This window comes from Sporosarcina gallistercoris (genome assembly GCF_014836415.1).
GTDB classification, from domain to species: Bacteria; Bacillota; Bacilli; order Bacillales_A; family Planococcaceae; genus Sporosarcina; species Sporosarcina gallistercoris.
Window position 1 is genome coordinate 171,622 of sequence record NZ_JACSQY010000003.1, and the last position, 57,671, is coordinate 229,292.

General features: G+C 44.1%; 54 protein-coding genes and 1 other annotated feature (2 of these 55 only partly in view). Of the genes, 46 read left to right on the forward strand and 8 right to left on the reverse strand.

The annotated features are described in order from the left end of the window. Positions 1-191, reverse strand: the start of a protein-coding gene (gene rpsD / locus H9659_RS06190; protein ID WP_191689062.1) for a 30S ribosomal protein S4. Its footprint begins 412 nt before the window's first position; the window shows 191 of its 603 coding nt (coding positions 1-191); its start codon is at positions 189-191; its stop codon lies off the left edge, out of view. Positions 192-556: 365 nt separating this feature from the next. Between rpsD and H9659_RS06195 the strand changes: the two genes are divergently transcribed. Both H9659_RS06195 and megL read left to right on the forward strand, forming a co-directional pair. After that, positions 557-2,413 carry a sensor domain-containing diguanylate cyclase gene (locus H9659_RS06195; RefSeq protein WP_191689063.1) on the forward strand — a complete coding sequence of 619 codons (1,857 nt, stop codon included), beginning with the start codon at positions 557-559 and terminating at the stop codon, positions 2,411-2,413. 93 nt (positions 2,414-2,506) lie between these two features. Continuing rightward, complete coding sequence (megL, locus tag H9659_RS06200) at positions 2,507-3,718, forward strand: methionine gamma-lyase (protein ID WP_191689064.1); 1,212 nt, start codon at positions 2,507-2,509, stop codon at positions 3,716-3,718. A gap of 63 nt (positions 3,719-3,781) precedes the next feature. Here the strand turns inward: megL and H9659_RS06205 are convergent, their stop codons facing one another. Beyond that, positions 3,782-4,261 carry a GAF domain-containing protein gene (locus H9659_RS06205; protein ID WP_191689065.1) on the reverse strand — a complete coding sequence of 160 codons (480 nt, stop codon included), beginning with the start codon at positions 4,259-4,261 and terminating at the stop codon, positions 3,782-3,784. 200 nt (positions 4,262-4,461) lie between these two features. Between H9659_RS06205 and ezrA the strand changes: the two genes are divergently transcribed. The 10 genes from ezrA (at position 4,462) to H9659_RS06255 (ending at position 15,060) form a co-directional block, all read left to right on the forward strand. Next, entirely contained in the window at positions 4,462-6,159 is a 1,698-nt protein-coding gene (ezrA, locus tag H9659_RS06210; RefSeq protein ID WP_191689066.1) for a septation ring formation regulator EzrA, read from the forward strand. 77 nt (positions 6,160-6,236) lie between these two features. Further along, positions 6,237-7,382: a cysteine desulfurase family protein gene (locus tag H9659_RS06215; protein ID WP_191689067.1), complete on the forward strand. Its 1,146-nt coding sequence runs from the start codon at positions 6,237-6,239 to the stop codon at positions 7,380-7,382. Continuing rightward, positions 7,369-8,571, forward strand: coding sequence for a tRNA uracil 4-sulfurtransferase ThiI (gene thiI, locus H9659_RS06220; RefSeq protein ID WP_191689068.1), 1,203 nt, complete (start codon positions 7,369-7,371; stop codon positions 8,569-8,571). The genes H9659_RS06215 and thiI overlap by 14 nt, the downstream gene beginning before the upstream one ends. Positions 8,572-8,813: 242 nt before the next feature. Then, a complete protein-coding gene (locus H9659_RS06225; protein ID WP_039043946.1) occupies positions 8,814-9,023 on the forward strand; it encodes an alpha/beta-type small acid-soluble spore protein in 210 nt (69 codons plus the stop codon). A 142-nt stretch (positions 9,024-9,165) separates the two neighbouring features. Then, positions 9,166-10,737, forward strand: coding sequence for an acyl-CoA synthetase MbcS (gene mbcS / locus H9659_RS06230; RefSeq protein WP_191689069.1), 1,572 nt, complete (start codon positions 9,166-9,168; stop codon positions 10,735-10,737). Between the two features lie 127 nt (positions 10,738-10,864). Beyond that, entirely contained in the window at positions 10,865-11,803 is a 939-nt protein-coding gene (gene rarD, locus H9659_RS06235) for an EamA family transporter RarD (protein WP_191689070.1), read from the forward strand. A 63-nt stretch (positions 11,804-11,866) separates the two neighbouring features. After that, positions 11,867-12,877: a signal peptide peptidase SppA gene (gene sppA / locus H9659_RS06240; RefSeq protein WP_191689071.1), complete on the forward strand. Its 1,011-nt coding sequence runs from the start codon at positions 11,867-11,869 to the stop codon at positions 12,875-12,877. Positions 12,878-12,894: 17 nt separating this feature from the next. Beyond that, positions 12,895-13,491: an RDD family protein gene (locus H9659_RS06245; RefSeq protein WP_225217691.1), complete on the forward strand. Its 597-nt coding sequence runs from the start codon at positions 12,895-12,897 to the stop codon at positions 13,489-13,491. Between the two features lie 32 nt (positions 13,492-13,523). Beyond that, a complete protein-coding gene (tpx, locus tag H9659_RS06250) occupies positions 13,524-14,030 on the forward strand; it encodes a thiol peroxidase (RefSeq protein WP_191689072.1) in 507 nt (168 codons plus the stop codon). A 106-nt stretch (positions 14,031-14,136) separates the two neighbouring features. Further along, positions 14,137-15,060, forward strand: a complete 924-nt coding sequence (locus H9659_RS06255) for a class I SAM-dependent methyltransferase (RefSeq protein WP_225217692.1) — start codon at positions 14,137-14,139, stop codon at positions 15,058-15,060. Positions 15,061-15,818: 758 nt separating this feature from the next. Here H9659_RS06255 and H9659_RS06260 read toward each other — a convergent pair. Further along, positions 15,819-16,268, reverse strand: a complete 450-nt coding sequence (locus tag H9659_RS06260; protein ID WP_191689073.1) for a universal stress protein — start codon at positions 16,266-16,268, stop codon at positions 15,819-15,821. Between the two features lie 220 nt (positions 16,269-16,488). Between H9659_RS06260 and ald the strand changes: the two genes are divergently transcribed. Then, positions 16,489-17,607: an alanine dehydrogenase gene (ald, locus tag H9659_RS06265; protein ID WP_191689074.1), complete on the forward strand. Its 1,119-nt coding sequence runs from the start codon at positions 16,489-16,491 to the stop codon at positions 17,605-17,607. A 55-nt stretch (positions 17,608-17,662) separates the two neighbouring features. Here ald and H9659_RS06270 read toward each other — a convergent pair whose 3' ends face one another. After that, positions 17,663-18,757, reverse strand: coding sequence for a M24 family metallopeptidase (locus tag H9659_RS06270; RefSeq protein ID WP_225217693.1), 1,095 nt, complete (start codon positions 18,755-18,757; stop codon positions 17,663-17,665). Positions 18,758-18,866: 109 nt separating this feature from the next. Between H9659_RS06270 and H9659_RS06275 the strand changes: the two genes are divergently transcribed. Both H9659_RS06275 and H9659_RS06280 read left to right on the forward strand, forming a co-directional pair. Continuing rightward, positions 18,867-19,547: a metal-dependent hydrolase gene (locus H9659_RS06275; protein WP_191689075.1), complete on the forward strand. Its 681-nt coding sequence runs from the start codon at positions 18,867-18,869 to the stop codon at positions 19,545-19,547. Positions 19,548-19,647: 100 nt separating this feature from the next. Continuing rightward, positions 19,648-20,955, forward strand: a complete 1,308-nt coding sequence (locus H9659_RS06280; RefSeq protein WP_191689076.1) for a DRTGG domain-containing protein — start codon at positions 19,648-19,650, stop codon at positions 20,953-20,955. Positions 20,956-20,976: 21 nt separating this feature from the next. Here the strand turns inward: H9659_RS06280 and H9659_RS06285 are convergent, their stop codons facing one another. After that, positions 20,977-21,297: a YtpI family protein gene (locus H9659_RS06285; RefSeq protein ID WP_191689077.1), complete on the reverse strand. Its 321-nt coding sequence runs from the start codon at positions 21,295-21,297 to the stop codon at positions 20,977-20,979. A gap of 97 nt (positions 21,298-21,394) precedes the next feature. On the opposite strand from H9659_RS06285, the gene H9659_RS06290 reads away from it, so the two are divergent. From H9659_RS06290 to H9659_RS06325, 8 genes are all read left to right on the forward strand, one after another. Further along, the gene (locus H9659_RS06290) at positions 21,395-22,336 is read left to right on the forward strand and encodes a DHH family phosphoesterase (RefSeq protein WP_191689078.1); all 942 of its coding nucleotides are present in this window, start codon (positions 21,395-21,397) and stop codon (positions 22,334-22,336) included. Positions 22,337-22,354: 18 nt separating this feature from the next. After that, positions 22,355-25,435: a DNA polymerase III subunit alpha gene (locus tag H9659_RS06295; RefSeq protein WP_191689079.1), complete on the forward strand. Its 3,081-nt coding sequence runs from the start codon at positions 22,355-22,357 to the stop codon at positions 25,433-25,435. A gap of 165 nt (positions 25,436-25,600) precedes the next feature. Then, a complete protein-coding gene (locus H9659_RS06300) occupies positions 25,601-26,263 on the forward strand; it encodes a FadR/GntR family transcriptional regulator (RefSeq protein ID WP_191689080.1) in 663 nt (220 codons plus the stop codon). Then, positions 26,257-27,120, forward strand: a complete 864-nt coding sequence (accD, locus tag H9659_RS06305) for an acetyl-CoA carboxylase, carboxyltransferase subunit beta (protein WP_191689081.1) — start codon at positions 26,257-26,259, stop codon at positions 27,118-27,120. The genes H9659_RS06300 and accD overlap by 7 nt, the downstream gene beginning before the upstream one ends. After that, positions 27,117-28,073 carry an acetyl-CoA carboxylase carboxyltransferase subunit alpha gene (locus tag H9659_RS06310; protein WP_191689082.1) on the forward strand — a complete coding sequence of 319 codons (957 nt, stop codon included), beginning with the start codon at positions 27,117-27,119 and terminating at the stop codon, positions 28,071-28,073. The genes accD and H9659_RS06310 overlap by 4 nt, the downstream gene beginning before the upstream one ends. Positions 28,074-28,108: 35 nt before the next feature. Then, entirely contained in the window at positions 28,109-29,068 is a 960-nt protein-coding gene (gene pfkA, locus H9659_RS06315; protein ID WP_191689083.1) for a 6-phosphofructokinase, read from the forward strand. Between the two features lie 33 nt (positions 29,069-29,101). After that, positions 29,102-30,862 carry a pyruvate kinase gene (gene pyk, locus H9659_RS06320; protein WP_191689084.1) on the forward strand — a complete coding sequence of 587 codons (1,761 nt, stop codon included), beginning with the start codon at positions 29,102-29,104 and terminating at the stop codon, positions 30,860-30,862. A gap of 57 nt (positions 30,863-30,919) precedes the next feature. Next, positions 30,920-31,303, forward strand: a complete 384-nt coding sequence (locus H9659_RS06325) for an FxsA family protein (RefSeq protein WP_191689085.1) — start codon at positions 30,920-30,922, stop codon at positions 31,301-31,303. Here H9659_RS06325 and H9659_RS06330 read toward each other — a convergent pair. Beyond that, complete coding sequence (locus H9659_RS06330; protein WP_191689086.1) at positions 31,293-32,270, reverse strand: AI-2E family transporter; 978 nt, start codon at positions 32,268-32,270, stop codon at positions 31,293-31,295. The two genes, H9659_RS06325 and H9659_RS06330, sit on opposite strands and share 11 nt — an antisense overlap. Before the next feature lie 188 nt (positions 32,271-32,458). Here H9659_RS06330 and citZ point away from each other — a divergent pair, with 188 nt between their 5' ends. The 21 genes from citZ to H9659_RS06435 all read left to right on the forward strand — a co-directional run bounded on the left by citZ (position 32,459) and on the right by H9659_RS06435 (position 54,014). Next, positions 32,459-33,574, forward strand: a complete 1,116-nt coding sequence (gene citZ / locus H9659_RS06335; RefSeq protein ID WP_191689087.1) for a citrate synthase — start codon at positions 32,459-32,461, stop codon at positions 33,572-33,574. Positions 33,575-33,643: 69 nt separating this feature from the next. Continuing rightward, positions 33,644-34,912, forward strand: a complete 1,269-nt coding sequence (icd, locus tag H9659_RS06340; RefSeq protein WP_191689088.1) for an NADP-dependent isocitrate dehydrogenase — start codon at positions 33,644-33,646, stop codon at positions 34,910-34,912. A 380-nt stretch (positions 34,913-35,292) separates the two neighbouring features. Further along, a complete protein-coding gene (gene mdh, locus H9659_RS06345) occupies positions 35,293-36,231 on the forward strand; it encodes a malate dehydrogenase (RefSeq protein ID WP_191689089.1) in 939 nt (312 codons plus the stop codon). 103 nt (positions 36,232-36,334) lie between these two features. Then, on the forward strand, positions 36,335-36,814 hold the full coding sequence (locus tag H9659_RS06350) for a MaoC/PaaZ C-terminal domain-containing protein (protein WP_191689090.1): 480 nt from the start codon (positions 36,335-36,337) through the stop codon (positions 36,812-36,814). A gap of 1 nt (position 36,815) precedes the next feature. Further along, positions 36,816-37,526, forward strand: coding sequence for a response regulator transcription factor (locus H9659_RS06355; protein WP_318240697.1), 711 nt, complete (start codon positions 36,816-36,818; stop codon positions 37,524-37,526). Next, on the forward strand, positions 37,523-38,956 hold the full coding sequence (gene pnpS / locus H9659_RS06360) for a two-component system histidine kinase PnpS (RefSeq protein ID WP_191689091.1): 1,434 nt from the start codon (positions 37,523-37,525) through the stop codon (positions 38,954-38,956). Before H9659_RS06355 ends, pnpS begins: the two co-directional genes overlap by 4 nt. Positions 38,957-39,045: 89 nt before the next feature. Next, positions 39,046-41,673 (forward strand): DNA polymerase I, encoded by a 2,628-nt coding sequence (gene polA, locus H9659_RS06365; RefSeq protein WP_191689092.1) that lies wholly within the window; start codon positions 39,046-39,048, stop codon positions 41,671-41,673. A 10-nt stretch (positions 41,674-41,683) separates the two neighbouring features. Then, positions 41,684-42,556, forward strand: coding sequence for a bifunctional DNA-formamidopyrimidine glycosylase/DNA-(apurinic or apyrimidinic site) lyase (gene mutM, locus H9659_RS06370; protein ID WP_191689211.1), 873 nt, complete (start codon positions 41,684-41,686; stop codon positions 42,554-42,556). A gap of 14 nt (positions 42,557-42,570) precedes the next feature. Beyond that, the gene (gene coaE, locus H9659_RS06375) at positions 42,571-43,161 is read left to right on the forward strand and encodes a dephospho-CoA kinase (RefSeq protein WP_191689093.1); all 591 of its coding nucleotides are present in this window, start codon (positions 42,571-42,573) and stop codon (positions 43,159-43,161) included. Between the two features lie 126 nt (positions 43,162-43,287). After that, positions 43,288-44,310, forward strand: coding sequence for a glyceraldehyde-3-phosphate dehydrogenase (locus H9659_RS06380; RefSeq protein ID WP_191689094.1), 1,023 nt, complete (start codon positions 43,288-43,290; stop codon positions 44,308-44,310). Between the two features lie 177 nt (positions 44,311-44,487). Further along, entirely contained in the window at positions 44,488-44,982 is a 495-nt protein-coding gene (nrdR, locus tag H9659_RS06385; RefSeq protein WP_191689095.1) for a transcriptional regulator NrdR, read from the forward strand. 15 nt (positions 44,983-44,997) lie between these two features. Further along, positions 44,998-46,380: a replication initiation and membrane attachment family protein gene (locus tag H9659_RS06390; RefSeq protein ID WP_191689096.1), complete on the forward strand. Its 1,383-nt coding sequence runs from the start codon at positions 44,998-45,000 to the stop codon at positions 46,378-46,380. Beyond that, complete coding sequence (dnaI, locus tag H9659_RS06395; protein ID WP_191689097.1) at positions 46,381-47,334, forward strand: primosomal protein DnaI; 954 nt, start codon at positions 46,381-46,383, stop codon at positions 47,332-47,334. It begins immediately after the preceding gene. A gap of 63 nt (positions 47,335-47,397) precedes the next feature. Continuing rightward, positions 47,398-47,639 (forward strand) — a binding site (T-box leader). A gap of 50 nt (positions 47,640-47,689) precedes the next feature. Further along, positions 47,690-49,621 carry a threonine--tRNA ligase gene (gene thrS, locus H9659_RS06400; protein WP_191689098.1) on the forward strand — a complete coding sequence of 644 codons (1,932 nt, stop codon included), beginning with the start codon at positions 47,690-47,692 and terminating at the stop codon, positions 49,619-49,621. Between the two features lie 517 nt (positions 49,622-50,138). Next, the gene (gene infC / locus H9659_RS06405) at positions 50,139-50,645 is read left to right on the forward strand and encodes a translation initiation factor IF-3 (protein WP_191689212.1); all 507 of its coding nucleotides are present in this window, start codon (positions 50,139-50,141) and stop codon (positions 50,643-50,645) included. Between the two features lie 30 nt (positions 50,646-50,675). After that, positions 50,676-50,876 carry a 50S ribosomal protein L35 gene (gene rpmI / locus H9659_RS06410; RefSeq protein WP_025783745.1) on the forward strand — a complete coding sequence of 67 codons (201 nt, stop codon included), beginning with the start codon at positions 50,676-50,678 and terminating at the stop codon, positions 50,874-50,876. Between the two features lie 93 nt (positions 50,877-50,969). Further along, entirely contained in the window at positions 50,970-51,329 is a 360-nt protein-coding gene (rplT, locus tag H9659_RS06415; RefSeq protein WP_191689099.1) for a 50S ribosomal protein L20, read from the forward strand. Between the two features lie 131 nt (positions 51,330-51,460). Continuing rightward, positions 51,461-51,754, forward strand: coding sequence for a DUF1294 domain-containing protein (locus H9659_RS06420; protein ID WP_191689100.1), 294 nt, complete (start codon positions 51,461-51,463; stop codon positions 51,752-51,754). A 39-nt stretch (positions 51,755-51,793) separates the two neighbouring features. After that, positions 51,794-52,276 carry a dUTP diphosphatase gene (locus tag H9659_RS06425; RefSeq protein ID WP_318240702.1) on the forward strand — a complete coding sequence of 161 codons (483 nt, stop codon included), beginning with the start codon at positions 51,794-51,796 and terminating at the stop codon, positions 52,274-52,276. Positions 52,277-52,396: 120 nt separating this feature from the next. Beyond that, positions 52,397-52,909: a helix-turn-helix domain-containing protein gene (locus tag H9659_RS06430; RefSeq protein ID WP_191689102.1), complete on the forward strand. Its 513-nt coding sequence runs from the start codon at positions 52,397-52,399 to the stop codon at positions 52,907-52,909. Between the two features lie 127 nt (positions 52,910-53,036). Beyond that, positions 53,037-54,014, forward strand: coding sequence for a zinc-binding dehydrogenase (locus H9659_RS06435; protein ID WP_318240698.1), 978 nt, complete (start codon positions 53,037-53,039; stop codon positions 54,012-54,014). Positions 54,015-54,107: 93 nt separating this feature from the next. Here the strand turns inward: H9659_RS06435 and H9659_RS06440 are convergent, their stop codons facing one another. Then, positions 54,108-55,805: a M3 family oligoendopeptidase gene (locus tag H9659_RS06440; RefSeq protein ID WP_191689104.1), complete on the reverse strand. Its 1,698-nt coding sequence runs from the start codon at positions 55,803-55,805 to the stop codon at positions 54,108-54,110. 203 nt (positions 55,806-56,008) lie between these two features. Here H9659_RS06440 and H9659_RS06445 point away from each other — a divergent pair, with 203 nt between their 5' ends. Beyond that, positions 56,009-56,317 carry a DUF6509 family protein gene (locus H9659_RS06445; protein ID WP_191689105.1) on the forward strand — a complete coding sequence of 103 codons (309 nt, stop codon included), beginning with the start codon at positions 56,009-56,011 and terminating at the stop codon, positions 56,315-56,317. 138 nt (positions 56,318-56,455) lie between these two features. Next, positions 56,456-57,439: an NAD(P)/FAD-dependent oxidoreductase gene (locus H9659_RS06450; protein ID WP_191689106.1), complete on the forward strand. Its 984-nt coding sequence runs from the start codon at positions 56,456-56,458 to the stop codon at positions 57,437-57,439. A 44-nt stretch (positions 57,440-57,483) separates the two neighbouring features. Here H9659_RS06450 and H9659_RS06455 read toward each other — a convergent pair whose 3' ends face one another. Beyond that, positions 57,484-57,671, reverse strand: the 3' end of a protein-coding gene (locus H9659_RS06455) for a DUF368 domain-containing protein (RefSeq protein ID WP_191689107.1). Its footprint extends 637 nt past the window's final position; the window shows 188 of its 825 coding nt (coding positions 638-825); its start codon lies off the right edge, out of view; the stop codon is at positions 57,484-57,486.

Here is a 57,671-nt window from a genome sequence, read left to right on the forward strand (position 1 = left end):
TTCACACCGTACATGAAGCGAAGTTTTTGTTTCTCTTGTAGTTGAAGACCGTATTCAGAAAGTTTTTTACGCTGGTTCGGGCCGTGTTGACCTGGAGCGTAAGGACGCTTTTCGATTTCTTTACCAGTGCCGCTTAGTGAGATACCAAGACGACGTGATTGTTTCCAAGATGGACCTGTATAACGAGCCATGAATGACTCCTCCTCTGTTGGTTTTATTTTGTTGTAAAATAAGACCAGATGCGTTCAATCCCTACGACATTCTGTTTTCATGTATCTTCACCTCTGCAGCCAAGGGTTACAGGATACACCTCAAATTGAGGAACAGACTGAGCAATAGAGAACACACAACTGCTGCAATTATTTTACACAACGATTATCATACCAAAATTGGACAACTTCGTCAAGTGATTTCAAGAGAGAGACTTCTGACCTTAAACAATTCAAAACTTAAAATAGATATATTGTACTAGTCATAAAGTTGCATTCCTGTGCACTATGCGATAAAATGAAGATAAGTTATTCAATGTTTTTACTGAATGATAGAGGGTGTCCATATGAAAACTAATGAGCAAATGTATGAATCGATTAAGAGTGATTTACTGGATCTAATGCTAGGTGTGATGCAGAATCTTAAAGACAGTGAATTCATACAGGTATTTGAGGATCTGTTCAAAACCCACTTCAATGTCACCGAAATCGAGTTCTTTCTATATGAAGAGAACCAATTCTATCCTGCTGTCACCTTACTGAAAGAAGATAGCAGGAGCTGTGTTGGTGTATTGGAAACATTAACGTCACCAATGCTCACCGGCACTTTTTCCGAGACCGATGATTCTTTGAACTTTGCTGATGATACGCTAATGATTCGAAATGAGAAACGGGAACCCGTTGCGATGGTTCTTGTGAAGTCGACAGATGAATGGCATGAATTTGCTTCCTCTGAATACTTCAAGAAATTCCAACTGTTGCTTGGCAGACTCATTGAAACGATCAAAGGATACCAGTCACTCTACAAACATTCTCAAAATCACGAAAGCCTGCTCGAAGCGACAAAAACATTTAGCTCAACTATGGAATTAGGCGTAATCCATTCCCAGCTCGTCTCCACGGTTTCTAAAAACCTTGAACCGATCCAAGTGGAACTAATACTTTCCCAAGAACAGGAGGATTCTTCTTATCCGTATCGATTATTCGATTATTCCAACGAACTTCCTTCAACAGTTGAAGCGTTTCTTTCCGGAGAGCTGACCCTTGGAAAAGATGCGGCAACCGATGCGGAGATTCTAAGTGCTCCTGTGAAAGGGATGCAAGGTACGTATGGGATTCTCCAGCTTTCTGCACCTTGTCATTATAAAATTTCTCCTATGCAGAAGGAATTCGTCCGTAATATTTCAGAAAGTGCTGGTCATGCAATCGAAAATACGAGCTTGTATGACCAGTCCCATCGGTTGATACGTGAATTGCAATTAGTGAATGAAGTTTCTAAAAAGCTTACAGAACGACTTACGTCCGGGGAAATGATAACGTATATTAATAATCGACTCAAAGAAACTTTTGAACCCGAAGAGGTAGCATTTGTATATGTTGGGGATCAGGCATCGACTGTACTATCGAGAGAATCGACTTCGTACTTTATGACGCAGGCTGGAAAACGTTATTTGGATTATGCAGAAAGCCGTTTAAGAAGAGAGAAATGCGCAGTCTTTATTGCGGATTTGAGAAACGAGGACATTGAGGGGTTCACTCCGTATCGTTCATTAATGATTGCTCCCATCATCATCTCGGAAAAAATAGCAGGATATGCGTTGCTGATGCATACTGAAAAGTACCATTTTACATTCGATGATTTCAAGCTAGTCAAAGCGATAATTAGTCATTCTTCACTTGCACTCTCCAATTCAGCGCTCCGTGAGAAGTTACAGGATCTTGCAAACAAAGATCAGATGACGGGCTTATATGCACGAGGGTACCTGGATCGGCACATGTCTTCAGCTTTTAAGAAAGGGATTGGAGGCGCGTTCCTTCTATTGGACGTCGATGATTTCAAACAGGTGAACGATCAATTTGGCCATACCGTTGGAGATTGTGTACTCAAACAAACCGCTGAACTCCTTAAATCGAGCATTACCGAAAAGGATATCGCCGGCCGCTGGGGTGGTGAAGAATTCGCGATTTACTTGCCAGGTGCCACTCTGAGAGAAGGCAAGCAGCTTGCAAAACAATTATTGCTGGAAATGCCGCGAATCACACAACCCTCCGTAACCGTTTCAATCGGAGTCAGTGTATGGGAGCCTTCAACTAAAGAGGAAACGTATCAGCAACTATTTCAAAATACGGATGAAGCACTTTACTCAGCAAAATCGGGTGGTAAAAATCGTATTATTGTCAGTGAATCGGTACTTGCAGAATGATGCGCAAGTATCGATTTTCTTTGAGTTTCACAAGAAGTAAGCATACAATGAATGTAAGCGTTTACTTCATAAGTGGAAGGTGGAGGATTTACGGTGAATGAAAAAATTCATAAAGATACCGCAACGGTTCACACAGGCTATGACAGTAATTCACATCACGGGAGTTTAGCAGTCCCTCTATACCAAACATCGACTTTTGCTTTCGATACTGCAGAACAAGGTGCCAGGCGATTTGCTGGAGAAGAGGAAGGTGGAATCTATTCGAGATTGGGGAACCCGACAGTTCAAGTGTTGGAAGAACGGATGACAACGCTTGAAAATGGTGCGGCATCCCTCGCTTTCGGTTCCGGTATGGCGGCTGTCAGTGCAATCCTGACACATTTAACGAAAACCGGAGATCACATCATTTGTTCACGCGGGATTTACGGATGTACGTTCGGCCTCCTTGGGATAATGGAGGAGAAATATAGCATTACCCATACTCTTACTTCGATGGGCACGGAAGAAGAAATTGAAGCAGCTGTGACACCTGAAACAGTCTGTATCTATATCGAGTCACCCATCAATCCGACTATGGAGCTCGCGGACCTTAGAGCGGTTGCAGAGGTAGCAAGACGACATCAGTTGAAGATTGTTGTTGATAATACGTTTGCATCCCCTTATTTGCAAAACCCAATCGACTTCGGTGCGGATTTTGTATTGCATAGCGCAACTAAATATATTAATGGACATGGAGATGTCATCGCAGGTTTACTCATTGGTAAGGACAAGGAGGAAATGGACCGGATCCGGGGAAGCGTACAAAAAGATTATGGTGGCATCATGTCTCCTTTCGACGCGTGGTTACTGATACGCGGACTGAAAACACTTTCTGTCAGAATGCAGCGCCACACCGAAAATGCGACTCGATTTACGGATTACTTAAAGACTCAAGACATGGTGGAAGCGGTCTTTTACCCGTTCGATGAGAACAATCCTCAAGTTGAAATTGCCAAGAAGCAAATGACAGCCGGGGGAGGACTCGTCTCGTTTACGATAAAAGGAGGGCAACCTGCAGCGCAAGCATTCATGAATCATCTGTATCTGATTAAAATTGCCGTCAGCTTAGGCGACGCGGAAACACTGATTCAGCATCCAGCAACAATGACACATTCGGGAGTGCCGGCAGAGGATCGCGAAAAAATGGGTATTAGTGATGGTCTCCTTCGACTGTCAGCGGGATTAGAACACGTGGATGACCTCATTAAGGATTTGAACCAGGCCTTTCTGAAAGTGGCTAAGGAGCAACATACTTTATCAAACTAAATAGGGAAAACAAAAAGCAGTGAAGTGATTAGACTTCGCTGCTTTTGTTTGGAGGAATCAGACTTAGAGGTGACGCAAAAGAACTTCAGCAAATTGCTCAAGCCCCACACGATCCTCTTCAGAAAAGCGACCGATTTCGGGACTATCTATGTCCAACACTCCGATCAACTCATCATTTTTCACAAGTGGAATCACAATTTCAGACTGGGAAGCGGAGTCACATGCGATATGTCCTTCAAATGCGTTCACATCTTCTACAACGAGTGTCTCTCTGCGTTTTGCGGAAGTTCCGCAAACGCCCCGTCCGAGCGGAATACGAATGCAAGCTGGAAGACCTTGGAAAGGCCCGAGAACAAGTTCGCCTTCTTCCATAAGGTAAAACCCTGTCCAATTCGTGCGGTCCAGGAAATTACTTAGCAAAGCTGATGCATTACTTAAATTTGCAATGCGATTTTTCTCACCGTCTAACAAAAGCTGTAGCTGATCCGCAAGTTGGCGGTAACTTTCTGCTGAATCCTTGGAATATTCGATCCCCATAAACATTATAGCGCCCTCATTTCCGTGTTGTAAGTTCCTGAAAAAAGTAGGATATCTAATAGAATCATACAATTTTCGAGGTGTTTCACACAAGTAAACAAGTTTTCGACGAAGATTCGCCCTTTTTCAACACGAAAATTCTTTAAACGTGTTACTATATAAGGTATTATCAATTGTAGAGTCGTTGCGGAATAGGGGGATGGACAATGGTGAACTACTTCATCATTCCAATCATCATAGTGATTGTGCTGGCTGTTGCAATGTTTTTGTTGAGACGAAAGCATATCCAGGAAATTAGCAAGCTGGAGCATAAAAAGCTTCAAATCCAGCATGAACCGATATTTGAGGAAATGACAAAAGTCAAACAGCTGAATATGACAGGTCAAACAGAAGAGAAATTCGAACGATGGCGCAACGAGTGGACGGAAGTCGTGGATGTACTTGTGCCGAAAATCGATTCTTTGTTATTTGATACTGAAGAAATGGTCGACCGATTCCGCTTTAAGAAAGCAACTGGAATTGAAAAAGACATCGAACAACAACTGTCAGTGTGTGAGGAACGTAAAAATTCGATTTTACACGAATTGAACGAACTGATCGGCAGTGAAGAGAAAAATCGGGTGGAAATGGAATCTTTAAAAGAAGAGTTCAGGGAAGCGCGGAAATCTGTACTAGCCCATCAGCATTCATTCGGAAGAGCTGTTCCCGCATTAGAAAAGGAACTGGAATATTTCCAACCTGCATTTGAAGAATACGATGATTTGACGGATAATGGCAATTACTTGCAAGCGAGGGAGAATGTGATTGCAGTAGCTTCCAAAGCGAACGAATTGTTTCCATTGATCCGGGAGATCCCTTCGTTACTGAGTGAGTTGCAAAGTAAAGTACCATCTACAATTCGCGAACTGCGTATTGGTGTAGAGGAAATGAAGCAAGATGGTTATTACTTAGAACATTTGAACATGAAATCATCGTTATCGGCTATTGAACGGGAATTGGAAGAACTCCTTGGTAAAGTTGAAATTCTTGATGTGGAGCCAGTTCAACAACGCTTAGTTGAAATCGATGCGACCTTGGATTCGTTCTATGATGCCCTCGAAGATGAAGTGAAAGAACGCCAGTACATGGAACAAACTTATGGAGGAGTTGCAAGTAAGTTAGTTGCGGTCAAGGCGTTTTCCAAAGAAATTGCGGAAGAAGCATTATTCGTGCAACAAAGTTACCGATTGGATGAAAAAGAAGCAGCGATTCCTAAAAGGTTCCTTGTCGACCTATCGGAGGCTACGAAGCGGTTTGAATTGCTGACTAGTCAGGGCGAGTACGGCGAATCAGCTTATTCAGGGCTTGCGCAAGAATTACGCAGTGTAGCGGAAACGTTAGAGCGCGTCGAAATGGAAACCATTGCGTTCCAAGAGCGTATTAAAAACCTGCGAACAGACGAAATAACCGTTAGAAAACGACTGGATGAACTTGCGAGGACGTTGCAAGAAGCTGAACGTAAACTCCTAAGAGCCAATATTCCGGGGATACCGGATGAAATCGAAGTCCGGTTAGAAGAAGCGGACGAACAACTCTTCATCGTCCAGAATGGATTGGAAGAAGTTCCGCTAAATATGGCACTTGTTGAAGATTACATCAGCAACGCTGAAAAAGTAGTTCACGAAGTCGCGTTGAAGATTGATGAAATGTTGGAAAATGCTTTATTGACCGAGCAAATCATTCAATATGGGAACCGATATCGCGCAGCTCATCCTGCGATGCATGCCCGATTGTTGGAAGCGGAGATGGCGTTCAGACAATTCCGTTATGCAAAAGCTCTGGAAGAAGCAGCTACAGCTGTTGAAGAAGTGGAACCTGGAGCGATGAAACGAATTGAAGAGTTATTACAAGAACACGTACAGTAAGTGTCATCTTCAGCCACCCGCACTATGAGTGCAGGTGGCTTTGTGCCGCTTAAGCTACATGGAAGGACGAGTTCGAGATGATCTATTTTGATAATAGTGCTACTACGATTCCTGAAGAGGACGTTCTGCAGACATTTACACAAGCGAATCAGACGTACTATGCGAATCCAGCTTCCCTTCACCAAGCAGGGAACAAAGCGGAACAGCTTTTGGAATCTGCGAGGAAGCAAATTGCGACACTTGCTGGAGACTCGGAAAGTACTGTGGTTTTCACTTCAGGAGGCACGGAAGCTAATAATTTGGCGATTATTGGGTATGCAAAGACCCTTAAGCATCGTGGGAATCATATTATTACAACCGAAATTGAGCATGATTCAGTCCGGAATGCCTGTCTTCATCTAAAAGCAGAAGGATTTGAAATCGATTTCCTCTCTGTCAATGAAGCAGGGGAAGTATCTCCAGATGAACTTAGACAGAAGATCAGGAAAGATACAATATTAGTCAGTATTATGCATGTGAACAATGAAATCGGAACCATCCAACCTATTGAGGCGTGTTCAAAAGTGATCCGTGAGCATTCCCGTGCACTTTTCCATTCAGATTGCGTACAGAGTATAGGGAAGCTTGCACTGCCCTATCCTGAATGGGTGGATGCCGTGACGCTGTCTGCACATAAGATTCATGGTCTGAAAGGGACCGGCTGCTTATTGACAAAGAAATTCAAAGAGCCGGAAGCGATTTCTTTTGGCGGTGGGCAAGAGCACGGGTTCAGAAGTGGGACCGCCAATGCTCCAGGCGCCGCTGCATTTGCCAAAGCGATTCGAATGGTCAGCGAAAGAAATAACTTTTCCGATTATATGCGATGGAATAATCGTTTGCGCGAAGTAGTGAATGCGGAAAACCTGGTTCGGATCTGCTCTCCTATTCAAGGAGCTCCGCATATTTTCACAATTGCTTTCAAAGGGATCACTGGAGAAGTTGCGGTGAATTATTTTCAAGAACAGGGCATCATGGTCTCCACTTCCAGCGCATGTTCTTCAAAAACTAACAAAGTAAGCCGCGTCATCCAAGCGATCGGTGTTCCGGATGATTACCGTAAAGGTGTGATCAGGATAAGTTTCGGTAAAATGAACACAGATGAAGAAATTAAAGCACTCACACAAGTGATAAAGGAATTTTTAAAGATGATCAAGAAAGGGATGAAACAGCATGATATGGAATGAACTTCTCATCAGATACGGAGAAATGTCCCTTAAAGGGCGGAATCGGAAAGTATTCATACAAAAGCTTACTACCAATATTAAGCACGTTCTTCATGATTTGCCATCCGTTAAGTTAAAGGCGGAGCGCGACCGCATGTTTCTGTATGCAACTAGTGAGGATCTGGAACTAGCGATTGAGCGGTTAACGGACGTAGCAGGCATTCAATCCTATAGTCCGATTGCAAAATGTGAGTCAACGGTCGAAGCGATACAGCAAACAGCCTTAGCGATTTTTGAAACTGAAGATACAGAAGAAAAAACGTTTAAAGTGGAAGTACGCAGAACGGACAAATCATTTCCACTCATAACAGGTGAATTGCAAAGAGAAATTGGCGGCACAATTTTAAAAGCTCATTCCAACCTGAGAGTGAACGTGAAAAAACCGGATATTCTGCTTCATATCGATATCCGGGAAGGCGGTTCATTCCTTTCATCGAAAGTATTTAAAGGCGCTGGAGGAATGCCAGTAGGTTCAAATGGGAAATCACTGCTGATGCTCTCTGGCGGAATCGACAGCCCTGTTGCTGGCTACTTGATGATGAAACGCGGCGTCACTATAGAAGCGATCCATTTCGCAAGTCCGCCATTCACAAGTGAGCAAGCACAAGAAAAAGTTGTTGAACTCGGAAGGAAGATTAGCGCATTTGGCGGAAATATCAAATTGCACGTCATTCCCTTCACGGAAATTCAACAAGCGATCGTCAAGCAAGTTCCGGATAACGTTTCCATCACATCCACTAGAAGAATCATGCTTCGAATCGCAGATCAGCTCCGTGTAGAAATCGGAGCCCTTGCTATTGTAACTGGAGAAAGCTTGGGGCAGGTTGCAAGCCAAACACTTGAAAGTTTTACCGCGATCAATGCAGTCACATCGACGCCGATCTTGCGTCCGCTCATCGCAACGGACAAATTGGAGATTATCGATATTGCTAAAAGAATTGGCACGTATGACACATCCATCCAACCGTTTGAGGATTGCTGCACTGTTTTCACGCCATCCAGTCCGAAAACTAAACCACGTCTCGAAAAAGTCGAGTACTACGAAAGTTTCATCGATTTCGAGCCGATAATTGCAGAAGCGATTCAAAATCGCAAAGTCATCGATTGTTCTATTGAAGAAAAGACAGATGAGTTCATCGACCTGTTGTAAGTAATCTAAGTCCGAAGCGTACTATAACAAGAAACAAAATCTGTTAAGAGCAGTGACAGGGGAGTCATTTTCATTGGTCACTTTCTTATATATAGTGCATCTTTGTTTGAATGCATCAATCTGAAGGGCTGAATCATGCCATCACTTTGATCATTTCAAATATGAAAAAGATACCATTTCCTTTCTGTGCATGAATTTACCGAAACGGTACATTCTATGTTCACAAGGGAGGTGACATCGACATGACAAACTCAAACAGCGGCAATTCAAACCAACTTCTTGTACCAGGTGTACAACAAGCGCTTGACCAAATGAAAAACGAAATCGCATCAGAATTTGGAGTTCAGCTTGGAGCAGACGCTTCATCGCGTGCCAACGGTTCCGTAGGCGGGGAAATTACAAAGCGATTGGTACGTCAAGCTCAACAACAAATGAATGGTTACCAAAAATAAGTAACTGATTGGACTGTCCCCGAAAGTGGGGACAGTTTTTTTAGTATGTGATGAAATTTTATATTCATGACTTACCACTAATTTTTGAATTGAATAAATTTTAGATGTATACTGACTATATTGTTTAAAAGGAGGACTACTTATGAAAAGAGAAGAATTATTAGCGCCTGAAATTTATAACATCGTATCTGAAATCGAAAAGTATGCGGATGGAACGAATAAGAAGGCGCTGATCTACGTCGATTCAGAAGGAAATCAAAAAGATTATACATATGATAAGTTGATGGAAGATGCAAATCGTGCCGCTTCAGTTTATGAAGCGAATGGGTTGAAAAAAGGTGATATCCTGTTAGTGATGGTTCCAAGGTTAATCGAAGCGTATGTAGCCTATATCGGAGCTTTGAAAGCAGGAATTGCGGTGATCCCTTCATCGGAAATGCTGCGTGCATCCGACATTGAATATCGATTAGCACATAGCGGAGCAAAAGCGATCGTTGCGTATGAAGCGTTTACGAGTCAACTGAACGAAGTGCGCGGCATCGAAGAAGTGACCTTGTTTGTAGTAGGTAAAGCAGACGAAAGAAGCATCTCTTTAACAGAAGAGATGATGCATGCAGATGCACACTATGAGGCAGCGCGTACCAAGGCGAGTGATATGGCGTTCCTATCTTATACTTCCGGAACGACAGGCAAGCCTAAAGGCGTTGTGCATACACATGGATGGGGATACGCTCACCTGAGAACGACTAGTGAGAACTGGCTGGGTATCCATGAAGGGGATATGGTGTGGGCTACAGCGGCACCAGGTTGGCAAAAGTGGATCTGGACACCTTTCCTCGCTGTTCTTGGAAGTGGCGCGACAGGACTTGTCTACAACGGGAAATTTGACGTGAAAACTTATATGGATATGATTAAGACCTATGATGTGAATGTTTTGTGCTGCACCCCGACAGAATACAGATTCATGGCGAAAGCGGAAGACCTGGCCAGCTATGACTTATCCTCATTACGCAGTGCAGTCTCTGCAGGGGAACCGCTGAACAAAGAAGTCATCGATACATTTGAAAATGTGTTTTCTCTCCAAGTGAGAGATGGCTATGGACAAACCGAAAATACATTATTAGTCGGTACGATGGTTGGAATGGATGCAAGACCTGGATCCATGGGAAAACCGACGCCCGGAAACCGTGTAGAAATTATCAATGATGAAGGTGGACTTGCACAAGTAGGTGAAGTCGGAGACATCGCAGTCCACGTTTCAACACCTGCCTTGTTCAAAGAATATTTACAAGATCCAGAACGGACTTCTATGCAGTTCCGAGGAGAATATTACATTACAGGTGATCGGGCCAAAAAAGATGAGGATGGGTATTTCTGGTTTGAGGGCCGTGGAGATGATATCATCATCAGTTCCGGATACACCATTGGGCCATTTGAAGTGGAAGATGCTCTTACGAATCATCCTGCTGTCAAGGAGTGTGCGGTTGTTGGAAGTCCGGATGAGGTTCGAGGGAGTATCGTCAAAGCTTTCGTCGTATTACGGGATCCCTCCAAAAAAGACGATAGTTCACTTGTGGAACAATTGCAAGATCATGTAAAACAAAAAACGGCTCCTTATAAGTACCCTCGAAAAATTGAATTTGTCGATGAATTGCCGAAGACCGCTTCAGGGAAAATCATGCGCGTCCAACTTCGGAAGCAAGAAACCATGTAATGGTCGGGACTGGGATTTTAATGATCTCAGTCCTTTTCTTTGCTAAAGACTTTACCTTGCTAATGTGCCCCCGTATAATTGAGAGATATTTCGTGCAGCTAAATGCTGACAAAAAGGGGGGAGTCACTTGCAAACTCAACAACAAGGAGCACTATGGGTGTTCGCTGCATATGTAATGTGGGGATTCATGCCGATTTACTGGAAAAGTCTTCACCACGTGAGCAGCGGAGAAATTTTAGTGAACCGGATCATCTGGGCGTTCCTCTTAACTGTTCTGGCACTTCTACTGGTAGGACAAGGTAAAAAGTTGGTTTCTGACTTAAAAGAACTTTGGACGACACAAAAACAATTTTGGAGCCTTTGTGCCGCTTCTTTTCTTGTGACGATCAATTGGTTTACGTATATTTGGGCAGTGAATCATGACTTTATCGTGCAAGCAAGCCTTGGCTATTACATAAATCCGTTAGTTTCTGTATTGTTGGGAATTGTCTTCTTGAAAGAGTCATTGAATCGCAATCAGAAAGCCGCTTTCGTGCTAGCTGCAGTGGGAGTTACGATTTTAACATTCCATTACGGTGTTTTCCCTTGGATTTCATTTGTCTTGGCGTTCACATTCGCTTTGTATGGTCTCATTAAAAAACATATTAAACTGAATGCGACAAGAGGGCTTGCGATTGAAACAGCGTTTACTGTTCCGATTGCACTTATAGCGTATGGCTGGATTTTTTCAACGGGAGATGCTGTTATAATGGACACTGACCCGTTGACGATAGTCTTACTTGTTTTAACAGGGATTGCAACAGCGTTACCGCTAGTGTTTTTTGCAAAAGGCGTGCCTTCGATTCCTCTATATGTTACGGGTTTTCTTCAATATATCGCTCCAACTATGATGCTTATTATCGGTGTTGCCATATACGGAGAAACATTCGGTAAGTTCGAATGGCTCAGTTTCGCGTTCATATGGATTGCGTTGTTAGTGTTCACGGTACCTGAAGTGTTGCGGTATGCAAAAAACAAACGGACGATGATGCGTCTTCAGAAACAGGAATCGTCACACCAATCTTAAATTGGTTGAAACATTCTGTTTTGTGGAACGTACACGTACTATGAACAAAAGGAGGAATTTGAAATGTCAACGAAACGATGGATTGCACTAATTTCGGCTGCAGCTTTAGTCGTTGTTTCAATCGGGGTTAATTCGCTATCGTACATATTCACTAGAGATTTTAACGCTCTTTTTGAAGATAGCTTTGCAATGGGAGGGCCGACTTACGAAGAAACCGTATTGGAACAAGGTGATTCGAACGAACGCATTGCCGTATTGAACGTGAGTGGTGTCATCCAAGACACAGGACCAGCCTCACCGTTTGCCGCACCAGGCTACAATCACCAGAACCTCTTGAGTCAGTTAGCTGACATTCGAGAAGATCAATCAGTGAAAGGGATTGTATTGCACGTAGACTCTCCAGGTGGCGGAGTTGTGGAGTCATCTGATATATACGATGAACTCATATCGATTCAAGAAAATCGGGATATTCCAATCTATGTATCAATGGGGTCAATGGCAGCGTCGGGAGGCTATTATATCGCAGCACCTGCGGACAAAATCTTTGTTCACCCGGAAACCATTACAGGTTCAATCGGTGTGATCATGGAGAGTTTGAATTATGCGGAACTTGCTGACAAAGTCGGGATTGACTTCAATACGATCAAAACGGGGCCGTACAAAGATATAATGAGTCCTAACCGCGAAATGACACAAACAGAACGGGATATGCTGCAGGAAATGATCAATGATTCTTACGAACGATTTGTGGGGATTGTAGCAGATGGCCGCGGCATGTCAGTTGCTAATGTCAAAAAAGTGGCGGATGGAAGAATTATGAACGGTCGACAAGCGATTGAGTCAGGACTTGCGGATGACTATGGGAAATTACCGGATGTCATCGATGCATTAATTACAGAACAAGGGTTCAAAAATCCAACTGTATTTGAATACAGCTCTTCAGATAGCTTGTCATCCATTTTCGGAACGAGTGTCTCTGGGTTGTTCAAGAAAAATGCGGAAACAGAGTTGATCCAAAAACTTCTGACTGACTACCAAGCACCGCGCATGATGTATTTGTATGGTGAACGTTAAAGGGAGGGGTTGACACAATGTCTGAACAAATGGAACAGCCAGGTGAGGAAGTCATTGCAAGCCAGGTTCAACATGAACGGATTGAACAAGGATCCTTCGCTTTACAACAGCAGGAGTTCATGAAGAAACCAGCTGGATTTTGGATTCGTTTCTGGGCGTATTTGATAGATATCATTATTGTGGGAGCCGTCAGCGGGTTGTTAGTGAAACCGATCTTTCGAGTGATTGACTACCCGATAAAAGATCCGATCTTTTTGCTATACAGTCCCTATAAACTCATTATGCTCGTGCTATTTCTCGCGTACTTCTTGCTCATGACCAAGTTTTTCAGCCAAACAGCAGGAAAAATGATTATGGGGATACGAGTCGTGAAAAAGTCCGGTGAACCACTCGGTTGGGGATCACTCCTTTTCCGGGAAGTCGTTGGTCGTTATATTTCAAAAACATTACTGATTCCTTATTTACTTGTCATCTTCATGCCTCGTAAGGAAGCGCTGCATGATTTGTTTGCAGACACGGAAGTCGTACACGAGCAAATTTATGAGAAACTGGTTACAGCAAAAACCGTACGCGCAGATGAGAGCCGTCAGTTGCAAGGCGATCAGACAATCTAGTAAGATAGATGGATACTGAAAGGAGAATCTTAATGACTTCAATCACATTCAAGAATAATCCTGTTACATTGGTCGGAAAACAGCTGCAAGAAGGAGACAAAGCTCCGGATTTCACAGTTTTGGCAAATGATTTACAACCTGTTACACTCGGTGATTCGAAAGGGAAAATCCGTCTAATTAGCGTTGTTCCTTCAATTGACACAGGAGTATGTTCAAAACAGACCCATAAGTTCAATGAGGAAGCTGGGAAGTTTGGAGACGATGTAGAAGTATTGACGATTTCCGTCGATCTGCCTTTCGCTCAAGCCCGATATCGTTCAGCGGAAGAAATCGGGAATATCCAAATTCTATCGGATCACCGCGAGCTCTCATTTGGAGAAGCTTATGGTGTGGCGATACAAGAACTTCGGCTGCTCGCCCGTTCGATTTTTGTTATTGATAAAGATGATAAGATTGCTTACGCGGAATACGTGAGTGAAGTAACCGATCATCCGGACTACCAAGAGGCATTGGAAGCTGTCGCGAAATTGAAAGCGTAGTTGTCAGGCAGCTGTCGTTAGCAGAAACCCATCCGGCTGTCGGATGGGTTTTTCATGGCGATTGTTGAATAGGTTAGCTGATTGAAAAGAAGGAAGTAGAGGGATTATGATGAAAACAAATACAGAACAGATATTCACTTATTTAGATGAGGCTTCTAGTGAAGAGGAGTCGCTTTACTTAGAGCAGCTTATTGTAGCCTGTCAAAATTGGGCAGAAGGAACAACTGGACCTGATATACAAGGTGAAGTCACGAAAGAGGAAATACGCCGAGGTTTGCAGCTCGCGATTTTAAAAGGGATGAGACAAAATGTTCAGCCTCATCATCAAATGACTCCGGATGCTATCGGGATGCTGATTGCACGAATCTCGAGTTTTCTGCTTCCTCAAAAAGAGATGGTTCAACTGCTCGATCCAGCAGCAGGGACCGGTAATTTACTGTTAACCGTCATGAATCACCTGGAGATGCCAGTGTCTTCGAGCGCTGTTGAAATCGATGAGTTATTAGCGAGATTGATGGTATCAGGTGCCGATCTTATGGAACAGACGATTCGTATTTACGTTCAAGATGCACTTCGCCCATTGCTTGTGGATCCGGTTGACCTGGCAGTATGTGATTTACCGGTCGGTTATTATCCCGACGATGAAAATGCATTGAATTTTGAAATGATGCCTGCGGATGGACATGCGTATGCTCATCATTTATTCATCGAACAAACGATTCATCACCTGAAGCCGGAAGGATACGGTATATTCATCGTTCCGACTTCGTTATTCGAGTCTGCACAATCCGGTGAGCTGCACACGTATTTGAAAAAACATACGGTCATCCGCGGGATTTTACAATTGCCACAAACATTGTTCAAGAACGCAGCTCAGTCTAAAAGCATACTGATTTTACAAAAACCATCCGAACAGGCGAAGCCAACCCCGGATGTATTGCTCGCTACCGTCCCGGATATGACTGACAAACAAGCGATGATTTCGTTCTTTACTAAAATGGAAGATTGGGCAAAAGAAACTGCAAAGTAAGTAAAAAGCGTCCTTCTCATGTTGAGAAGGACGCTTTTGTCTTTTTGACTCTAAAATGAAGGATAACAGGCCGTTGATCTCCGTTCCAGACGCGCGCTTTCCGGGGGCTTGCCCTCAGCCAATCGAACGACGAAGAGTTCGATTTGCCGTATTTTAGTGAACTTCGCTAAAATTAAGGCATTATTAATCGTCCTCGCTTTGCTCAGTCCAATTTTTTGGAAACACGTGCTCCTAACGCTTCGTTTTTACTCGCAAAAGTCGTTCTTCGTTACGGCTTTCGCTGATCCCCAAGAGTCGCAGTCCTGCACTTCAATTAACTGAATTTTGTATGAGACATTCACCTCTTTCAACCAATTGATAAATGAAGGAAAAATCACGATCTGCATCTAATTTACGAACCAACTGATCTTGAGGCACTACCTGTTCAATCGTAAGCATTTCCAACTATTCTTGTTCACTCACTTGATTCCTCCTCATCATGTCCATCACCTCATTCGATAGTTGGGAGATCCTGTTGATTGTAGCGGAGAGCGGCGACTCCGGAGGGATCAGCGAAGACTGAAGACCCCGCAGGAGCGTTAGCGACGAGGAGGCTGAAGTCGAGCCCCTCGGAAAGCGTCCGCTCGCAGCGGAAATCAACTTTTCATTGTTTAATCCATTGAAAAAGATAAAGACTGTAGGCAAGCCCCATACTTCCTGGAGTTTGTCTACAGTCTGAATAGTCTTTTTCAACATGAGAAGGACGCTTTTGCTAGTGATTATTCTCCTTCAGGAGTACGGACTACGAGAACGTCGCATTTTGCCGCGCGTACAATATTCTCGGATACACTACCGATCAGGAACCGCTCTACTGGGTTTAATCCAGTTGCACCACAAATGATCAGGTCCGCTTCAATCTTTTTCGGGATTTCTCTAGGAATCATAGTTTTAGGTGATCCATATTCTACAATTACATTCACGTGAGTTAACCCAGCTGATGCTGCCTGTTCTTTGTAGCCTTCTAGCAACTCTACCGCATAGGATTGAGCGCGTTCGGCGATAGAACGGTCGTATGCCTCCACCGCGGAGTACGAACGTGTGTCGATGATATTGACGAGGTTGAGGTTAGCATCGTTTCGCTTAGCAATCGCTACCGCTTTTTTAAATGCCCATTCCGACTCTTTGGATCCATCTACCGCTACAATGATCTGGTTATATACTAATGACATCGTGACCACACTCCTACATTTTAATTATCCTGCTATAAGTACTATACGCCAAATCTCTTGTTTTTTCCTGCTTACCTATCAAAAATCGGCAAATTAAAAATATTTGTTTATCGGAACAAAAAATACGGCAAAAAAGAATGCTATCTGCTACACTTATGGTGAAAAGGTTTGAACGGTACATACTGGACAGCCGGACACATTCATTGAGGAGGAACTAACTATGCGTATTGGGGTACCTAAAGAGATTAAAAACAACGAAAATCGTGTCGCAATGACACCAGCTGGCGTATTCAACTTGAAATCAGCGGGACACGAAGTGCTGATTGAAACTCAAGCAGGTGTAGGCTCTAATTTTACAGATGAAGAATATCGTGAAGCTGGAGCGGTAATCGTTGAAACTGCAGCTGAAGCGTGGGCAGCGGAAATGGTCATGAAAGTGAAAGAGCCAGTTTCTTCAGAGTATGGTTACTTCCGTGAAGGTCTCATTTTGTTCACGTATTTGCATCTTGCATCTGAAGTCGAGTTAACAAAAGCGTTACTTGACAATAAAGTGATCGGGATTGCTTATGAGACGGTTCAATTGCCTAATCGTTCGTTGCCGCTGCTCGCTCCGATGAGTGAAGTTGCAGGACGTATGGCAACTCAAATCGGAGCTCAATACTTGGAGAAGATGGAAGGCGGGAAAGGAATCCTGTTATCCGGCGTGCCAGGTGTTCAACGTGGAAACGTGACGGTTATTGGCGGAGGACAAGCTGGAACGAATGCTGCCCGCATTGCGATTGGTATGGGCGCGCGTGTCACTGTTCTGGATCTTTCGGTAGAAAGACTTCGTCAGCTGGATGAGTTATTCGGAAATGACGTGCAAACACTCGTGTCAAATCCATTCAATATTGCAACGTCTGTCAAAGATGCTGATCTAGTAATTGGATGTGTGCTTATTCCTGGTGCTCGTGCACCTAAACTTGTAAGCGAGGAAATGGTTAAATCGATGTCTCCAGGTTCTGTACTTGTAGATATTGCTATCGACCAAGGAGGAATCTTCGAAACTTCCGATCGTATTACGACACATGATGATCCGACATATGAAAAGTTCGGAGTGGTCCACTACGCAGTTGCGAATATGCCGGGCGCTGTACCACGAACGTCTACAATGGCACTTACAAATGTAACCGTTCCTTATGCATTGCAAATTGCGAACAAAGGATACAAACAGGCTTGCTTGGACAATGAAGCGTTGCTAAAAGGGGTTAACACTCTAGAAGGCTACTTAACGTATCAAGCAGTAGCGGATGCACAAGAAATCGAATACGTATCTGCTCAATCTTTGTTGAGCCGATAAGAATACTAGAAACAAAGAAGCAGAGGCTGTAAGTTGAGCCTCTGCTTCTTCTATTTCAATTAATGATTTTAAGTTCTTTCGGGAACTTCGTGAGCACTTCAATCCCATCCGCTGTAACGACAACGTCATCTTCAATGCGAACACCGGTAATAGCGGAATTATAGATACCTGGTTCAATCGTGAACACCATGCCTTCTTCCAGCTGGAAGTCATTAGCTCCATGAATTGAAGGGAATTCATGAACCGAAATTCCAAGTCCATGCCCGAGACGGTGAGTGAAGTACTCGCCATACCCAGCCTTAGTGATCACTTCGCGTGCAGCTTTGTCAAGTTCGCTTGCCCGTACCCCAGGTTTCACCAGGTCGATTGCAGCCTGATTTGCAAAGCGTACTGCTTCGTAGATACTCCGCTGTTCAGCAGACGGTTCGCCAAACGATACGGTTCTCGTAATATCTGAACAATATCCTTTATGCACAACCCCGAGGTCCATCAGAACGAAATCACCTTGTTGGATTTTCCGTTCTCCCGGAGTCCCGTGTGGAGATGCGGTTTTAGGTCCGGATAATACCGTCGTGTCAAACGACATCTTCTGGACGCCTTTTTTCTTTAAAGCAAACTCGATTGCTGTTTGAAGTTCCAGTTCAGTAACACCTTCAGCAATATTTTCACACGCCACTTCAATTGCGTAGTCCGCTAATTGTGCAGCTTCACGTAATAGTTGGAGTTCCGAAGCATCCTTATGGCTCCGCATAATATTCAACTGTTCATCCAAACGGGAGAATTGAGCTGTAGGGAAAAGTTCTTCCATACGTTCTAAACGCTCGACAGTAAGGTGGGATTTCTCGATTGCGATCGAACTCAATCCGCTTACTTTACGGTTCACTTCAGCCTGCACAAACTCCCATGCGTCATCTGTGTCTTCGTAACCGACCGTTCCGAACGTCCACCCTGCGGATTTCACATCGGGAACTTCCATTAGGGGACAGACGATGAAAGGCTCTGCATCTTTAAAGATCATCACCCCAAGAAGCCGCTCGTGTGGATCACTGCTGAAACCTGATACGTAGAACACGTTATCAGGTGTCGTTACGAATGCCGCTTCTACATTGTTGTCCTGTAAATACTGTTGAATCGTTGTAAGTTTCGTCATAATGATTCCTCCTTAGTTCACTTGTTCATCATACCAAAAAAAGAGGATTTACATAGGGTTTCACGAATTGATAGAAAGGATAGAATACTAAGTGGAGGTGTCGGAACCAATGGAAATTTCATATCATGGACACTCAATCGTAAAGATTAAGACAGGCGGCAAGGTGATTTTGATCGATCCTTATATTACAGGAAATGATTTGACGGATTTGGTAGTGGCAAACGAAAAACCGGACGTCATCTTGTTGACGCATGGACACAATGATCACGTTGGCGATACGATCGAGATAGCAAAAGCGAGCGGAGCATTAGTTGTCGCGCCTAACGAACTTGCAGTATGGCTCGGCTGGCAAGGATTAGAAACCCACGGCATGAATATCGGAGGAGCACACGAATTCGATTTTGGAACGGTGAAGTTCACGAAAGCGTTCCATAGCTCATCCTATACAACGGATGACCAGCAGCTGATTTACATGGGGATGCCTGCGGGTATTCTGCTGATGGCAGAAGGGAAAACGATTTATCACGCTGGAGATACGTCTCTATTTGGGGATATGGAGCTGATCGGCAAGCGCAACAATATCGATATCGCATTTTTGCCGATAGGTGATAATTTCACGATGGGACCTGAAGATGCTGCATATGCTGTAGAACTGCTCTCTCCAAAGCTGACAGTACCCGTGCATTACAATACATTCCCGCCGATCGTGCAAGATCCTGAAGACTTCAAAAAGCTAGTGAAAGACCATGAAGTACTTGTCATGAATGCGGGTGAAGTGATCCGGTTATGAGTCAACTGGGCTGGCAGAGATAAATCTCTTTCAGCTCGGTTATTTTTTATGGATTTATGGTAAACTGAAGACAAGGCATACATAGAAAAAGGTGAATGCATTGTCGACAAAGCATGAACAAATCTTGCGCCACATTGAAGAGCTTGCTGTAGGTGAGAAAATTTCAGTACGGCAAATTGCCAGAGCTCTCACAGTAAGTGAAGGAACAGCTTACCGAGCGATTAAAGAAGCCGAAAACAACAAGCTTGTCAATACTATTGAACGTGTCGGTACGGTACGCATTGAAAAAAAGAAAAAAGAGAATATCGAACGGCTGACGTTTGCCGAAGTGGTGAATATTGTAGATGGATCTGTGCTCGGAGGTAGCGGGGGGTTACACAAAACGCTGACTAAATTCCTGATAGGTGCCATGCAACTGGATGATATCCGCCGTTATATAGACGCGGGAAGCTTGCTTATTGTTGGGAACCGTCAGAAAGCGCATCAATTAGCAATCAGCGAAGGGGCAGCGGTTCTTGTGACGGGTGGTTTTGATACGACCGATGAAGTGAAAGAACTTGCCAATTCACTCGATTTGCCGGTCATCACGACCAGCTATGATTCGTTCACAGTTGCAACCATGCTCAATCGGGCGATATCCGACCAGATGATAGAGAAGGATATCCTTCTAGTGGAAGATATCCAGCATCCACTTTCAAATACCTCCACATTGTTCATTCAAGAGACGGTTGGGCAATTTAACGAATTGAGCCGTAAGACTTCCCACTCTGCATTTCCGGTTATCGAAAAAAATGGAAAAGTGGTAGGAATGGTCACGTCTAAAGATGTCGTTGGGAAACAAGAATCCGAACCACTCGGAAAAGTCATGACAGCTTCACCGATTACGGCAACTGGCAAGATGAGTGTCGCTTCAGCTGGCCACATCATGGTGTGGGAAGGAATCGATTTACTTCCTGTCGTTACAGAAACCGGACTGTTGGATGGTGTCATTAGCCGCCAAGACGTATTGAAAGCTTTTCAATTGGCCCAACGGCAGCCGCAACAAGGCCAGACGATTGATGATATTGTGAAAAACCAAATGCACTCCGATACGGAAAACCCTCAAAATGTAATTTTTGAAGTGGTCCCACAGATGACCAACCAACTTGGGTCATTGTCCTATGGTGCCCTTACAACATTGTTGGCTGAAACAGGAAATCGGGCTATCAAGCTCTATAAACGTGGAGAGAGTGTCCCTGAGAACTTATCGGTCTACTTTATGAGGCATGTCCAGCTTGGGAGTAAGGTAACTGTGGAACCTCAAATCCTCCACATGAGTCGCCGGGTTGTGAAAATGGATATTTCCCTATACTCAGAAGGAGAGATGATCGGGAAAGCCCTTGTCACGTATCAGTTATTGGAACGATAAAAAAACGCCGATGCATGGGCATCAGCGCTTGTTCAATTCGGTCTCTTCGTCCACGAATCGGTTGTAATACTGAACGGCTTTCCAGTTAAAGAGGGATACATAGCCTCCAAGTACGATGAAGATTCCAGAGATTATGTATGTCGTAACCCCACCAAACAGCAACAGCTGATTGATTCCGAATGAGACGAGCAAGAGCCCTAAAAACATTCCTGCTTTTGATGAAAACATCTTTTTCCGGATCGGAAATACTTGACTTGTCCGGAATTGCCGGGTTTTAAAGTAAAAGTAGAATACTGCCGAAGCAATAATCAGGAATACAAGTACAAAATTTAAAGTCTCCACAGAATAGCCCTCCAAAAGAATCCAGCACTTCTTCTATTGTAGCGGCTTTACAACTCAAATGCGACCGCAATTCTTTAAATAATGGAGGAAATGGAAAATGAAAAGACAAATCATTGACACAATTGAACAGTATTCAACCATTATTATACATAGGCACGTCCGCCCGGATCCGGACGCATTTGGTTCACAAGTAGGGTTGAAAAAACTCATTCAAGCAAATTATCCTGACAAAAATGTCTACGCTGCAGGAAGTGATGATGGACAGTTGTCATTTCTGACTGGACAGGACCGTGTATCCGATGACATGTATGACGGTGCGTTAGTCATTGTGACAGATACGGCAAACACCGAGCGGGTCGATGGCCAGTCCTATAAAAAAGGGAGCTTTTTAGCAAAGATCGACCATCATCCGAATGTGGATCCATATGGGGATGTCTTATGGGTTGATACCGATGCGAGTTCTTGTTCGGAAATGATCTTTGAATTATTTGCTGAAGGAAGAGATGCGAAAGGCTGGAAGCTTCCTGATGAATCAGCAAGACTTCTGTTTGCTGGGATTGTCGGAGATACAGGCAGGTTCATGTATCCCAGTGCGACAGGTAAGACGTTTGAAATCGCAAGTGAATTGATTAAATACAATTTTGATCGTCAGCAAATTTTTGCAGGTATGTACGAAGTCGAACGAAACCTGCTTCACTTACAAGGGTACGTCTATCAGAACTTTTCGATAGATGAAAACGGCGCTGCCTATATTAAACTCACAAAAACGATCTTGGATCAGTTCGATGTGAAGGCGGAAGAAACATCTTCACTCGTCAGTTCACTTGGAGATGTGAAAGGCATCTGTGCCTGGTTAATATTTGTTGAAGAGACGGACCAAATCCGTGTCCGATTGCGTTCCAAAGGGATCGTCATCAATGGGCTGGCTGCTGAATACGGAGGCGGTGGACATCCGCTTGCTGCAGGGGCCTCCGTGAAGTCTTGGGAAGAAGCCGATGAAGTCATCCAAAAAGTACAAACGTTATGTGCAGGTAACTAGTGAATGGAGGGATAGACAATGAAGCTTGTTTATCCGCAAATTATAACAGGTGCCGATCTTCTGAATGGCATTATAAAGCTCGACCGATTGGCTCCTCTTCTGCAAAGAAGAGGGGCTGTTTCAGCTGCGATTGTGAACTCGACCCTCTCCGGAATCCGATCGTTTTGGAAAGTGATGACAAAGTATGGAATCCACCCGGTCATCGGGCTTTCCATGAAGATCGAGTTGTCGACTGGAGAAACGCCATTATGTTACGTCTATGCTGAAAACGAAATGGGTTTTCGTCAGTTATTAAAGATGAGCAGTGCTGCCGCAACACGAGACACTGGGAATTTACCTGAAAAATGGTTGAAATCCTATACCGCAAACTGTGCCGTGATATTCCCGCTTACAGACCCCTCTTGGAACGAAATCCGAACTGAAGAAATGATCCAGCGATTGAAAAAGCACTGCGCGACTGAAAATCTGTACATAGGAATCGCACGGCCTGCTGGTGCCGTCCATCCTGAAGAATCGACGATGGAACACCTAGCCGAGATGGAAGATCTGCCTATAGTAGCGTGCAATGAAGCTAGATACATCGAGCCGAAAGACGCATTCAGTTTCGAAACAGCGCAAGCGATTCGTGAAGGCTACAAACTCAATGATCCTGCACGTCCTGCAAATCTATACACAGACGCTTACGTGCCTGAACAGCAAGAGCTGGAACAATGGTTTGCGGATAAACAACATTGGCTAGAGAAGGCGGCAGAGGTGCTTTTAGCTTGTAATGTCCGATTGCCGGAAAAACAGCTGCTCATGCCGAAGTTTCCTGTCGGTAAAAATTGTTCAGCAGCGCAACTGCTTGAAGACCATTGCCGAGCCGGGTTGCAAAAACGACTTTCCGAGATTTCCAGCGCATACGAAGAACGACTCCGATACGAATTGGATGTCATCGTGGAAATGGGCTATCAGGATTATTTCTTAATCGTGGAAGACTTCATTGCCTATGCAAAACAAAAAGATATTGAAGTTGGACCGGGACGGGGCTCCTCTGCCGGTTCACTTGTTGCATTTTCGCTTGGAATCACTGCGGTGGACCCTTTGAAATACGGGTTGATTTTTGAGCGGTTTCTGAACAAAAGCAGAGTGACGATGCCGGATATCGACGTCGATTTTGCCGATACACGGAGAATGGAAGTTGTCGAGTATGTCGCACGGAAATACGGGAAAGCACATGTAGCTCAAATCATAACGTTCGGTACATTATCAGCTAAATCCGTTGCACGGAACACGTCTCGGGTATTCGGTTTTTCAAACGAAGATATGACGTTCCTATCGAAAGCGCTGTCTGATGCTCCAGGTAAAACTCTTCATGAGAAAGTGAGTCAATCCTCACAACTTCAAACTTGGATTGAAAAAGAGGAAGTACGGACTCGATGGTTCGAAGCGTCTCTGGCGCTGGAAGGATTACCGCGAAACGCTTCGACGCACGCTGCTGGAGTCATTCTATCTCCAACACCACTCGTTGAGACCGTACCGCTCCAAAGTGGCGGTGACTCCATCTATTTAACGCAGTGGGCGATGAACGACTCGGAAGAAGCGGGACTTTTAAAAATGGACTTCCTCGGATTGCGTAATCTGACTTTGCTCGATAGGATACGTAAAATGATTTGTTTCGAAACAGGGGAGGACCTTTCACTGGATACAATTCCGCTGCATGATGAGCGAACAATGGAGTTGTTCCGAAAAGGGGACATGTCTGGGATTTTTCAATTTGAATCACCGGGCATGCGTAAAGCGCTCCGGGAGATTTCACCGGATGTATTTGAAGACATCTATGCAATCACCGCCCTATATCGGCCGGGCCCTATGGAAAATATCCCTCTTTATAGCAGAAGGAAAAAAGGGCTTGAGCCGATTCACTATATGCATCCAGCTCTGGAACCGATTTTGAAAGAGACTTATGGGATTATTGTCTATCAGGAACAGATTTTACAGATTGCCGTTCAAATAGCAGGCTTCACCCTAGGAGAAGCGGATTTGTTGCGGCGTGCGATCAGTAAAAAGAAGCGTGATGTGCTGATGCAGGAACGTATCCATTTTACAGATAGCTCCAAGCGAAACGGTTTTCCTGCCAGTATTGCAGGGGATATTTACGACCTGATTGTAAAATTCGCAGATTATGGATTTCCTAAGAGTCACGCGGTTGCCTACTCATTGATTTCCTACCAACTTGCCTACTTGAAAGCGAACAAGCCCGAATACTTCTATGCGGGATGCTTATCCGTATTGGCGGGTTCCCTGGAGAAGACAATGGAATTCATGCGTGAAGTGAAAGGAAAGGGAATCCCTGTCCTTGGCCCCTCGATCACGAAAAGTAACTGGTCAGCGACAACGGAGAAGGGCTCCATCCGACTTGGTTTAAGTGCGGTAAAAGGAATCAGTTATCCTTTTTATACAACTCTGAAACGAGCACGGCAGAAAGAAGTGAAATTGCAAACTCTCTTTGACTTGTCTGTTGCACTCGGTGCAGAAAATTTCACGGAAAAAACAATTCCGCCTCTCATAAAGTCAGGTGCATTGGACGAATTCGGACAGACGCGTGAAGTACTGCTCGCTACGATAGAAGCAGCAAGAAAACATGCGCTCTTCGTAAGGCCGTCATCTGACGATACAGACTTGCTTGCAGGAATGATGAAGGGGATGGCAAGTCCTAAATATAGTCCTGGCGGGACGATGTCCGATATGCAACGACTGGACTATGAAAAAGAGACACTTGGATTCTACTTATCCGAACATCCGATCGCTTCTTTTAAAAAGAAACTCACTCTTGAATCGAATTCAATTGCAGATGCCCTTGAAAAATCGTCTGGAGCAAAGGTGGTTCTAGCAGGGATGGTGTTGGAAGTGAAGCGGATCCGGACAAAAAAAGGAGAAGCGATGGCGTTTCTCGAATTACAAGACGAGACTGGGGAAATTTCGTGTACGTTATTCCCGAAACAATATGCCGCATACAGTACTGAACTGAATGAGCAGTCATTGGTCGTATTTCACGGTACGGTTGAAGTGAGGAACGGAAGGCCACAGCTCGTTGTTCAGGAGATCCTCGCAGTTTAACTATATTTCTTGTAAGGTTCTTTCGAGGTTCAGGAAGTAGTCAACTCGATAACAAACAGCAAAAGGATTTCCAGATATCACTTTACGGCAGGCGCGCTTTTTTGTATGCTAATAAAGGATAGTGGTCTGACCACTTTAGAAAGCGGCATAAAAAGGAGTTTGGACATGGAAAACTCTCGTCCATCATCGAAACGGTTTCTGGATATCGTTTCGGATCTGCGTACGATTATTAAAGAAGAAGGTGCCGTCATAGGGGATAAGTTACCTTCTGAACGTGTGCTTGCGGATCGGTTGCAAGTGGGTAGATCCACAATCCGAGAAGCACTCCGAAGTCTTGAACTTCTTGGTCTGATTGAAACAAGAAGGGGAGAGGGAACGTTCCTCGCGGACTATAAAAAGCATCAGTTGGTGGAGATTCTTTCCACATTCATTATGCAACATCCGCAATCATTGAAATATGTGGATGATACTCGGCGGATACATGAAAGAGCGGCCATAGAAAGTATTTCAAATGATGTTGAGCGAAGAGCATTGCCGGTATGGGGAAGTTTTTTAGCGAAACTCAAAGGGACAGAACCGATTGTCAGGGAAGAATTGCTGCAAGAGATCGTAGTGATTTCAGGAAATCGTTTGTCATTGAAAATCTGGTTTTTATTGAAACAATATAGTCGCGTACCGTTCCATGAAGTCATGAAGGAAGAAGAAAAAGAAATTGCAGCAAATTTACTCAACGAGATGATGAATGGTAATAGTCGGCTAGCGGTGATGCGGTATACGGACTGGCTTGACATTGTCAATGGTGAAAGAAGGGGCGAACACGAATGCTAAGGGATCTATTTACAAATGTGAAAAAACAGCAGGCAATCATGCCGAATGCGAAGTCTAAGAGCGATGTACCTGAAGGGATTATGACGAAATGTCCATCATGTAAGCATGTGGAACCGACAAAAGAATTGGGCAAACTGCTGAAAGTTTGTCCCAAATGTGATTTCCATTTCAAAATGACTGCACAGGAACGGATAGACTCCTTGATTGATGAAGGAACGTTTGTGTCCATGGACGACCATCTAGTAACTGAAAATCCATTGGAGTTTCCTGCATACACCGCGAAAGTGAAAAAAGATGCGGAGACAACGGGACTCAATGAAGCTGTCCTGACAGGTACAGGGAAAATTGACGGGAATGAGGTGGCGATCGCCGTCATGGACCCACATTTCCGGATGGGGTCGATGGGCTCAGTAGTAGGCGAAAAGATTACGAGAGCGGTCGAAAAAGCGACGGAGCTCGGAATCCCTATGCTTATCTTTTCTGCAAGTGGCGGTGCACGCATGCAAGAAGGCGTTCTGTCCCTTATGCAGATGGCGAAAACAAGTGTTGCTTTGAACCGCCACTCCGAAAAAGGGCTTTTATATATCTCAATTATGACCTACCCTACAACTGGCGGGGTTTCGGCAAGTTTTGCTTCTGTCGGGGACATTAACCTCGCAGAGCCGAAAGCGCTTATTGGATTTGCAGGACGCCGGGTGATTGAGCAAACTGTCCGGGAAAAGCTACCTGAAGACTTCCAAACGGCTGAATTCCTATTGGCACATGGCCAGTTGGATGCAGTCGTTCATCGTGTTGACTTGCAGGATATGCTATCCCGCATCATCCGGCTTCACACGAAGGGGGAGGCAGCACAATGAAAAAAACTATGTCATTTGAAGAACCTATTATAAAATTACGGGAAAAAATCCAGGAACTAAAAGAGTTTACTGAGACGAACGAAGTCGACTTGTCCGAAGAGATCCGGAACTTGAACGATCGTTTGGTCAAGCTCGAAAACGATATCTATGGCAACATGGAGACATGGGAGCGTGTCCAAGTGGCGCGTCATCCTGAGCGCCCGACGACGTACGATTATATTGGAGAGCTTTTCGAGGACTTTATCGAACTTCATGGCGATCGTGCATTCGGAGATGATGGTGCGATAGTCGGTGGGATTGGTTCGTTTAACGGAAAGCCGGTTACCATTATTGGACATCAACGCGGTAAAGATACGAAAGAAAATGTGAAACGAACTTTCGGAATGCCCCATCCTGAAGGCTACCGAAAAGCGTTGAGGCTTATGAAACAGGCAGAGAAATTCGGCAGACCGATCATTTGTCTGATCGATACGAAAGGGGCCTATCCAGGCCGCGCAGCAGAAGAGCGCGGACAAAGTGAAGCGATTGCGCGCAATCTTGTAGAAATGGCAAGCCTCACTGTTCCTGTGATTTCAATTGTCATTGGAGAAGGGGGGAGTGGTGGCGCACTGGCTTTAGGTGTAGCGAATCGGGTTTATATGCTTGAGCACTCTACCTATTCGGTCATTTCACCTGAAGGTGCAGCGTCCATCCTTTGGAAAGACGCAGCCTATGCAAAAGAAGCAGCAGAAGCGATGAAAATCACCGCACCTGATTTGTTAAAGATGGAAATCATTGATGATATCATTCCTGAAGTATTAGGTGGCGGACATCGTGATCCAAAACAACAAGCAAAAAACATGAAAGCTATCTTAGTAAATGCGCTTAGCGATTTAGGTAAGCTAGATGCGGATGAACTCGTTCAAGACCGTTATGATAAATTCAGGAAAATCGGTGTATTCACTGAGCAATAAGTGTGATACGGCTTTCCTGTAAGGAGGAGTTACGGATGAAGAAAATCGCCGTATTAACAAGTGGCGGAGATGCACCTGGAATGAATGCTGCGGTACGTGCTGTCGTACGGAAAGCGATTTACGAAGGACTCGAAGTTGCAGGCGTTTACAACGGATACCAAGGATTGATAGACGGGAAGATCGAACTGTTACAACTGGGATCTGTAGGGGATATTATTCAGCGTGGCGGAACTATGCTGCGTTCAGCGCGTTGTCCGGAATTCACTACAGTCGAAGGGCGCGAAAAAGCGCTTAAGCAGCTGAAGACCAATGGTATTGAAGGGGTAGTAATCATTGGAGGGGACGGCTCGTTCAGAGGTGCTCAGGAGTTATCGAAACTTGGTGTACCATGTGCATGTGTCCCAGCTACTATTGATAATGATATTAACGGAACGGACTTCACAATCGGATTCGACACTGCGCTGAATACAGTCATCGATGCAATTGACAAAATACGGGATACTGCAACTTCACATGAGCGGACTTTCATTATAGAAGTGATGGGACGCAATGCTGGGGATTTAGCTCTTTGGGCAGGTCTTGCAGGCGGAGCGGAGACCATTCTCATCCCTGAAGAAACATATGATTTACCGGATATCCTTGAACGTCTTAGAAGAGGGACAGAACGCGGCAAAAAGCATAGTATCATTATTGTCGCAGAAGGTGTGATGTCTGCTTCCTTGCTCGCTGAAAAGTTGAATACAGAAGAAGGCATCGATACACGTGTTTCCGTATTGGGACATATCCAGCGGGGAGGCTCTCCATCTGCCAGGGATCGCGTTATTGCTAGCCAATTTGGCGCGCGCGCAGTTGAAGCACTGAAGAACGGCGGCAAAACAGTTGCGATCGGCATGAAAAATCAACAAGTCATCGAATACGATTTAGCACGTGTCTTTGATGAAGATTCTGAGTTTGAGAATGAAATGTATACGTTATCTAAAGAATTATCTATTTGATGTAAATCAGTGAAAAGGAAGTGCTCTGAGCCAATGAGAAAAACTAAAATCGTTTGTACAATCGGTCCGGCAAGTGAATCACCAGAACGTCTGGAGCAACTAATCGATGCGGGTATGAACGTGGCGCGATTGAATTTCTCCCACGGAGATCATGATGAACATCTTCAACGCATTAAAGCAATCCGCAAAGTAGCTGCAGCTAAGCAAAAGACTGTCGGGATTCTACTCGATACGAAAGGACCTGAAATTCGAACTCATTCGATGGAAAACGGCCTAATCGAATTAGTAGCGGGACAAAAGATTGACGTATCCATGCAAGAAGTCGTTGGGACGAAAGAGCGTTTCTCAATTACGTATGACCAACTGATTGACGATGTGGATAAAGACGATACGATTCTTCTGGATGACGGTCTCGTCATGTTGAAAGTGCTCGGTAAAAGTGAAGCTGAAGGATTGATTCATACTGAAGTGATGAACTCCGGAGAGCTGAAGAATAAAAAAGGCGTCAACGTACCGGGTGTTTCTGTGCAGCTTCCTGGAATCACAGAGAAAGATAAGGAAGACATCTTGTTCGGGATTGCACAGGAGATCGATTTTGTTGCAGCTTCCTTCGTCCGCCGTGCGGAAGATGTGTTGGAAATACGTGAACTGCTTGAGAAAAATGCCGGTTCAAACATCCATATCATTCCTAAAATCGAAAACCAAGAAGGTGTCGATAATATTGACGCGATCATCGAAGTATCCGATGGCTTAATGGTCGCTCGGGGAGATCTTGGTGTCGAGATACCGCCAGAAGAGGTTCCTGTCATTCAGAAACAGCTCATTGAAAAGTGCAATCAGGCAGGGAAACCTGTCATCACAGCAACACAGATGCTTGACTCGATGCAGCGGAACCCACGTCCGACACGTGCTGAAGCGAGTGACGTAGCAAACGCAATATTTGATGGAACGGATGCCATTATGCTCTCAGGTGAAACTGCGGCTGGACTGTATCCAGTAGAATCTGTAGAAACAATGGTCCGGATTGCTAATAAGATCGAAGAATCATTCGATTACCGTTCCTTCATCTCGACGCGTCGCAGAGAAAAGCACGGTAACCTGACGGACGCCATTGGACAAGCTGCTGCCTATACAGCGATTAACTTGAACGTGAACGCAGTGATTGCCCCTACTGAAAGCGGAACGACAGCCCGGATGATTTCAAAGTATCGTCCTGGATGTCCAATCATTGCTGTAACATCTTCTGAGCAAGTCGCTCGTCGTCTTACACTTGTATGGGGAGCGTATCCAATCGTTGGTAGACGAGTCAGTTCAATTGACTCGATACTTGAAGAATCCGTCGAGGAAAGTGTTAAGCATAAATATGTGACACACGGCGATGTTGTAATCATCACAGCGGGAGTTCCCGTTGGCGAAGCAGGAACTACCAATCTGATGAAGATCCATGTCATCGGTGATCTTCTTGCAAAAGGGCAAGGGATTGGAAAGTCAGTGGCTTATGGTCGAGCAATTGTCGCTCGCAGTGCAGCTGAAGCGGAAGCATTCGATGCTGAAGGAGCAATCCTCGTGACGAACTCCACTGACCGTGATATGCTACCGGTACTGGAAAAATGTGCCGGTCTCATTACAGAAGAGGGCGGACTTACAAGTCATGGGGCAATCGTAGGATTGAATTTAGGGATTCCTGTCATTGTCGGTGTGAAGAATGCAACTGAAATCATTAAACATGATAAGGAAATTACGATGGACGCTGAAACTGGTGTGATCTATAAAGGACATGCTAAAGTGCTATAAACAAAAACCGCTGCCTAATTTTAGGACAGCGGTTTTTCTCAAAGAGGAGACATGAAAATGAAATGGTTAGTGCTTCTATTTTTGATTGTTCCTGCAAGTGAACTCACGTTACTACTTGTTGCTGGAAACCAGTTAGGTGTCATGCCGACGCTTATAATCATTCTAGTTACTGGAATCGGCGGCGCTTATTTGGCAAAAAGACAAGGTTTCAAAGCGATTACAGAATTCAGAGAACGAATTGCTGCTGGAGATGCACCGGGCCCACCGATTATTGATGGATTGTGTATTTTTGCAGGTGGTTTGCTGTTGCTGGTCCCAGGTTTCATCACAGACGTGATAGGTCTGTTACTGCTTTTCAGCTGGCCTCGAAAAATGATTCGACCGTTTATCATTCAGCAAATATACAAGAAGATGAAAAAAGGGACGCTGATCATTCGATGAACTTTGGATGATTTCTGATTTTCATAGCTGTAAACAAAAGGAATGGCGTTAGTAAAATTCCAGGTAATCCGAACAAGTAGAACGAGCTGGCAGTAATCAGAAACGCGTGAACGGGTTTTACCCGGAAAGTGGATGCCCACAAATAGGACTCAGCAATCTGTCGACTCACAAGTGTCAAAATATAGAGCAGTAAGAGTGCTGATCCAAAAATATACTCACCGGTATAAAAATAAAAGAGCATCATCGGCAGCAGGAATAATCCGATCCCTAAAAAAGGCAGGCTGTCTGAGAGAGCTATTAGAAATGCAGTTCCGATAGGTGATGAAAACGACAGGAAAAAGAAACCGATACACAATAGAAGAAATGTTAGACAAACTAGACGTGCCTCAATGGAAATGAAATGCCCGATGAGTTCACCGGATTTCTTGAAGAGTCGATATGCCTGACGACGCATCGAAGCTGGAAAGTAGACGAGGAACCAAAATCGGTCTTTTCCTGTTTCCCGGAGTGCAAAGAAAAAAGCGACTAGGAATATAAAGAGTGTGAAAACTTGTTGAAAGAGGACTCCCGTAAAGGTGAAGGTATGTTCAATAAGAGTATGGCCGGCTGTTAGCACATTTTCTTTTAAAAATGTAATCGCAACCCCTGACCAATCCTGATTGCCGGTATAAGGCTCCAGATGACGCTCGGCAATCGGTAGTGTATCCATTAAACCTTGTATAGCCATCGTGGAAACTCCGGCGACTACACCGAGAATCACGAACATGGCGACTAAAGTGGAAAGTGTTCTAGGTAAACGTAGGACGTGGTTGGTAAAGTTCACAACAGGTGCAGCGAAGTAAGCAAGAATAATTGCGATGCCGGCAGGTGGAACTAGAACTATAAAAATTCCTCCGATAACTCCAGGTAGGAATGGGGCGAGGTACAGTTTATAAAACGATGTCGTATTCATTTTTTTGATAGTCATTCACTCCAATTTAATAGATTTCCTGGGAATCGTATGCATTTTCATTCACAAAACCGTCAAAGTTGATTATAATGAATTTTGTAAGCGTTTTTAGGCGGAAACAATATTAGCAGATTAGCCGAAGCCCCCCGAACGGTGGAAAAAATCAACGGGCGGTTAGATGGCTGCTGACTGAAGGAGAGAGTTTCATGACATCTACTAAAGGTTTAGAAGGAATTGTAGCGACACAATCCGCGATCAGTTCAATCATCGATGATACCCTTACATACGTCGGGTACGACATTGACGATCTTGCAAACAATGCAAGTTTCGAGGAAGTCGTCTATCTTCTCTGGCACCTGCGTCTACCAAAAGAAGAAGAGCTAGCTGAATTGAAGCAGCAATTGGCAGATAACATGTCCGTACCGGAAGAAGTGCTCGCTCATTTCAAAACGTATCCAATCAAAGACGTCCACCCGATGGCAGCATTGCGCACAGCAATCTCGTTATTAGGGTTATATGACGCGAACGCTGAAGATATGTCCAAAGAGGAGAACTATCTGAAGGCGATTAAACTACAAGCGAAAATTGCAACTGTTGTTACTGCATTTGCACGTATTCGCAAGGGTCTCGAGCCGATCGCTCCAGATACATCACTTGGATATGCAGCAAACTTCCTTTACATGTTGAATGGCAAAAAGCCTGAGTCGATCGAAGAGGAAGCCTTCAACAAAGCGCTTGTCCTGCATGCCGATCATGAGTTGAACGCTTCCACGTTTACAGCACGTGTTTGTGTGGCAACCCTATCTGATATGTATTCAGGTGTTACTGCTGCAATCGGAGCGCTTAAAGGTCCATTGCACGGTGGTGCAAATGAGCAAGTCATGAATATGCTCATGGAAATTGGCGAGGAAGACAAAGTGGACGAGTACATCCACAACAAACTTGCGAACAAAGAAAAGATCATGGGCTTCGGTCACCGTGTATATCGTAAAGGTGATCCGCGCGCCAAGCACCTTCGTGAAATGTCAGAAAAACTGACTGAACTTCGCGGAGAAGGTAAATATTTCCGTATGTCCGAGCAGATTGAGAAAATCGTTACAGGAGAGAAAAAATTACCGCCAAACGTTGATTTTTACTCAGCTTCGGTTTATCATTCACTTGGGATTGATCATGATCTATTCACTCCGATTTTTGCAGTTTCCCGCATTTCGGGATGGATTGCACACATTCTAGAGCAGTATGAAAACAACCGTCTGATTCGTCCTCGTGCCGAATACATCGGACCGGATATGCAGAAATATGTGCCAATCGATCAGCGCTGATCAGCAAAAATCTTTGGGCCGGTATCTTAACGTACCGGCCCTATACTCATGAAATTGGGAGGAATTATAATGACTAACGAAGGTAAAATCACAGTATCAAACGGTGTATTGAACGTTCCCGATCACGCAACAGTTCCATTCATCATTGGTGATGGAACAGGCCCCGATATCTGGCATGCAGCTTCACGCGTCCTTGAAGGAGCAGTGGAAAAAGCCTATAACGGTAAGCGTAAGCTTGTTTGGAAAGAAGTGTTAGCAGGAGAGAAAGCATTCAACGAAACTGGAGAATGGCTTCCACAAGCGACACTCGATACGATTGAAGAATACCTGATTGCGATCAAAGGTCCTTTAACTACTCCTATTGGTGGTGGATTCCGTTCATTGAACGTAGCACTTCGCCAAGAACTCGATCTTTACACTTGTTTGCGTCCAGTACGTTACTTCGAAGGTGTTCCTTCTCCAGTAAAACGTCCTGAAGACTGTGACATGGTCATCTTCCGTGAAAACACTGAAGACATTTACGCAGGAATCGAATACAAAGAAGGTTCTGACGAAGTCAAGAAACTTATCAAGTTCCTACAAGACGAATTCAATGTAAAAAATATCCGTTTCCCTGAAACTTCCGGTCTTGGCATTAAGCCGATTTCTGAAGAAGGTACAAAACGTCTTGTTCGCGGTGCATTGAACTATGCAATCAAAGAAGGACGCAAATCATTGACACTTGTACACAAAGGAAACATCATGAAATTCACAGAAGGCGCATTCAAAAACTGGGGATATGAAGTGGCTGAAGAAGAATTCGGCGACAAAGTATTCACATGGAACGAATACGACCGCATTAAAGAGGAAAAAGGCACAGACGCTGCAAACAAAGCGCAATCTGATGCTGAAGCTGCAGGCAAAATCATCGTTAAAGATTCCATTGCTGATATCTTCCTTCAGCAGATCTTGACACGTCCGAAGGAATTCGACGTTGTTGCAACGATGAACCTGAATGGTGACTACGTTTCTGATGCACTTGCTGCACAAGTAGGCGGAATCGGAATCGCACCAGGCGCTAATATCAACTACTTGACTGGACACGCAATCTTTGAAGCAACTCACGGTACTGCACCGAAGTATGCAGGTCTTGATAAAGTTAACCCATCATCTGTTATTCTTTCTGGCGTTATGATGCTTGAGCACCTTGGCTGGAACGAAGCTGCAGACATGATTACGAAGTCAATCGAAAAGACAATCGCTTCTAAAGTGGTTACTTATGACTTCGCACGTTTGATGGACGGCGCTACCGAAGTGAAGACTTCAGAGTTCGCTGATGAGTTAATCAAAAACCTATAAGTTTACAAACCGTATTCGGCAGGTACACAATAAGTAAGAGACAAAAAGCAGAGCTTTAAATGTAGCCTCTGCTTTTTGTTTATATAAAAATAGGTTGGGAAATTAAACGATGTTGATTATTGCAAAGATATGCTCCCAACGCTTCGCTTTTGCTCGCAAAAGCCGTTCTTCGTTACGGCTCTCACTACAGACGGACGCGGGACTACAGGATATAGGTCATGCAATCATTGTGGCAGGACGCTAACAACTTAGGTGGTTTCCATGATCCTGATCCCTCAGGAGTCGCCGCCTGCCGCTTCAATCAACGGTGTATTCTGGCGGAAGTTACTTCATTGAAAATTAGTGAATCACAAATTCCATTTCTGAAAGGGAGTTTTAGTATGTCTATGGTTCGTAAAAAGGTTTCTGTTATTGGTTCCGGGTTTACGGGAGCTACGACTGCGTTTTTGCTTGCTCAGAAAGAATTGTGTGACGTGGTGCTGGTGGACATTCCCGGTATGGAGAATTCAACGAAGGGAAAGGCACTGGATATGCTGGAAGCGAGTCCCGTGCAAGGCTTTGATGCTTCGATAATTGGAACGGCTGACTATGCAGATACTAAGGATTCAGACATTGTCATCATCACTGCAGGCATTGCACGCAAGCCTGGAATGAGTCGGGATGACCTTGTTCAAACCAATCAGAAAGTCATGAAGTCAGTGACAGCTGAAATCATCAAGCATTCCCCTGACACAACGATCCTCGTATTGACGAATCCAGTCGACGCGATGACATATACGGTCTACAAAGAGTCCGGGTTGCCGAAAGAGCGGGTGATTGGTCAGTCAGGGGTGCTCGATACAGCACGTTTCCGTACTTTCATTGCCCAAGAACTGAACGTTTCAGTGAAGGATGTTTCTGGATTTGTATTAGGTGGACATGGAGACGACATGGTGCCGCTCGTCAGATATTCTGCAGCTGGGGGAGTACCGCTTGAAACGTTAATTTCTCCAGAAAGAATAGAAGAAATCGTAGCGCGAACTCGTAAAGGCGGGGCGGAGATTGTAAACCTTCTTGGCAATGGATCTGCTTATTATGCACCAGCTGCTTCTCTAGTGGAGATGGCGGAAGCGATTTTGAAAGACCAGAAGCGTATTATACCGGCAATTGCCTATTTGGAAGGCGAATTCGGAATGGATGGAATTTACTTGGGAGTCCCGACCGTTCTCGGAAAAAATGGAGTTGAAAAGATTATTGATCTTGAGTTAACAGACGAGGAGAAACAGGCATTGAGTAAATCAGCGGACTCCGTAAAAGCAGTCATGCAAGTGCTTGCCTGATCATTTTCTGAATCGAGTAGTGGCAGAAGACACTACTCGATTTATTTTTGTTTTATGATAAACTTTAAAGGAGAAGGATAGTACCTAACAAGGGGGACTTTTTTTGATGCTCGGTAAAAAGAGAAGAGTGGGAAGAGGAATTAATGATATTAAGGTTGGGGAAAAACTGAAATTGACTGAAAAGATAGAAGACAGAGATCTGCTTCTTTATCTAGGCTTGACGAATGATCCTAATCCAATCTATATTCAACATGATTTTGCTTCACAGACAGACGTTAAAAAACCGATTGTACCGACACTTATGCTGACTGGTATTATCACTTCGGCTGTTTCTAAATACTTACCAGGTCCGGGTTCTTATATTCTTGCTCAACATTTAGAGTTTCCTATCCCCGTTTACCATTATGAAACGGTAGCGATCACATTGGAAGTCCAGGAAGTCCATACCGAGGAAAATCGAATCGAAATTTTTGTAAGTGCCGTGAATGAAGCGGACGACCAAATAATTAGAGGAACTGTCAGCGTTGCGGCTCCTGAATTGAAAGAAAAACAACTTACATCACAATCATTGGATAATTTCTAATATGGATATGATAGAAGAAATCTCAACAAAAACAATATTAATAGTAGAAGACGATCCATCGATATGTACACTTCTCGACTATAACCTGAAACAAAATGGGTATCAGACGCTAGTTGCAACAAACGGTATAGATGGTTTGGAAAAAGCGACAAAGAATAAACCTGATTTGATCGTACTAGATATTATGCTTCCTGGAATGGATGGCATCGATGTCTGTCGGAATTTGAGGCAGCGTAATATAGAAACCCCCATTATCATGTTGACAGCGCGAGGAGACGAGACCGACAAAGTGTTAGGATTGGAAATTGGTGCGGACGATTACATGACCAAGCCATTCAGCCCTCGTGAACTGACGGCGCGTATTAAGGCGGTATTGCGCCGCGCCAATGGTCCCAAACAACCGAGTGACAGTATTAGTATCAATGGATTAACCGTATATCTTGAGCGATACCAAACTGAGCTGAATGGAGAACTGCTTGAATTCACACCAAAGGAATTCGAACTACTCGTATATCTCATGAAACACAAAAATCGTGTACTCTCGCGCGATCAATTGTTATCAGCTGTGTGGAATTACGATTTTAGTGGAGATACTCGTATTGTGGATGTTCACATTAGCCACCTCCGCGATAAAATCGAAGAAGATACGAAAAAGCCGCGTTCCATTAAAACTGTGCGGGGAATCGGCTATAAATTCGAGGAGTTTTCATGATAAAGGAAGGACATTCCCGGCGGATCCTACTTACAACTAGTGCTGCACTAGTTGTCTTTTCGGTTGTTTTATGGATTGTCATCAGTCAATTTTTCAATGTAGTGGATGCGAATATGAATCCATCCTTGGAAAAGAAATTCCTGCTCTATTTGACTGTAGTCATCGTTCTGTTCTTGTTGTTAAGTTTGTTTACGGTATCCAGGATGATCTATCATTTTACAAAGCCGGTTGACGAATTGACACTTGTCGCAAGAAAGCTCGCAAGCGGAGATTACAAAGCGCGTGTCAGTGTGAGTGAGTTCAAGGATCTTGGGAATTTAGCCATTTCCATTAACCAGATCGCAAGGAATGGCCAAGAAACTCAAATCGTGAGATCGATGGAAAAAGAGCGGTTAAAAACACTTATTGAGAGTATTGGCAGCAGTTTACTCATGCTTGGCAGAGGGGGTACGGTCAATCTGATGAATGGGGTTTTTGCCCAAACATTTAATGCCTCTTCTCCTGATGCAATCGGGAAATCCTATAAGGAAATCGGTTTGCCTTTAGCGGCTGAAAAATTGATTGAAGACGTCTTCCTTTCTGAGCAAGTTCATGAGCAGCAAATCCGGATTCAGCAAGACAATGGACCGTTGGACTTGAATGTTTATGGTGCACCAGTTATTGGGCGTCACGGCAATTGGTTAGGGATCATCGTGGTGTTTCATGACATTTCGAAAATCATCCGATTGGAAGAAGTGCGAAAAGATTTCGTTGCTAACGTATCCCATGAATTGAGAACGCCCGTCACGTCCATTAAAGGATTTGCTGAAACTTTATTGGATGGAGCACTTTCAGATCCGGAAATTTCAAGGGACTTCATCACGATTATAGAAAAAGAGAGTGGCCGTTTGCATTCTCTTGTATCGGATTTACTGGAATTATCAGGAATTGAACAGCACGGATTCACACTGAATTTATCTCAAGTGGATGCTGCCATTACAATCCAAGAGGCTGCACAATTAGTTTCTGGAAAGCTTGCTGAAAAACAAATGACAGTGGAGATCGAGGAGATGGGTGAATTAGTGATTGAAGCTGATAGCGGGCGTCTTATGCAAGTGCTTGTTAACTTGCTCATCAATGCAATCACCTATTCGAAACAAGGTACGACCGTACGTATATCAGGAAAGAAAGACCATGATTCCATTGTCATTTCAATTGCAGACGAAGGCATTGGTATAGAAAAAGAGAAGCTGCAAAGAGTGTTTGAACGATTTTACCGTGCTGATTTAGCGCGAAGCCGTGAATCAGGAGGTACAGGACTTGGCCTTGCAATCGTGAAGCACTTATTGGAAGCACATCACGGCAGTATCTGGGTGGAAAGTGAATTAGGTGAAGGATCTGTATTCTTCATAAAGCTGCCCATCCATCAGCACCTGACTGCATCGGAATAGAGAAGGGCCCCGTCGTTTTCATTTCATCCTGCCTGCATGGTAAGATGGAGGGAGACGACGTTTTTTTTATGAAGGAGTGGACGAGCTACGTGACGACTAAAAAAATTGTATTGCTTGACGGGAACAGCTTGGCTTACCGTGCATTTTTTGCATTGCCATTATTAACAAATGACAGTGGAATCCATACGAACGCTGTATATGGATTCACGATGATGCTGCAAAACATCCTTAAAGAAGAACAGCCGACCCACGTGCTTGTTGCTTGGGATGCTGGGAAAACTACATTCCGGCATAGTACGTTCAGTGAATACAAAGGGGGAAGACAAAAAACTCCGCCTGAGTTATCTGAACAATTTCCATACTTGCGGAAACTGCTGAAAGCATTCAATATCCCTCAATACGAATTGGAGAACTTTGAAGCAGACGATATTATCGGGACACTAAGCCGTACAGCGAGCGAGGAAGCAGTGAAGACAGTGGTGATTTCCGGCGACAAGGATTTGACTCAGCTTGCAACGGATTCAACGACTGTTTGCATTACGCGTAAAGGAATCACTGATATGGAAATCTATACACCTGCGCATATTGAAGAAAAGTATGGAATCGGACCTCTTCAGATCATCGATATGAAAGGTCTGATGGGAGATGCTTCGGATAACATTCCGGGTGTACCTGGCGTCGGGGAAAAGACCGCGTTAAAACTGTTGAAAGAATATGGGTCCGTTGAGCACGTATATGAGTCTCTTGACGCGATCAGTGGCAAAAAACTGAAAGAGAACTTAACGAATAACGAAGAACAGGCGTATATGAGTAAGCGGTTGGCAACCATTGAAGTGAATGCACCGATTACAATCAGTTTACAGGATTTGTCATACGATGGACCTGACGAAGAACAACTAACATCTCTCTATAAAGAATTGAAATTCACGACACTCCTTGAAAAAATGGGAGTGGAGGGCGTGGAATCTGAGCCAGTTGAAGTAATTGAAGTTGAAACAAAGCACAAGCTGACAGCAGCCGATCTTTCCGATCAGATGGCAGTCCACTTGGAGATGATGGACGATAACTATTTAACATCGGAACTGTTTGGACTTGCGATGACAAATGGTGAACGCGTGTTTTATGTACCGCTGGACGATTTGAAACAGGACGATGTACTGAAAAAGTGGCTTGCTGATCCCGGAACTAAAAAATTCACGACGGATGCGAAAGCCCTTTTTGCAGCTTTAGCAGCAATTGATATTCCTGTCTCAGGAATCGATTTCGACTTAACCCTCGCTGCGTATATTGTTAATCCGTCGTTGTCTTTTGATGACGTATCGGAAGCGGCTGCATCCGTAGGCTGGAACGGTATCCAGAAAGACGAAAAAGTCTATGGGAAAGGGGCTAAGAAAGCAGCTCCGGCAATTGAGGAAATCGCACAACATGCAGGCACTAAAGCTGTTGCTGTATGGAACTTGTTTGAGACCGTTTCTGAAAAACTTCGGCAAAATGAGCAATACGAGCTATACCATAATTTGGAACTCCCGCTCGCGATTATTCTTGGCAAGATGGAATCCACTGGCGTGAAGACGGATTTGGCTACGCTCCAAACAATTGGTACAGAATTGTCAAGTCGACTCGAACATCTGGAAACGACAATTTATGAGTTGGCTGGACAGCCGTTTAACATCAATTCCCCCAAACAGCTCGGAGTGATTCTTTTTGAAAAGATTGGGTTAACACCAATCAAGAAAACGAAGACTGGCTACTCCACAGCCGCTGATGTGTTAGAAAAGTTAGCACCTGAGCATGAGATCATCGAGCACATTCTTTTGTTCCGTCAGCTCGGGAAGTTGAAATCCACATATATCGATGGACTATCGAAAGAAATCCATGAAGATGGTAAGATCCATACTCGTTTCCAGCAGGCTTTGACACAAACAGGACGTCTAAGCTCCATCAATCCGAACTTGCAAAACATCCCGATCCGTCTGGAGGAAGGAAGAAAGATCCGTGCGGCATTCGTTCCTTCAGAACCGAATTGGATCATGTTCGCGGCGGATTACTCACAAATCGAGTTACGGGTGCTTGCACATATTTCACAGGACAAAAAACTGATAGATGCATTTCGTGCAGATGAAGACGTTCATACGAAAACGGCAATGGATGTGTTTGGTGTAACGAAAGAAGAAGTGACATCCAACATGCGCCGCGCAGCGAAGGCAGTTAACTTCGGCATCGTATATGGAATCAGTGATTATGGGTTATCACAAAGTTTGGATATCCCACGGAAGGAAGCTGCAGAATTCATCGACACCTATTTGGCAAGTTTCCCGGGAGTCAAACAGTATATGGATACTATTATCGTTGATGCAAAACAACGGGGATTCGTCTCTACAATGATGAACCGTCGTCGCTATCTCCCTGATATTACAAGCTCGAACTTTAACTTACGAGGATTTGCAGAACGTACTGCTATGAACACGCCGATTCAAGGGACGGCTGCGGATATTATTAAAAAAGCGATGATCGATATGGATAGACGTCTGGAAGCAGAAGGGTTACAAGCTCGTATGCTTCTGCAAGTGCATGACGAACTCATATTTGAAGCACCTGAAGAAGAATTGGAACAATTGAAGAAAATCGTACCTGAAGTGATGGAATCCGCATTGGAACTGGATGTTCCCTTAAAAGTGGATTCTGCATATGGCGCAAGTTGGTACGATACGAAGTGAGGGAAGCCAGATGCCGGAATTACCTGAAGTAGAAGGGGTTGTCCGTTCGTTAGCACCTGTTGCAAGTGGACGTACTATAAGCGATGTGATCGTTTCCGAAACGGTAATTGCATCAAAAGCTGCAGGAAAAGAAGCCATTGTAAAAGGCCATTCAGTCGATCGATTCTCTGCGGAACTTGCTGGATACACAATAGAAGCCGTTACGAGACGTAGCAAATACATTTATTTTCATCTCTTCAAAGACGATACATGCCGTCTCCTTGTCAGCCACTTAGGAATGACAGGAGCGTGGTTTGTCGTGAATGCGATCACTGAAATCCGTGAGCAAAAGTTTCGCAATCATATCCACGCCATCTTTCATCTTGAAGATGGCGGACTTCTCGTCTATTCGGACATCCGCCGTTTTGGAGAACTCCGCTTACTGACGTGTGAACAGGATCATCCGCCACTTACATTAATGGCTCCTGAACCATTCGATGCCGATGCGGAAGAGTTCTTCATCGAAAAAACGAAGCAAGATAAGTACGCAAAAAAGCCGATTAAAGAGGTCATCATGGACGGTCAAATCATATCAGGTTGCGGCAATATTTACGCAACAGAAGCGCTGTTCAGAATGCGGATCCATCCGAATCGATCAGCAGGCAGGATCAGCCGCGAAAGAAAACAACAGTTATTCCGCGAAATTGTAACTGTATTGGATGAAAGCATTCAAGCGGGTGGCAGCTCCATATCCGATTATCGGAATATTAATGGGGAAGCGGGATCCATGCAGAATCGTCTGCAAATGTATGGTCATAAAGTATGTCCTCGATGCGGAGCGGAAACTGCTACTATTCAAATTGCGAATCGGACTTCCACCTACTGCAAAAAATGTCAACACTGAAAAGGGGAACGCGTATGATCATTGGTCTAACTGGAAGTATTGCGAGCGGTAAAAGTACAGTCGCCAATCTATTGAAAGATCGAGGATATCCGATTGTCGATGCAGATGAGATTGCACGGTTAGTTGTGGAGCCTGGAAGTCCGGTGCTACACGAAATTGAAACTGTATTTGGAGCGGAAGTCATTTGTGACGATGGCTCTTTGAATCGTGCGGCGATGGGCCGGCTGGTTTTTGGTGATGACAAGAAGCGAGAGCAATTGAACGCTATTATCCATCCAGCGATCCGGAAAGAACTCATTTTACAAAAAGAATCGCATTTAGCAGCAGGAGCAAAAACCGTCATTTTGGATATTCCGTTACTTTTTGAGAACAAGCTGCATGACTATGTAGAAAAGATTCTCGTGGTCTCCGTTACCCCTGAAGTTCAAAAAGAACGTCTGATGAGTCGTAACCAATTATCTGAGAGTGAAGCGGATTCAAGAATCGCCTCTCAATTGCCTATGGACATTAAAGAACAAGGCGCTGATGCTGTGATTGATAATAACGGAGATCTAGCCGAAACCGAGCGACAATTGGATGACGTATTGCAAAAGTGGCTCGTGTAAATCTGTTCTGAAAAATCAAACATTGTTCAATGTTGCACAAACTCTTTCCTCACGGTAAAAATGTGTTATACTAATTACGATATTTAAGTAAACAGTATAACATCATACATATTGGGAGGACTTTTCATGACAACATCAGTAGCGATTAATGGTTTCGGTCGAATCGGCCGCATGGTATTCCGGCAGTTGATAGTAGAGGATGAGGTTACTGCTATTGCGATCAACGCCCTTTACCCACCCGAAACATTAGCACACTTGATAAAGTATGACACAACCCACGGTACGTTCGATGGCGATGTAGTAATTGAAGAGAATGCATTGCTAGTTAACGGCAAGCGAGTTCAACTTGTCGCTGAACGGGATCCATCCAAACTCCCTTGGAAACAGCTTGGCGTTGATATCGTCATTGAAGCAACTGGTGTGTTCAATGCGCGTGATAAAGCAGCTCTTCACCTTGAAGCAGGTGCAAAGAAAGTAATCTTGTCAGCACCGGGTAAAAACGAAGACATCACGATCGTCATGGGCGTCAATGATGAGAAATTAGATGTTGAAAAGCACGATGTCATTTCGAATGCAAGTTGTACTACCAATTGTCTTGCCCCGGTCGCTAAGATCCTTAATGACGAATTCGGCATCGAGAACGGATTGATGACGACAGTACACGCGTATACAAATGATCAAAAGAACTTGGACAATCCACATAAAGACCTTCGTCGTGCACGTTCATGCGGACAGTCGATCATTCCGACTTCAACTGGAGCAGCAAAAGCACTGTCGCTTGTGCTTCCTGAACTTGAAGGTAAAATTCACGGAATGGCCCTTCGAGTCCCGACACCGAATGTATCACTAGTGGATCTTGTTGTAGACGTGAAGAAAGATGTTACTGCAGAGCAAGTAAATGAAGTGTTCAAGAAAGCGATGGAAGGCTCTATGAAGGGGATTCTTAGCTTAACAATGGAACCGCTCGTTTCAATCGACTTCAATAATTCTTCCGATTCTGCAGTCATTGACGGCTTGTCGACAATGGTCATCGGAGATCGCAAAGTGAAAGTATTAGCTTGGTATGATAACGAATGGGGCTATTCAGCGCGAGTTGTTGACTTAACTAAAAAGGTCGCGAAAGAACTCCGTGCCAGCGTAAAAGCGTAATATTCAATTGAAAGACTGTCCTTCTTGCTGCTTGAAAGAGCGAAAGAAACGACGGTCTTTTTTTGTGGGATGAATTCTGTAGAATAACTATTGGAATGGGTTCGAGTTATCACGGGTGTTGTGAAAACGCTCTCTCTGTTATACTAGATGAACTAAAGAAAACCGGAGGAACGAATTATGAAATGTCCAGCTTGCCGATATAACGGAACGCGTGTTGTCGATTCTAGACCAGCTGAAGAGAACAGCTCGATCCGCAGACGCAGAGAATGCGAGCAATGCAACTACCGGTTTACAACTTTTGAAAAGGTAGAAGAAGCACCGCTCATCATTTTGAAAAAAGAAGGAACCCGTGAAGAGTTCATGGGTGAAAAATTGTTAAGAGGTTTAGTTCGAGCATGCGAGAAACGACCTGTCCCTTTGGAAGAGCTGCAAAATATCGTGGCATCCATCGAAAAAGAGCTGAAAAGCAGAGGCGTCTCTGAAATCGCTTCTCATGATGTCGGAGAAATGGTTATGGAGCGGCTCGCGGATGTCGATGAAGTGGCATACGTCCGATTTTCATCGGTCTACCGCGATTACCAGAATATCACGATGTTTATAGACGAACTGAAGAATTTGCAAAAAGGTCCCCTTCGTGAAAAGAACGGTTCTGAGGGACCGTCTGAAAGGTAAGGAGGGAGATTGAGCATGTTATATCAAGAACTGCAACCCGTAGATACGTATTCTCTGAAAGTAGCTTCGCCATTTTCTGATTATGATCGTCAACTTCTTACTCTTTTGTACCAACCATTGACGGGTCCTGAAGCCATGGCTCTATTTTCAACTATGCTGGCGGATGCGGATGTTCGAGAAAGTCGTGAATTCACTCATTATCATTTGATGAATATGTTAACAATGCCTCTGAAGACTGTTTTTCAAGCACGTATTTCACTTGAAGCGATCGGCTTGTTGCGCACGTTCACGAAAACGGAAGGGGATCAGCGCTCATTTATATATGAGTTATTGCCACCGTTGGATGCGAAGGCTTTTTTCCAAGATCCGTTATTGGCGACTTTCTTATTCAGTAAAATTGGCGAACAGCCGTATCGCGATTTGCGTGCACGATTCGCAACAGAGCAACCTGAGACTTCAGGTTACACAGAAATCTCCAGGACTTTCATGGATGTCTACACTCCTGTGAATAGTCATGCCTATGAATTGCAAAACGATCAGGAACTATCCAATCGAACTAGGTCGGCGGGTATTCCTTTCGAACAAAGTTTGTTCGATTTCAATTTGTTGATGAGTGGTCTTTCTGAGCAAATGGTTCCGCGTGCAGCATTATCCGGTATATCAAAGGAGCTCATTGCAAAACTAGCGTTCATGTACGCTCTTAATCCTATGGATATGCAGAAAATCATCATGATAGCGCTGGATGAGAACCTGGAAGTACCTGAAGACCGGCTTCGTAAAGCTGCAAAGGACTTCTATAAAATGAACATCTCGAAAACCCCTCCAAAACTTGAGAAAACGTATAATATAGAAGCATCACCGCAAGAATATGAGGGGCCTCCAACAAAAGATCGGGAACTCATCGCCTATTTCGAGAGCACATCACCTAGAGAGATGCTCTTGCATTTGACAGGAAAAGAGCCTATGCCGGTCGATGTCCAGCTCGCTGAGAATCTCGTCAACGGCCATGGGTTGGAAATGAGTGTGGTAAATGTATTACTGCAATATATCCTGTTACGGAACGATAGGAAAATCACAACCGGTTTTGCACAGCGCATAGCTTCCCATTGGGCGTTGAAGGAGATTGATACTGCTGAGAAAGCGATGGAGATCGCGAGACAAGAGCACGACCAATATACAAAATGGATGAGTGAAGGCGGCAAATCCAGTAAAGGGACAAGAAAGCCGACTCGGGAAGAACCGTTACCTGAATGGTTTTATAAAAAAGAGGGTAAGAAAGAAACAACGAAACCGACAGTTCCTGTATACAAAGATGACAGTGATGAGGAACGAAAAGTGGAAGAAAAACGAAAAGCGTTACTCGCCAAATTGGAATCCATGCGAAACGGGGTGAATTAAATGGAACGGATCGGAGAAGCTATGAAAAGAGTCATTAACGCGCCAACACTTGCAGCGCGTTATGACGAGTTAAGAAACGAAGTTCTCGCAAACGAAAAAATCCAACAATTCATAGAAGAACATGCAGATGAAATTGATAAACAAGTTGTTGAGAAAAGTTTGAACAAGCTCTATGAATTTACAACCGCCTCCCACCAATGTGACAAATGTCCAAACCTTGGAGGATGCATTAATGTCATGAAGGGATTTGAACCGAAGCTGACATTGAATCAGGGGGTCATCGATGTGTCATATATCCGATGTCCGAGTAAAGAACTGGATGATGAAAAGCGGGCGGTCAATAAGATGCTGAATAGCCTGTATATGCCTAAAGATGTTATGAAAGCGCAACTTATCGACGTAGATACGTATTACGATAATAGCCGTTTGGATATAGTGGAGAAAGCGAGTGAATTCATATCGCAATACGTGGAGACAGGAGTGCCGCCTGAAAAAGGGCTCTATATCCATGGCGAATTCGGTACTGGAAAGTCTTTCATATTAGGTGCGCTTGCAAACGAACTGGCTAGTCGTCAAATCCGTACTGTAATAGTTTACTTGCCTGAGTTTCTACGTGAAATCAAACAGTCCATTCAAGATAATTCCCTCAACGAAAAAATCGAGTTTGTTAAAAAGGCAGCTGTACTCATGATTGACGACATCGGTGCTGAATCGATGACAGCATGGGCCCGAGACGAAGTGTTAGGAACGATCCTGCAATATCGTATGGCAGATCAACTGCCTACATTTTTCACTTCGAACTTCACATTGTCTGAACTCGAGCATCATCTCACCTTTTCTCAGCGAGGTGAAAAAGAACCAATCAAAGCTGCACGTATCATGGAACGCATCAAAATCATGAGTGACCCCGTGCTGCTATCAGGGAAAAATCGCAGGAATCCTGGAAAAGACTGATTGTTTTCAGGTAACCTCTTGCTTTTCCCGATAATGTTCACTATAATAATCACAACACAATGATAAAATGCTTTGATAAGGACAACGATTGTTGGATCGGCCTACAGAGAGCAAGGGATTTGCTGAGAACCTTGCAGGACACGACACCAATCTACCGCCTTTGAGCAGCAATAGGGAACCATGGAGCTCGCTCTTTAGTACCTGTTGACGGCACCGGCCCGTTAGCCGCTTGAAGCTTCATCTTTCCGGTATTTCCGGAATGGAGGAAGAAGGGTGGAACCGCGAGTACAAGTCTCGTCCCTTTATGGGATGGGGCTTTTTTGTGTTCAAAAATAGATAAAAGGAGTGCATTGACATGTCAAATTCAATTCATTTAAAATTTCCGGATGGCGCGGTAAAAGAGTTTCCTGCGGGCACAACAACTGAAGATGTAGCAGCATCCATTAGTCCGGGACTTCGTAAAAGCGCACTTGCAGGTAAGCTGGGTGAGCAGCTTATCGATTTAAAGACACCGATTCACCAAGATGGAGAAATTGCAATCATTACTCAACAATCTCCGGAAGCACTTGAAATTTTACGTCATAGTACTGCGCACTTACTAGCTCAAGCCGTAAAACGCAAATTCCCGGATGCGAAGCTCGGTATTGGACCTGCAATCGATAATGGGTTCTACTATGATATCGATTCGCCGACACCCATTACTGCAGATGACCTTCCTGAACTTGAAAAGGAAATGAAACGAATTATCGGTGAAAACTTGGAAGTGATTCGCCACGATGTATCACGCGCTGAGGCGGAGCGCCGCTTTAAAGAAATCGATGATGAGTACAAGTTGGAATTGTTGCAAGCCATTCCTGAAGACGAACAAGTATCCATCTATGAACAAGGTGAGTTTTTCGACTTATGCCGCGGCGTCCACGTGCCGTACACAGGCAAACTCAAAGAATTCAAATTGCTTAGTATTGCTGGTGCCTATTGGCGCGGTAACTCTGATAACAAAATGCTTCAGCGTATTTACGGAACTGCTTTCTTCAAGAAAGATGAACTTCAAGCCCACTTGAAAATGCTTGAAGAAGCGAAAGAACGCGACCATCGTAAAATCGGTAAAGAATTGAATTTGTTCATGAATTCCCAAAAGGTAGGACAAGGACTTCCACTTTGGCTTCCTAAAGGCGCGACTATCCGTCGGGTTATCGAACGATACATCGTCGACAAAGAACAACGTCTTGGATATGATCACGTGTACACACCAGTTTTAGGCAGTGTGGAGCTGTACAAAACATCCGGTCACTGGGATCACTACCAAGATGGCATGTTCCCGGTAATGAGCATGGACAACGAAGACCTCGTACTTCGCCCAATGAACTGTCCGCACCACATGATGATCTACAAAAATGGCATTCATTCATACCGGAACCTTCCGATTCGTATTGCGGAACTTGGAACAATGCACCGCTACGAAATGTCGGGAGCACTTTCAGGTCTCCAACGGGTTCGTGGGATGACTCTGAACGATGCGCATATCTTCGTTCGCCCAGACCAAATTAAAGATGAGTTCCAACGTACAGTCCAACTCATCATAGACGTATACAAAGACTTCAACATTACAGACTACACATTCCGTCTCTCATATCGGGATCCTGCAGATACTGAAAAGTACTTCAATGACGACGCGATGTGGGAACGCGCACAACATATGTTGAAAGACGCAATGGACGACATGGGTCTCGACTACACTGAAGCAGACGGAGAAGCGGCATTCTACGGTCCGAAACTCGATGTCCAAGTGAAAACGGCAATCGGAATGGAAGAGACACTCTCCACTGTCCAATTGGACTTCTTACTGCCAGAACGATTCGACCTCACTTATATCGGAGAAGACGGAAAGCAACACCGTCCAGTCGTCATCCACAGAGGCGTCGTTTCGACAATGGAACGCTTCGTAGCCTTCCTGATCGAAGAATACAAAGGTGCATTCCCAACATGGCTCGCACCAATCCAAGTGGAAGTCATCCCGGTTTCACCTGAAGCGCACTTCGACTACGCAGACAAAGTCCGCGAACAACTTGTAGCTGCTGGATTCCGGGTAGACCTCGACAGCCGCGATGAAAAAATCGGCTACAAAATCCGCGAAGCACAAGTCCAAAAAGTACCATACATGCTCGTACTCGGAGACAAAGAAACTGAATCAGGCGAAGTAAACGTCCGCAAATACGGAGAACAAAACTCCGAATCCATGAGCTTCGAAGCTTTCCTGGAACTCTTGAATAGTGACGTAGCCCACTAATATCTACTGTTTTTAAAGAATTTCAGTTGGTAACACCACACCGTTGATTGGAGCGCAGGGCGGCGACTCCTGCGGGAAAAGCATGAGTTTGAGACCCCGCAGGTAGCGAAGCGGACGAGGAGGCTCAAGCCATGCCCGCGGAAAGCGTCCGCCCGAAGCGCAAATCAACACGATAGCTTTCTATATTCAAAAGTAAACCCTTGACACTATCTCTAATCGATGATAAAGTAGATAAGGTTAAAGAATACAGTTTGTGATACAAGAAGGAGCTGCCCGCTTCTCACCTGATCGACGCCAATCGGTAGTTGTTGAGGTTAGCACAGTAGTGAAGCCACGTGTGGGAATACGTGTGCGATTGCGGGTAGACAAATCATCATTTGTCTGCTTTTTTTATTGCCTCATTACCTGAAGGCTCAGAATGCCGAACGGTTTTGCAAGCTGTGCCGAAATGGTGCAGACTGCTCAAACAGTGTATTCGCGAGATATTATTCGGAGGTGGATTAAGATTAGCAAAGATATGTATGTGAACGAAGGAATTCGTGCCCGTGAACTAAGACTTATCGACCACAATGGAGATCAGCTCGGCATTAAGACCCGTACTGAAGCACTTGAAATTGCTGCACGCGCTAACTTGGACGTCGTCCTGGTAGCACCAACAGCTAAACCGCCTGTAGCCCGTATCATGGACTATGGAAAGTTCAAATTCGAGCAGCAGAAGAAAGAACGGGAAGTCCGAAAGAACCAAAAGATCATCCAAGTTAAAGAGGTTCGATTAAGCCCGACAATCGATGAGCACGATTTTCAAACAAAGCTTCGTAACGGAATCAAATTCCTGGAAGCTGGCGACAAAGTAAAAGCATCCATCCGTTTCCGCGGACGTGCGATTACTCACAAAGAAATTGGACAGCGCGTTCTTGACAAGTTTGCAGAAGCTTGTAAAGAAGTGGGAACAGTTGAAGTCCGCCCTAAGATGGAAGGACGCAGCATGTTCTTAATGCTTGCACCAATAGCTGAGAAGAAGTAAGCCGAACAAACGATTTAGGAGGAACAGATCATGCCAAAAATGAAAACTCACCGCGGATCCGCGAAACGTTTCAAAAAAACAGGAAGCGGTAAAGTGAAGCGCGGACGCGCAAAAACTAGCCACCTTTTCGCTAACAAGTCGACAAAAGCTAAGCGTCACTTGCGCAAAGGTTCACTCATTTCTTCAGGCGATTACAAGCGTATTCGCGAAATGATTACGTACATGAAGTAATAGCTTCACCTGGTAAGCTGATCCTTCTGGATAGCGAACCGCCCGAATTCAAATCTAATATATTCTTACAGGAATAGCAGGAGGTAATGAACTATGCCACGCGTAAAAGGTGGAACAGTGACGCGCAAGCGTCGTAATCGAGTATTGAAATTAGCAAAAGGGTATTTTGGTTCTAAACACCGTCTCTACCGAGTAGCAAACCAACAAGTCATGAAGTCATTGAACTATGCTTACCGTGACCGTCGCCAGAAGAAACGGGACTTCCGCAGACTTTGGATTACACGTATCAACGCGGCAGCTCGTGTAAATGGTATGTCTTACAGCACACTTATGCACGGTCTTAAAGTTGCTGGCATTGACGTAAACCGTAAAATGCTTGCTGATCTTGCAGTGACAGATGCAGCTGCATTTGCTCAATTTGCTGAGACAGCAAAGAAATCACTTGCTAAATAATTGATTTCCTAAACGTCACGGTTCCGAATTGATTCGGAACGTGACGTTTTTTCTTTGTAAAAAAACCTTTCGAAAATAGTTGTAAAGGTTTTACGGATATGACCGACAAGTAAGAGAGAGGAGAGATTTTTATGGCGACACTCGGAATCGACTGGATCGTGTTTATATCCATCTGGGCATTTGTTGCGATGGGATATGACAAACGGCAAGCCAAGCGGAAGAAAAGTCGTGTTTCGGAAAAAAACCTGTGGCTCCTCGCGCTAATAGGGGGCGGGATAGGGGCTTATTTCGGCATGCAAGTGTTTCGCCATAAAACGCTTCATACCTCATTCCGAGTAGGATTTCTGATGCTGGCCTTGATGGATATGGCAGTCATCCTTTACCTCATCGGCCTTCGGATTCCGGCGCTATCACAACTTTTTTGACAATGGAACATGATGCAATAGGGGGCGAACACATTGGATATGCACAAATTATTTCACATGCAGCAAAAGCTCGATTCATACATACAGTCACAACACGATGTTACAGGAAGAAATCTTTTTGAAGACAAAGTCCTCGCATTGCTTGTCGAACTTTCCGAGTTGGCTAACGAAACGAGATGTTTTAAGTTTTGGAGCTTAAAAGGCTCATCGGAACGATCTATCGTACTTGAAGAATATGTGGATTCCATTCATTTTCTTTTATCGCTCGGTATCGTAAAAAATTTCACAGATTTCAATGAGTGGCGATTTGACACTTCAACCGATTCTCTAACAACTACATTCCTTAAGACGAATCAGGCGGTCCTGGAATTCGGTCAGAACCCAGAAATGGCTTCTTATACGGGTCTTTGGAATCAGTACGGAACGCTCGCTGAAAAGCTTGGATTTTCCTTGCAAGAAATATATGATGCGTACATTGAAAAAAATGAGAAAAATTATGAAAGACAAAAGACAGGATATTGAAATAGATGTTTCGCTAAAGAAAGCCTAATATGGAATCATTTTTTATTAATAAATAAAACATTGACAAATACCTAGAAATGAAAAATAATAGGATTACTAGATGTTAGAGGAGGATTTTTTGTGAACGACTGGAGTAAAGAAGGATTCGGTATTAGGTTGAAGGAACTAAGAGAACAAAGAGGTCTTTCCATGATGGCTTTCGGTGCTGCTATCGGGACATCAGCTAGTCGTATCAAAGACTGGGAAAAAGGAAAGAACGCGCCATCAGCAGCATGGGTTGCTAAAATCTCTGAACGTTTTAATATATCAACGGATGAGCTTATTCTAGGTGACTCAAAAAAGTCTCCTGCTTTTAAACAAGCGAACACTGCAAGTGCAGAGTCACTATATGAACGTTTGCGTGAAACTATCACAGTTGATGGGTTTTCAGATGAACAGGACGAAGAAGCAGACCGTCTTTATGCAGAATTGGACGCAAGTAACAAAACTCGGTACCGTAGTGGTAAAGGGCGCCGTCTTGCTGAACGCGAATTGCTGAATTTACTAACGGGGCTGCCTAAAAAAGATGTACTTGAATTACTTGAACTCGCAAAATTGAAGTGCCGCCTTCAGAAAACATCGGAAACGAAATAATGGGATTGGAACACAATGGATTTTACGGTCTATTGTGTTTTTTATTTCAGCTTTCTGCTGAGATGGGATATGATGGAGTGAGTAACCGGAAAATTCTAATAATCCGATTGTAGAAAGGAAGATGACGGTGAAAGCAATTATTCATGGAGATGAAGGACTAAGATTAGGAGAAATGCCGACTCCTGCTGCAAAAAAGGGGGAAGTGGTAGTAGCTCTCAAGACAGCTGGACTGAATCGAAGAGACTTGTACATACCCGCTAGAAGAGAAAACAAAGGACATGATCTAATACTCGGCTCAGATGGCGCAGGGGTGGTGGAAGCCGTGGGCCAAGATGTGACGAGATGGTCCGTTGGAGACGAAGTGATGATCAATCCGTCTCTTAATTGGTTTGAAAAGAGCGACGGATCACCAGAAGGTTTTCGACTGCTAGGAATGCCTGATGACGGAACTTTTGCTGAAAAAATTGTGATTTCAGAGGAACAATTGGAGTTTCGCCCTGCCTATTTATCTTGGGAAGAATCTGCAAGTATCGGATTAGCAGGATTAACAGGTTTCCGTGCGCTTATAACGCGTGGCAAGATGAAGAAAGGGGACACTGTTTTCGTTCCAGGAGCAGGCAGTGGTGTCGTCACGCTCATTATCCAATTTGCAAAAGCAGCAGGTGCTCGTGTCATTGTCACCTCTAGAAGTGAAGAAAAGAGAGAGCAGGCACTTAAACTCGGTGCAGATCGAGCAATCAATACGCATGCTGATTGGAACGAAGAGTTGAAGGATGAAACCATCGACCTCGTCATTGAGAGTGTAGGAAAAGCTACATTCAACCGTTCTCTGCAAAGCTTAAAAAATGGCGGAAGACTTGTCGTATTCGGCGCGACAACCGAAGACGTGATCGACTTGGATTTACGTGAACTCTTTAATAGGCAGCAAGAAATTGTCGGCTCGATGATGGGGAGTCGTGACGAGTTGAGAGAAATGCTTGTATTTGCTGAAAAGCATCACATTCGACCAGTCATCGATCGCATTCTGCCGTTAGATGACGCTCTCGAAGGATTCAAGATGCTTGAAGACAGTTCGCAGTTCGGAAAAATAGTTTTTACTGTATAAAGAAACAGCTCGCTATCATCCATTGGAGATAGCGAGCTGTTTCTTTATTATGAGGAATGTTATTGAGCAAAGCAAAAATGTTCCCCAATATTCTTATAGCGCTCGATCATCCACCGAATCCAGCCATTCTTCGATAGTCCCGACAACCGATTCAACGCATCCATTTTCAAAAGGTGAGATCAGATTCGCTTCTTTGACCAATTCCGTGAATGATTTGGAACCACCAAGTTTACATAGACGGACATAATCGTTCCAAGCGGATTCGTGATCTTCACGATCTTTTTTCCAGAATTGGAACGCGCATATTTGCGCTAACGTGTAATCGATATAGTAAAACGGTATTTCGTAAATATGAGCTTGGCGCTGCCAAATGCCGCCTTTTTCTAAATATTCGTTTCCATCGTAATCTCGTTTCGGTAAGTAAATCCCCTCAATACGCTTCCAGGCCGCATGACGTTCAGCTGGAGTCATCGTAGGATTCTTGTACACCTCATGTTGGAACTCATCAACTGCTACACCGTAAGGCAAAAATAGAAGACCGCTGCTTAAATGAGAGAATTTGTATTTATCGGTTTGCTCATTGAAGAACAATTCCATCCAGGGCCATGTGAAGAATTCCATACTCATCGAGTGGATTTCTGCTCCTTCGCTTGTTGGCCAAACGTATTCAGGAATTCCGATGTTGCGACTTGAGTAGACTTGGAACGCATGCCCTGCTTCATGAGTCAGTACGTCGATATCTCCGGAAGTCCCATTAAAGTTTGAAAAGATAAACGGCGAGTCATAGTTATCGATGAACGTACAATATCCCCCCGCTTCTTTTCCCTTTTTCGCAACGAGATCCAGTAAATTCTTTTCAGTCATATACGTAAAGAACTCATCCGTCTCAGGAGACAATTCTTTATACATCTCTTTGCCTTGTTCAATGATCCATTCCGGGGATCCTTGGGGCACTGCATTCCCTGTCAGGAAATCGAGTGATTGATCGTAGAATTTGAGACTATCGACACCAATCCTAGCTGCTTGGCGATCATACAACTTGTTGGCGACAGGAACGATGTAATCCCGCACCTGGTCGCGGAAATTTTTCACCATTTCGGCATCATATCCGACACGGGACATCCTCACATATCCTAATTCGGTAAATGTAGGGAATCCTAGTTTTTTTGCGATTTCATCCCGAAGTTTGACGAGACGATCATAGATATCATCAAACTTGTCAGCATTTTTTTCGTAAAATGAATACTGAGCATTCATCGCCTCTTTACGCACCGAGCGATCCGTCGATTCCATATAAGGGCCTAGTTGAGCGAGTGTCAGTTCTTTGCCGTCAAATTCAATTTGTGCAGAAGCCACAAGTTTTGCGTATTCGGAAGTCAGCTTATTTTCCTGCTGAAGGAGGGGCATCACTTCCGGTGAAAATGCGCGAATGGCATGTTCCGCAAGTGCAAATAATTGTGAGCCCCATCTTTCTTCTAGCTCAGCCCGGAATTCGGAAGCGATCAGTGCCTTGTAGAATTCCGTAGAAAGTCCTTGGAATTCAGGACTGACTTCATCAAAATAATCTCTCTCCTGTTGGTAGTATTCATCATTCGTATCGATGGAAGACCGGATGTAAGCAAGGTTCGATTGAGTCGAATAGTCATTTCCGATGGCATTGATCTTTTCAATCACTGCGTTTTGACATTCGAACGAATCGGAGTTGTGGAACTCCTTTAAAAGTTCGGTGAATTCTTTTTTAATGTCTTCCATATCGGGCCGCGCGTACTGATATTCGTCAAATGTAATCATGATTTTCCTCCACTCTAGTGATAATATGCATCCCTTCCTATTGTTCCTGAAAGTCACGGAGAATGCAAAAAGTAACCTTTAAGCAGGATGATTTCAGAGGGAAAAGGGTAAATGTATCCCCTAACACGTTTCTCATGGTATGATGAGAGCATGTCCGCATGAACGAATCTTAAATTGATACAAGAAGGGAATACAAAATACTTATGAATATTATACAGCATACAGTTTCAGAGTTGAAAGATCCGACAGGCATCCTTACGGGGGAGCGATATGAATTCCATCTATTTTTAGAGTTTGAAGAAGACGACGAATTGTTGGAAGAAGATACAGCAGGAATCAGAACGATCTATGTCGTTGACGGGGAAGACGATAAGATCATGGCGAGTTACTTCTTTAAAAAGGGCACGGAGCAAGCGTTGGATTTCGAGTTGGAGGAAGAAGAACTCGATGAAGTGCTTGCATTTTGCAGAGAGCATGCAGAAAAAGTAGAAGAAACGTCAAAAAACAACTAAAAAAGTTGTAAATGCGTTCAAATAACGTGAAATTCTTCTTGAAATAGTGGATAATAAACGTAGAGCCGAATGGTTGGGCGTTGAAATAACAGAACGTCCGGATATTCCGCAAAATTTTTCAGTAATGGAGTGTTTACTATGGATCGAGAAATCGTCGATATTACGATCATTGGCGGAGGGCCAACAGGGCTATTTGCCTCTTTCTATGCAGGTATGCGTGAAATGTCAGTGAAAATCATCGATAGCCTACCTCAACTGGGAGGGCAGCTAATCGAGCTGTATCCCGATAAATATATCTATGACGTCGGAGGATTCCCGAAAATCCTTGCGAAAGATCTCGTTGCCAACTTGGTGACGCAAGCACATCATTCCAATCCTGAAATTCTTCTAGGTGAAGCGGCACTTTCTGCGACTCGTAATGGAGACCATTTTGTTTTGAAAACAGACAAAGGGGAGCATTTGACAAGAACGATTTTATTAACCGCAGGAATCGGTGCATTCCAGCCGCGTAAAATCGGAATTGAAGAAGAAATCCATTTCGAAAATACGAGCCTGCACTATGGCATCAAAGATTTAGCGATGTTCAAAGGACAGCAAGTTCTTGTATGTGGTGGCGGCGACTCAGCAGTTGACTGGGCATTAATGCTTGAAGATATTGCGGATAGCGTTACACTTGTACACCGTCGTGAGCGCTTCACAGCACACGAAACAAGTGTCAACCAGTTGATGGAATCGAAAGTGAACGTCATGACTTCCCGCTCAGTTAAATCGTTGCGTGGAGAAGACGGGAAGGTCCATGAAGTTCAAATCATTCACAAAGATGGTACTGAAGAGATTTTGCCGATGGACCATGTCATTGTTAACTATGGAAATATTTCATCATTAGGACCTATTAAAGAGTGGGGTCTTGAGATGGATAAGAATTCAATCGTGGTTAATACGCGCATGGAGACGAATATTGATGGAATTTATGCAGCAGGTGATGTCTCTAGTTACGATGGCAAAGTTAAATTGATTGCTGTTGGTCTTGGGGAAGCCCCGATTGCAGTGAATAATGCGAAAGCTTACATCGATCCAAAAGCTCGCGTACAGCCCTTACACAGCACAAGCGTCTTTTCATAAGTGAACACACAAAAGCCCAGAAGATTTTTCTTCTGGGCTTTTGTTTACTTTGGTTGAGAATCTGCCTCATGTGGGCTAAATAGGTTTGAAACGAGAAGTCCCATTATTAGCGAGACTGCGCTCATTACAAATGGAGTACCGCTTTCAGGGATCCCTGGATAGATGACAAATACAGATCCAATAATCAATCCAATAATGATCGAGTATGTCAACGTTGCATGTTGCTTGAGTA

Excerpts from the sequence above, each read along its gene's own strand:
- H9659_RS06290 (WP_191689078.1), top strand. The coding sequence starts at position 21,395 with ATGAAAAGACAAATCATTGACACAATTGAACAGTATTCAACCATTATT.
- pfkA (WP_191689083.1), top strand. The coding sequence starts at position 28,109 with ATGAAGAAAATCGCCGTATTAACAAGTGGCGGAGATGCACCTGGAATG.
- H9659_RS06425 (WP_318240702.1), top strand. The coding sequence starts at position 51,794 with ATGCACAAATTATTTCACATGCAGCAAAAGCTCGATTCATACATACAG.
- icd (WP_191689088.1), top strand. The coding sequence starts at position 33,644 with ATGACTAACGAAGGTAAAATCACAGTATCAAACGGTGTATTGAACGTT.
- H9659_RS06295 (WP_191689079.1), top strand. The coding sequence starts at position 22,355 with ATGAAGCTTGTTTATCCGCAAATTATAACAGGTGCCGATCTTCTGAAT.
- mdh (WP_191689089.1), top strand. The coding sequence starts at position 35,293 with ATGTCTATGGTTCGTAAAAAGGTTTCTGTTATTGGTTCCGGGTTTACG.
- H9659_RS06355 (WP_318240697.1), top strand. The coding sequence starts at position 36,816 with ATGGATATGATAGAAGAAATCTCAACAAAAACAATATTAATAGTAGAA.
- H9659_RS06380 (WP_191689094.1), top strand. The coding sequence starts at position 43,288 with ATGACAACATCAGTAGCGATTAATGGTTTCGGTCGAATCGGCCGCATG.
- H9659_RS06275 (WP_191689075.1), top strand. The coding sequence starts at position 18,867 with ATGGAAATTTCATATCATGGACACTCAATCGTAAAGATTAAGACAGGC.
- pnpS (WP_191689091.1), top strand. The coding sequence starts at position 37,523 with ATGATAAAGGAAGGACATTCCCGGCGGATCCTACTTACAACTAGTGCT.
- H9659_RS06450 (WP_191689106.1), top strand. The coding sequence starts at position 56,456 with ATGGATCGAGAAATCGTCGATATTACGATCATTGGCGGAGGGCCAACA.
- sppA (WP_191689071.1), top strand. The coding sequence starts at position 11,867 with ATGTCAACGAAACGATGGATTGCACTAATTTCGGCTGCAGCTTTAGTC.
- thrS (WP_191689098.1), top strand. The coding sequence starts at position 47,690 with ATGTCAAATTCAATTCATTTAAAATTTCCGGATGGCGCGGTAAAAGAG.
- tpx (WP_191689072.1), top strand. The coding sequence starts at position 13,524 with ATGACTTCAATCACATTCAAGAATAATCCTGTTACATTGGTCGGAAAA.
- H9659_RS06195 (WP_191689063.1), top strand. The coding sequence starts at position 557 with ATGAAAACTAATGAGCAAATGTATGAATCGATTAAGAGTGATTTACTG.
- H9659_RS06255 (WP_225217692.1), top strand. The coding sequence starts at position 14,137 with ATGATGAAAACAAATACAGAACAGATATTCACTTATTTAGATGAGGCT.
- H9659_RS06310 (WP_191689082.1), top strand. The coding sequence starts at position 27,117 with ATGAAAAAAACTATGTCATTTGAAGAACCTATTATAAAATTACGGGAA.
- H9659_RS06300 (WP_191689080.1), top strand. The coding sequence starts at position 25,601 with ATGGAAAACTCTCGTCCATCATCGAAACGGTTTCTGGATATCGTTTCG.
- infC (WP_191689212.1), top strand. The coding sequence starts at position 50,139 with ATGTATGTGAACGAAGGAATTCGTGCCCGTGAACTAAGACTTATCGAC.
- pyk (WP_191689084.1), top strand. The coding sequence starts at position 29,102 with ATGAGAAAAACTAAAATCGTTTGTACAATCGGTCCGGCAAGTGAATCA.
- H9659_RS06225 (WP_039043946.1), top strand. The coding sequence starts at position 8,814 with ATGACAAACTCAAACAGCGGCAATTCAAACCAACTTCTTGTACCAGGT.
- mbcS (WP_191689069.1), top strand. The coding sequence starts at position 9,166 with ATGAAAAGAGAAGAATTATTAGCGCCTGAAATTTATAACATCGTATCT.
- H9659_RS06205 (WP_191689065.1), bottom strand. The coding sequence starts at position 4,261 with ATGTTTATGGGGATCGAATATTCCAAGGATTCAGCAGAAAGTTACCGC.
- ald (WP_191689074.1), top strand. The coding sequence starts at position 16,489 with ATGCGTATTGGGGTACCTAAAGAGATTAAAAACAACGAAAATCGTGTC.
- H9659_RS06445 (WP_191689105.1), top strand. The coding sequence starts at position 56,009 with ATGAATATTATACAGCATACAGTTTCAGAGTTGAAAGATCCGACAGGC.
- rplT (WP_191689099.1), top strand. The coding sequence starts at position 50,970 with ATGCCACGCGTAAAAGGTGGAACAGTGACGCGCAAGCGTCGTAATCGA.
- nrdR (WP_191689095.1), top strand. The coding sequence starts at position 44,488 with ATGAAATGTCCAGCTTGCCGATATAACGGAACGCGTGTTGTCGATTCT.
- H9659_RS06245 (WP_225217691.1), top strand. The coding sequence starts at position 12,895 with ATGTCTGAACAAATGGAACAGCCAGGTGAGGAAGTCATTGCAAGCCAG.
- thiI (WP_191689068.1), top strand. The coding sequence starts at position 7,369 with ATGATATGGAATGAACTTCTCATCAGATACGGAGAAATGTCCCTTAAA.
- H9659_RS06325 (WP_191689085.1), top strand. The coding sequence starts at position 30,920 with ATGAAATGGTTAGTGCTTCTATTTTTGATTGTTCCTGCAAGTGAACTC.
- coaE (WP_191689093.1), top strand. The coding sequence starts at position 42,571 with ATGATCATTGGTCTAACTGGAAGTATTGCGAGCGGTAAAAGTACAGTC.
- H9659_RS06260 (WP_191689073.1), bottom strand. The coding sequence starts at position 16,268 with ATGTCATTAGTATATAACCAGATCATTGTAGCGGTAGATGGATCCAAA.
- H9659_RS06215 (WP_191689067.1), top strand. The coding sequence starts at position 6,237 with ATGATCTATTTTGATAATAGTGCTACTACGATTCCTGAAGAGGACGTT.
- H9659_RS06390 (WP_191689096.1), top strand. The coding sequence starts at position 44,998 with ATGTTATATCAAGAACTGCAACCCGTAGATACGTATTCTCTGAAAGTA.
- H9659_RS06270 (WP_225217693.1), bottom strand. The coding sequence starts at position 18,757 with ATGACGAAACTTACAACGATTCAACAGTATTTACAGGACAACAATGTA.
- H9659_RS06420 (WP_191689100.1), top strand. The coding sequence starts at position 51,461 with ATGGCGACACTCGGAATCGACTGGATCGTGTTTATATCCATCTGGGCA.
- H9659_RS06330 (WP_191689086.1), bottom strand. The coding sequence starts at position 32,270 with ATGACTATCAAAAAAATGAATACGACATCGTTTTATAAACTGTACCTC.
- mutM (WP_191689211.1), top strand. The coding sequence starts at position 41,684 with ATGCCGGAATTACCTGAAGTAGAAGGGGTTGTCCGTTCGTTAGCACCT.
- dnaI (WP_191689097.1), top strand. The coding sequence starts at position 46,381 with ATGGAACGGATCGGAGAAGCTATGAAAAGAGTCATTAACGCGCCAACA.
- H9659_RS06440 (WP_191689104.1), bottom strand. The coding sequence starts at position 55,805 with ATGATTACATTTGACGAATATCAGTACGCGCGGCCCGATATGGAAGAC.
- rpmI (WP_025783745.1), top strand. The coding sequence starts at position 50,676 with ATGCCAAAAATGAAAACTCACCGCGGATCCGCGAAACGTTTCAAAAAA.
- ezrA (WP_191689066.1), top strand. The coding sequence starts at position 4,462 with ATGGTGAACTACTTCATCATTCCAATCATCATAGTGATTGTGCTGGCT.
- accD (WP_191689081.1), top strand. The coding sequence starts at position 26,257 with ATGCTAAGGGATCTATTTACAAATGTGAAAAAACAGCAGGCAATCATG.
- citZ (WP_191689087.1), top strand. The coding sequence starts at position 32,459 with ATGACATCTACTAAAGGTTTAGAAGGAATTGTAGCGACACAATCCGCG.